Annotated in this window: 72 protein-coding genes, 1 tRNA gene and 4 rRNA genes (2 of these 77 running past the window's edge); 20 read left to right on the top strand and 57 right to left on the bottom strand. The window is 52.0% G+C overall.

Translation table 11 applies throughout. The features are described 5' to 3' along the window. The 10 genes from msrQ to ACMYSP_RS14915 form a co-directional block, all read left to right on the top strand. Positions 1–339: the 3' portion of a protein-methionine-sulfoxide reductase heme-binding subunit MsrQ gene (gene msrQ / locus ACMYSP_RS14960; RefSeq protein WP_434582850.1), read on the top strand. 261 nt of this gene lie to the left of the window's left edge; the window shows 339 of its 600 coding nt (coding positions 262–600); its start codon lies off the left edge, out of view; it ends in the stop codon at positions 337–339. 233 nt (positions 340–572) lie between these two features. Next, positions 573–1,025: a type II 3-dehydroquinate dehydratase gene (gene aroQ, locus ACMYSP_RS14955; RefSeq protein WP_123756262.1), complete on the top strand. Its 453-nt coding sequence runs from the start codon at positions 573–575 to the stop codon at positions 1,023–1,025. 22 nt (positions 1,026–1,047) lie between these two features. Further along, positions 1,048–1,515, top strand: coding sequence for an acetyl-CoA carboxylase biotin carboxyl carrier protein (gene accB / locus ACMYSP_RS14950; protein WP_434582848.1), 468 nt, complete (start codon positions 1,048–1,050; stop codon positions 1,513–1,515). Positions 1,516–1,525: 10 nt separating this feature from the next. Then, on the top strand, positions 1,526–2,875 hold the full coding sequence (gene accC, locus ACMYSP_RS14945; protein ID WP_123756260.1) for an acetyl-CoA carboxylase biotin carboxylase subunit: 1,350 nt from the start codon (positions 1,526–1,528) through the stop codon (positions 2,873–2,875). Between the two features lie 111 nt (positions 2,876–2,986). Continuing rightward, on the top strand, positions 2,987–3,229 hold the full coding sequence (locus tag ACMYSP_RS14940) for a DUF997 family protein (RefSeq protein WP_123756259.1): 243 nt from the start codon (positions 2,987–2,989) through the stop codon (positions 3,227–3,229). Then, complete coding sequence (gene panF, locus ACMYSP_RS14935) at positions 3,219–4,670, top strand: sodium/pantothenate symporter (RefSeq protein WP_123756258.1); 1,452 nt, start codon at positions 3,219–3,221, stop codon at positions 4,668–4,670. The genes ACMYSP_RS14940 and panF overlap by 11 nt, the downstream gene beginning before the upstream one ends. A gap of 11 nt (positions 4,671–4,681) precedes the next feature. Continuing rightward, on the top strand, positions 4,682–5,563 hold the full coding sequence (gene prmA / locus ACMYSP_RS14930; RefSeq protein ID WP_434582845.1) for a 50S ribosomal protein L11 methyltransferase: 882 nt from the start codon (positions 4,682–4,684) through the stop codon (positions 5,561–5,563). A 358-nt stretch (positions 5,564–5,921) separates the two neighbouring features. Beyond that, complete coding sequence (dusB, locus tag ACMYSP_RS14925) at positions 5,922–6,887, top strand: tRNA dihydrouridine synthase DusB (RefSeq protein WP_434582843.1); 966 nt, start codon at positions 5,922–5,924, stop codon at positions 6,885–6,887. A gap of 23 nt (positions 6,888–6,910) precedes the next feature. Then, positions 6,911–7,207 (top strand): DNA-binding transcriptional regulator Fis, encoded by a 297-nt coding sequence (gene fis, locus ACMYSP_RS14920; protein WP_000462905.1) that lies wholly within the window; start codon positions 6,911–6,913, stop codon positions 7,205–7,207. Positions 7,208–7,726: 519 nt separating this feature from the next. Beyond that, complete coding sequence (locus ACMYSP_RS14915) at positions 7,727–7,948, top strand: hypothetical protein (protein WP_434582818.1); 222 nt, start codon at positions 7,727–7,729, stop codon at positions 7,946–7,948. Positions 7,949–8,205: 257 nt separating this feature from the next. On the opposite strand, the gene rrf (ACMYSP_RS14910) is transcribed toward ACMYSP_RS14915, so the two are convergent. The 5 genes from rrf (ACMYSP_RS14910) to ACMYSP_RS14890 form a co-directional block, all read right to left on the bottom strand. Next, positions 8,206–8,321: ribosomal RNA gene (gene rrf, locus ACMYSP_RS14910) — 5S ribosomal RNA — on the bottom strand. 37 nt (positions 8,322–8,358) lie between these two features. Beyond that, positions 8,359–8,434: transfer RNA gene (locus ACMYSP_RS14905), tRNA-Thr, on the bottom strand. A 14-nt stretch (positions 8,435–8,448) separates the two neighbouring features. Then, positions 8,449–8,564, bottom strand: a 5S ribosomal RNA gene (gene rrf / locus ACMYSP_RS14900). A 94-nt stretch (positions 8,565–8,658) separates the two neighbouring features. Continuing rightward, positions 8,659–11,563: ribosomal RNA gene (locus ACMYSP_RS14895) — 23S ribosomal RNA — on the bottom strand. A gap of 232 nt (positions 11,564–11,795) precedes the next feature. Then, positions 11,796–13,337 (bottom strand): 16S ribosomal RNA (locus ACMYSP_RS14890). The 16S, 23S and 5S rRNA genes sit together here with 1 tRNA gene alongside, the layout of an rRNA operon. A 467-nt stretch (positions 13,338–13,804) precedes the next feature. Here ACMYSP_RS14890 and ACMYSP_RS14885 point away from each other — a divergent pair. Next, positions 13,805–14,359 carry a gamma carbonic anhydrase family protein gene (locus ACMYSP_RS14885; protein WP_434582817.1) on the top strand — a complete coding sequence of 185 codons (555 nt, stop codon included), beginning with the start codon at positions 13,805–13,807 and terminating at the stop codon, positions 14,357–14,359. Here ACMYSP_RS14885 and ACMYSP_RS14880 read toward each other — a convergent pair. From ACMYSP_RS14880 to dprA, 6 genes are read right to left on the bottom strand one after another with little or no spacing between them, the layout of a single operon-like run. Next, complete coding sequence (locus ACMYSP_RS14880) at positions 14,335–14,592, bottom strand: DUF1488 domain-containing protein (RefSeq protein ID WP_434582816.1); 258 nt, start codon at positions 14,590–14,592, stop codon at positions 14,335–14,337. The genes ACMYSP_RS14885 and ACMYSP_RS14880 overlap by 25 nt on opposite strands. After that, positions 14,589–15,407 (bottom strand): shikimate dehydrogenase, encoded by an 819-nt coding sequence (gene aroE / locus ACMYSP_RS14875; protein ID WP_434582815.1) that lies wholly within the window; start codon positions 15,405–15,407, stop codon positions 14,589–14,591. The genes ACMYSP_RS14880 and aroE overlap by 4 nt, the downstream gene beginning before the upstream one ends. Positions 15,408–15,410: 3 nt before the next feature. Further along, complete coding sequence (gene tsaC / locus ACMYSP_RS14870) at positions 15,411–15,983, bottom strand: L-threonylcarbamoyladenylate synthase type 1 TsaC (protein WP_434582814.1); 573 nt, start codon at positions 15,981–15,983, stop codon at positions 15,411–15,413. Positions 15,984–15,987: 4 nt separating this feature from the next. Continuing rightward, positions 15,988–16,530, bottom strand: a complete 543-nt coding sequence (locus tag ACMYSP_RS14865) for a topoisomerase DNA-binding C4 zinc finger domain-containing protein (protein ID WP_434582813.1) — start codon at positions 16,528–16,530, stop codon at positions 15,988–15,990. A 26-nt stretch (positions 16,531–16,556) separates the two neighbouring features. Then, positions 16,557–17,030 carry a DUF494 family protein Smg gene (gene smg, locus ACMYSP_RS14860; RefSeq protein ID WP_123753621.1) on the bottom strand — a complete coding sequence of 158 codons (474 nt, stop codon included), beginning with the start codon at positions 17,028–17,030 and terminating at the stop codon, positions 16,557–16,559. After that, entirely contained in the window at positions 17,002–18,126 is a 1,125-nt protein-coding gene (gene dprA / locus ACMYSP_RS14855; RefSeq protein WP_434582812.1) for a DNA-protecting protein DprA, read from the bottom strand. Before dprA ends, smg begins: the two co-directional genes overlap by 29 nt. 128 nt (positions 18,127–18,254) lie before the next feature. Here dprA and def point away from each other — a divergent pair, with 128 nt between their 5' ends. The 5 genes from def to mscL all read left to right on the top strand — a co-directional run bounded on the left by def (position 18,255) and on the right by mscL (position 23,020). Beyond that, positions 18,255–18,764, top strand: a complete 510-nt coding sequence (gene def, locus ACMYSP_RS14850) for a peptide deformylase (RefSeq protein WP_434582811.1) — start codon at positions 18,255–18,257, stop codon at positions 18,762–18,764. Positions 18,765–18,778: 14 nt separating this feature from the next. Continuing rightward, positions 18,779–19,726, top strand: a complete 948-nt coding sequence (gene fmt, locus ACMYSP_RS14845; RefSeq protein WP_434582810.1) for a methionyl-tRNA formyltransferase — start codon at positions 18,779–18,781, stop codon at positions 19,724–19,726. Between the two features lie 51 nt (positions 19,727–19,777). Further along, positions 19,778–21,073: a 16S rRNA (cytosine(967)-C(5))-methyltransferase RsmB gene (gene rsmB / locus ACMYSP_RS14840; protein ID WP_434582808.1), complete on the top strand. Its 1,296-nt coding sequence runs from the start codon at positions 19,778–19,780 to the stop codon at positions 21,071–21,073. Between the two features lie 13 nt (positions 21,074–21,086). Continuing rightward, positions 21,087–22,463: a Trk system potassium transporter TrkA gene (trkA, locus tag ACMYSP_RS14835; RefSeq protein ID WP_434582807.1), complete on the top strand. Its 1,377-nt coding sequence runs from the start codon at positions 21,087–21,089 to the stop codon at positions 22,461–22,463. Between the two features lie 143 nt (positions 22,464–22,606). Then, the gene (gene mscL / locus ACMYSP_RS14830) at positions 22,607–23,020 is read left to right on the top strand and encodes a large-conductance mechanosensitive channel protein MscL (RefSeq protein WP_123753627.1); all 414 of its coding nucleotides are present in this window, start codon (positions 22,607–22,609) and stop codon (positions 23,018–23,020) included. Here the strand turns inward: mscL and ACMYSP_RS14825 are convergent, their stop codons facing one another. From ACMYSP_RS14825 to rpsJ, 31 genes are all read right to left on the bottom strand, one after another. Further along, positions 23,021–23,236 carry an alternative ribosome-rescue factor A gene (locus tag ACMYSP_RS14825; protein ID WP_434582806.1) on the bottom strand — a complete coding sequence of 72 codons (216 nt, stop codon included), beginning with the start codon at positions 23,234–23,236 and terminating at the stop codon, positions 23,021–23,023. A gap of 57 nt (positions 23,237–23,293) precedes the next feature. Continuing rightward, positions 23,294–23,716 (bottom strand): Zn(2+)-responsive transcriptional regulator, encoded by a 423-nt coding sequence (gene zntR / locus ACMYSP_RS14820; RefSeq protein WP_174510507.1) that lies wholly within the window; start codon positions 23,714–23,716, stop codon positions 23,294–23,296. 2 nt (positions 23,717–23,718) lie between these two features. Then, positions 23,719–24,087 (bottom strand): DUF1992 domain-containing protein, encoded by a 369-nt coding sequence (locus ACMYSP_RS14815; RefSeq protein WP_434587106.1) that lies wholly within the window; start codon positions 24,085–24,087, stop codon positions 23,719–23,721. A 107-nt stretch (positions 24,088–24,194) separates the two neighbouring features. Continuing rightward, positions 24,195–24,581 (bottom strand): 50S ribosomal protein L17, encoded by a 387-nt coding sequence (rplQ, locus tag ACMYSP_RS14810; RefSeq protein WP_004868344.1) that lies wholly within the window; start codon positions 24,579–24,581, stop codon positions 24,195–24,197. 40 nt (positions 24,582–24,621) lie between these two features. Next, positions 24,622–25,611, bottom strand: coding sequence for a DNA-directed RNA polymerase subunit alpha (locus ACMYSP_RS14805; RefSeq protein WP_002919219.1), 990 nt, complete (start codon positions 25,609–25,611; stop codon positions 24,622–24,624). Positions 25,612–25,636: 25 nt separating this feature from the next. Continuing rightward, positions 25,637–26,257, bottom strand: coding sequence for a 30S ribosomal protein S4 (rpsD, locus tag ACMYSP_RS14800; protein ID WP_004868345.1), 621 nt, complete (start codon positions 26,255–26,257; stop codon positions 25,637–25,639). A 33-nt stretch (positions 26,258–26,290) separates the two neighbouring features. After that, positions 26,291–26,680 (bottom strand): 30S ribosomal protein S11, encoded by a 390-nt coding sequence (gene rpsK, locus ACMYSP_RS14795; RefSeq protein ID WP_004138423.1) that lies wholly within the window; start codon positions 26,678–26,680, stop codon positions 26,291–26,293. Positions 26,681–26,696: 16 nt separating this feature from the next. Then, a complete protein-coding gene (gene rpsM, locus ACMYSP_RS14790) occupies positions 26,697–27,053 on the bottom strand; it encodes a 30S ribosomal protein S13 (protein WP_123753631.1) in 357 nt (118 codons plus the stop codon). Positions 27,054–27,199: 146 nt separating this feature from the next. After that, positions 27,200–27,316 (bottom strand): 50S ribosomal protein L36, encoded by a 117-nt coding sequence (gene rpmJ / locus ACMYSP_RS14785; protein WP_000868187.1) that lies wholly within the window; start codon positions 27,314–27,316, stop codon positions 27,200–27,202. A 31-nt stretch (positions 27,317–27,347) separates the two neighbouring features. Then, complete coding sequence (secY, locus tag ACMYSP_RS14780) at positions 27,348–28,679, bottom strand: preprotein translocase subunit SecY (RefSeq protein WP_041142963.1); 1,332 nt, start codon at positions 28,677–28,679, stop codon at positions 27,348–27,350. Between the two features lie 7 nt (positions 28,680–28,686). Beyond that, positions 28,687–29,121, bottom strand: coding sequence for a 50S ribosomal protein L15 (rplO, locus tag ACMYSP_RS14775; RefSeq protein WP_123753632.1), 435 nt, complete (start codon positions 29,119–29,121; stop codon positions 28,687–28,689). Between the two features lie 3 nt (positions 29,122–29,124). Then, on the bottom strand, positions 29,125–29,304 hold the full coding sequence (gene rpmD, locus ACMYSP_RS14770; RefSeq protein ID WP_001140434.1) for a 50S ribosomal protein L30: 180 nt from the start codon (positions 29,302–29,304) through the stop codon (positions 29,125–29,127). A gap of 3 nt (positions 29,305–29,307) precedes the next feature. Next, positions 29,308–29,811, bottom strand: a complete 504-nt coding sequence (rpsE, locus tag ACMYSP_RS14765) for a 30S ribosomal protein S5 (protein WP_004106339.1) — start codon at positions 29,809–29,811, stop codon at positions 29,308–29,310. A gap of 14 nt (positions 29,812–29,825) precedes the next feature. Next, complete coding sequence (gene rplR, locus ACMYSP_RS14760; RefSeq protein WP_000358960.1) at positions 29,826–30,179, bottom strand: 50S ribosomal protein L18; 354 nt, start codon at positions 30,177–30,179, stop codon at positions 29,826–29,828. 9 nt (positions 30,180–30,188) lie between these two features. Continuing rightward, a complete protein-coding gene (rplF, locus tag ACMYSP_RS14755; RefSeq protein ID WP_041142965.1) occupies positions 30,189–30,722 on the bottom strand; it encodes a 50S ribosomal protein L6 in 534 nt (177 codons plus the stop codon). Between the two features lie 12 nt (positions 30,723–30,734). After that, on the bottom strand, positions 30,735–31,127 hold the full coding sequence (gene rpsH, locus ACMYSP_RS14750) for a 30S ribosomal protein S8 (protein WP_004106343.1): 393 nt from the start codon (positions 31,125–31,127) through the stop codon (positions 30,735–30,737). A 33-nt stretch (positions 31,128–31,160) separates the two neighbouring features. Next, on the bottom strand, positions 31,161–31,466 hold the full coding sequence (gene rpsN, locus ACMYSP_RS14745; RefSeq protein WP_002919667.1) for a 30S ribosomal protein S14: 306 nt from the start codon (positions 31,464–31,466) through the stop codon (positions 31,161–31,163). A gap of 14 nt (positions 31,467–31,480) precedes the next feature. Continuing rightward, complete coding sequence (gene rplE / locus ACMYSP_RS14740) at positions 31,481–32,020, bottom strand: 50S ribosomal protein L5 (protein ID WP_041142966.1); 540 nt, start codon at positions 32,018–32,020, stop codon at positions 31,481–31,483. 14 nt (positions 32,021–32,034) lie between these two features. Next, positions 32,035–32,349 carry a 50S ribosomal protein L24 gene (gene rplX, locus ACMYSP_RS14735; RefSeq protein WP_041142967.1) on the bottom strand — a complete coding sequence of 105 codons (315 nt, stop codon included), beginning with the start codon at positions 32,347–32,349 and terminating at the stop codon, positions 32,035–32,037. Between the two features lie 10 nt (positions 32,350–32,359). Next, positions 32,360–32,731: a 50S ribosomal protein L14 gene (gene rplN, locus ACMYSP_RS14730; RefSeq protein ID WP_004160583.1), complete on the bottom strand. Its 372-nt coding sequence runs from the start codon at positions 32,729–32,731 to the stop codon at positions 32,360–32,362. Between the two features lie 160 nt (positions 32,732–32,891). Further along, the gene (rpsQ, locus tag ACMYSP_RS14725; RefSeq protein WP_004868357.1) at positions 32,892–33,146 is read right to left on the bottom strand and encodes a 30S ribosomal protein S17; all 255 of its coding nucleotides are present in this window, start codon (positions 33,144–33,146) and stop codon (positions 32,892–32,894) included. Continuing rightward, complete coding sequence (gene rpmC, locus ACMYSP_RS14720; RefSeq protein ID WP_123753634.1) at positions 33,146–33,337, bottom strand: 50S ribosomal protein L29; 192 nt, start codon at positions 33,335–33,337, stop codon at positions 33,146–33,148. The genes rpsQ and rpmC overlap by 1 nt, the downstream gene beginning before the upstream one ends. Continuing rightward, on the bottom strand, positions 33,337–33,747 hold the full coding sequence (rplP, locus tag ACMYSP_RS14715; RefSeq protein ID WP_002919759.1) for a 50S ribosomal protein L16: 411 nt from the start codon (positions 33,745–33,747) through the stop codon (positions 33,337–33,339). The genes rpmC and rplP overlap by 1 nt, the downstream gene beginning before the upstream one ends. Positions 33,748–33,759: 12 nt before the next feature. Continuing rightward, positions 33,760–34,458 (bottom strand): 30S ribosomal protein S3, encoded by a 699-nt coding sequence (gene rpsC, locus ACMYSP_RS14710; protein ID WP_123753635.1) that lies wholly within the window; start codon positions 34,456–34,458, stop codon positions 33,760–33,762. A gap of 17 nt (positions 34,459–34,475) precedes the next feature. Then, positions 34,476–34,808, bottom strand: coding sequence for a 50S ribosomal protein L22 (rplV, locus tag ACMYSP_RS14705; protein ID WP_002919773.1), 333 nt, complete (start codon positions 34,806–34,808; stop codon positions 34,476–34,478). A gap of 14 nt (positions 34,809–34,822) precedes the next feature. After that, positions 34,823–35,101 (bottom strand): 30S ribosomal protein S19, encoded by a 279-nt coding sequence (rpsS, locus tag ACMYSP_RS14700; protein WP_001138115.1) that lies wholly within the window; start codon positions 35,099–35,101, stop codon positions 34,823–34,825. A 16-nt stretch (positions 35,102–35,117) separates the two neighbouring features. After that, a complete protein-coding gene (gene rplB, locus ACMYSP_RS14695) occupies positions 35,118–35,939 on the bottom strand; it encodes a 50S ribosomal protein L2 (protein ID WP_002919786.1) in 822 nt (273 codons plus the stop codon). Between the two features lie 17 nt (positions 35,940–35,956). Then, a complete protein-coding gene (rplW, locus tag ACMYSP_RS14690; protein ID WP_004868363.1) occupies positions 35,957–36,259 on the bottom strand; it encodes a 50S ribosomal protein L23 in 303 nt (100 codons plus the stop codon). Then, positions 36,256–36,861 carry a 50S ribosomal protein L4 gene (gene rplD, locus ACMYSP_RS14685; RefSeq protein ID WP_000424395.1) on the bottom strand — a complete coding sequence of 202 codons (606 nt, stop codon included), beginning with the start codon at positions 36,859–36,861 and terminating at the stop codon, positions 36,256–36,258. Before rplD ends, rplW begins: the two co-directional genes overlap by 4 nt. A gap of 10 nt (positions 36,862–36,871) precedes the next feature. Next, entirely contained in the window at positions 36,872–37,501 is a 630-nt protein-coding gene (gene rplC, locus ACMYSP_RS14680; protein WP_004868374.1) for a 50S ribosomal protein L3, read from the bottom strand. Positions 37,502–37,533: 32 nt separating this feature from the next. Further along, entirely contained in the window at positions 37,534–37,845 is a 312-nt protein-coding gene (rpsJ, locus tag ACMYSP_RS14675; RefSeq protein WP_001181005.1) for a 30S ribosomal protein S10, read from the bottom strand. A 380-nt stretch (positions 37,846–38,225) separates the two neighbouring features. Between rpsJ and ACMYSP_RS14670 the strand changes: the two genes are divergently transcribed. Further along, on the top strand, positions 38,226–38,669 hold the full coding sequence (locus ACMYSP_RS14670; RefSeq protein ID WP_434582760.1) for a prepilin peptidase: 444 nt from the start codon (positions 38,226–38,228) through the stop codon (positions 38,667–38,669). A gap of 7 nt (positions 38,670–38,676) precedes the next feature. Here ACMYSP_RS14670 and bfr read toward each other — a convergent pair whose 3' ends face one another. The 11 genes from bfr to fkpA form a co-directional block, all read right to left on the bottom strand. Beyond that, a complete protein-coding gene (bfr, locus tag ACMYSP_RS14665) occupies positions 38,677–39,153 on the bottom strand; it encodes a bacterioferritin (protein WP_434582759.1) in 477 nt (158 codons plus the stop codon). 73 nt (positions 39,154–39,226) lie between these two features. After that, positions 39,227–39,421 carry a bacterioferritin-associated ferredoxin gene (gene bfd, locus ACMYSP_RS14660; RefSeq protein ID WP_004106366.1) on the bottom strand — a complete coding sequence of 65 codons (195 nt, stop codon included), beginning with the start codon at positions 39,419–39,421 and terminating at the stop codon, positions 39,227–39,229. 180 nt (positions 39,422–39,601) lie between these two features. Next, entirely contained in the window at positions 39,602–40,786 is a 1,185-nt protein-coding gene (tuf, locus tag ACMYSP_RS14655) for an elongation factor Tu (protein ID WP_187042350.1), read from the bottom strand. 70 nt (positions 40,787–40,856) lie between these two features. Further along, a complete protein-coding gene (gene fusA, locus ACMYSP_RS14650) occupies positions 40,857–42,971 on the bottom strand; it encodes an elongation factor G (RefSeq protein ID WP_434582758.1) in 2,115 nt (704 codons plus the stop codon). A 96-nt stretch (positions 42,972–43,067) separates the two neighbouring features. Beyond that, positions 43,068–43,538, bottom strand: a complete 471-nt coding sequence (rpsG, locus tag ACMYSP_RS14645; protein WP_004106370.1) for a 30S ribosomal protein S7 — start codon at positions 43,536–43,538, stop codon at positions 43,068–43,070. A 95-nt stretch (positions 43,539–43,633) separates the two neighbouring features. Next, positions 43,634–44,008, bottom strand: coding sequence for a 30S ribosomal protein S12 (rpsL, locus tag ACMYSP_RS14640; RefSeq protein ID WP_002920115.1), 375 nt, complete (start codon positions 44,006–44,008; stop codon positions 43,634–43,636). Between the two features lie 124 nt (positions 44,009–44,132). After that, a complete protein-coding gene (tusB, locus tag ACMYSP_RS14635) occupies positions 44,133–44,420 on the bottom strand; it encodes a sulfurtransferase complex subunit TusB (RefSeq protein WP_434582756.1) in 288 nt (95 codons plus the stop codon). A 7-nt stretch (positions 44,421–44,427) separates the two neighbouring features. Beyond that, positions 44,428–44,787 carry a sulfurtransferase complex subunit TusC gene (gene tusC, locus ACMYSP_RS14630; RefSeq protein WP_434582755.1) on the bottom strand — a complete coding sequence of 120 codons (360 nt, stop codon included), beginning with the start codon at positions 44,785–44,787 and terminating at the stop codon, positions 44,428–44,430. Beyond that, positions 44,787–45,173 carry a sulfurtransferase complex subunit TusD gene (gene tusD, locus ACMYSP_RS14625; RefSeq protein ID WP_123757368.1) on the bottom strand — a complete coding sequence of 129 codons (387 nt, stop codon included), beginning with the start codon at positions 45,171–45,173 and terminating at the stop codon, positions 44,787–44,789. The genes tusC and tusD overlap by 1 nt, the downstream gene beginning before the upstream one ends. Next, positions 45,173–45,895 (bottom strand): helix-turn-helix transcriptional regulator, encoded by a 723-nt coding sequence (locus ACMYSP_RS14620; protein ID WP_004868391.1) that lies wholly within the window; start codon positions 45,893–45,895, stop codon positions 45,173–45,175. The genes tusD and ACMYSP_RS14620 overlap by 1 nt, the downstream gene beginning before the upstream one ends. Positions 45,896–46,252: 357 nt before the next feature. Then, positions 46,253–47,083: an FKBP-type peptidyl-prolyl cis-trans isomerase gene (gene fkpA / locus ACMYSP_RS14615; protein ID WP_434582754.1), complete on the bottom strand. Its 831-nt coding sequence runs from the start codon at positions 47,081–47,083 to the stop codon at positions 46,253–46,255. Positions 47,084–47,305: 222 nt separating this feature from the next. On the opposite strand from fkpA, the gene ACMYSP_RS14610 reads away from it, so the two are divergent. Further along, on the top strand, positions 47,306–47,524 hold the full coding sequence (locus ACMYSP_RS14610; protein ID WP_434582753.1) for a protein SlyX: 219 nt from the start codon (positions 47,306–47,308) through the stop codon (positions 47,522–47,524). A 167-nt stretch (positions 47,525–47,691) separates the two neighbouring features. Here ACMYSP_RS14610 and slyD read toward each other — a convergent pair whose 3' ends face one another. From slyD to kefG, 4 genes are all read right to left on the bottom strand, one after another. Next, the gene (slyD, locus tag ACMYSP_RS14605) at positions 47,692–48,276 is read right to left on the bottom strand and encodes a peptidylprolyl isomerase (RefSeq protein ID WP_123757365.1); all 585 of its coding nucleotides are present in this window, start codon (positions 48,274–48,276) and stop codon (positions 47,692–47,694) included. A 94-nt stretch (positions 48,277–48,370) separates the two neighbouring features. Then, positions 48,371–48,571 (bottom strand): YheV family putative zinc ribbon protein, encoded by a 201-nt coding sequence (locus ACMYSP_RS14600; protein WP_123757364.1) that lies wholly within the window; start codon positions 48,569–48,571, stop codon positions 48,371–48,373. Positions 48,572–48,585: 14 nt separating this feature from the next. Then, positions 48,586–50,391 (bottom strand): glutathione-regulated potassium-efflux system protein KefB, encoded by a 1,806-nt coding sequence (gene kefB / locus ACMYSP_RS14595; RefSeq protein ID WP_434582752.1) that lies wholly within the window; start codon positions 50,389–50,391, stop codon positions 48,586–48,588. Continuing rightward, the gene (gene kefG / locus ACMYSP_RS14590; protein ID WP_434582751.1) at positions 50,378–50,941 is read right to left on the bottom strand and encodes a glutathione-regulated potassium-efflux system ancillary protein KefG; all 564 of its coding nucleotides are present in this window, start codon (positions 50,939–50,941) and stop codon (positions 50,378–50,380) included. Before kefG ends, kefB begins: the two co-directional genes overlap by 14 nt. Positions 50,942–51,114: 173 nt before the next feature. Here kefG and ACMYSP_RS14585 point away from each other — a divergent pair, with 173 nt between their 5' ends. Beyond that, a complete protein-coding gene (locus ACMYSP_RS14585; protein ID WP_434582750.1) occupies positions 51,115–53,019 on the top strand; it encodes an ABC transporter ATP-binding protein in 1,905 nt (634 codons plus the stop codon). A gap of 111 nt (positions 53,020–53,130) precedes the next feature. Further along, positions 53,131–53,220, top strand: the beginning of a protein-coding gene (locus tag ACMYSP_RS14580; RefSeq protein ID WP_174510143.1) for a nuclear transport factor 2 family protein. The gene runs 363 nt beyond the window's last position; the window shows 90 of its 453 coding nt (coding positions 1–90); it begins with the start codon at positions 53,131–53,133; its stop codon lies beyond the right edge, outside the window.

The raw sequence follows: 53,220 nt of genomic DNA, 5'->3' as shown, positions 1-53,220 counted from the left end.
GCGACGCTGCATCTCACCAGCTACACATTGCTGGAGTTAGGGATCAACAACCTGGCGCTGCTGGGTTCAGAGGTGGTCAGCAGGCCGTATCTCACATTAGGCTTTATCAGTTGGTTGATTTTGCTGGCTCTGGCCGCGACCTCTACTCAAGCACTACAGCGAAAATTAGGCCGTCGCTGGCAAACATTGCACAACTTCGTCTATCTGGTGGCGATCCTCGCGCCGGTTCATTACTTGTGGTCGGTGAAGATTTTATCCCCACAACCGGTGATTTATGCGGTACTCGCCGCACTGCTTTTAGCATGGCGTTACAAGAAGTTCCGTCAGTGGTGGCGTTAATCACCGGATATGTGCAGTTTCCCGCAGATCTTTTATCAACCGCGACCCTTTTAACAATAGCGGTTGATAATCTTCCCTGATAAGACCAGTATTTAGCTGCCAAATGCTACGAAATCGTTATAATGTGCGACTTTGGTTTTCCTGACGGGGTTTTCGGACTCTGAAAAGGTGACAAGCGCGCTTCGAAGGTATATTTTGTTTTTTACCCGAGAATGGCAGGAGATAGCCGCACAATGGCTGACAAGTTTCGCATTTTGCTTTTAAACGGACCGAACCTTAACATGCTTGGAACACGCGAGCCTGAGAAGTACGGAACCCTTAAGCTTTCTGAGATTGTTAACCAATTGCAGTCAGAAGCCTCGGCTCTGAATGTCACGCTGGATCACCTGCAGTCCAATGCGGAGTTCGCGCTCATCGACCGAATTCATCAGGCTAAAGACACTGTGGACTATATCCTGATTAATCCGGCCGCGTTTACGCACACCAGCGTGGCTATCCGCGATGCGTTACTTGCGGTGAGTATCCCGTTTATCGAGATCCACCTGAGCAACGTACATGCACGCGAACCGTTCCGTCACCACTCCTATCTGTCGGATATCGCCTCGGGCGTTATCTGCGGACTTGGTGCGGACGGCTATTCATACGCTTTACAGACGGCGGTAAAACGCCTGTCACAATCACACTAAACAAAGAGTACGGAACCCACTCATGGATATTCGTAAGATTAAAAAGCTGATCGAGCTGGTTGAAGAATCAGGCATCTCCGAACTGGAAATTTCTGAAGGCGAAGAGTCTGTACGCATCAGCCGTGCCGCACCAAATGCGGGCTACCCGGTCATGCAGCAGGCCTATGCCGCACCAATGATGCAAGCTCAGGCTCCGGTTGCAGCAGCACCAGCAGCTGCCGCTCAGGCTGAAGCGCCGGCGAAAGCAGAAATCAGCGGTCACATCGTACGTTCCCCAATGGTCGGTACTTTCTACCGTACCCCGAGCCCGGACGCTAAAGCGTTTGTGGAAATCGGTCAGAAAGTTAACGTCGGCGACACCCTGTGCATCGTAGAAGCAATGAAAATGATGAACCAGATCGAAGCCGATAAAGCTGGCGTGGTGAAAGCCATTCTGATCGAAAGTGGCCAACCGGTAGAATTTGACGAGCCGCTGGTAGTCATCGAGTAACGAGGCGAACATGCTGGATAAAATTGTTATCGCCAACCGTGGCGAGATTGCACTGCGTATCCTGCGTGCCTGTAAAGAACTGGGCATCAAGACCGTTGCTGTGCACTCCACTGCGGATCGCGATCTAAAACACGTATTGTTAGCGGATGAGACGGTCTGTATCGGCCCGGCTCCGTCCGTAAAAAGCTATCTGAATATCCCGGCGATCATCAGCGCAGCTGAAATCACCGGTGCGGTGGCTATCCACCCGGGATACGGCTTCCTCTCGGAGAACGCGAACTTCGCCGAGCAGGTAGAACGTTCTGGCTTTATCTTTATCGGCCCGAAAGCCGACACTATTCGCCTGATGGGTGACAAAGTGTCAGCCATCACCGCGATGAAGAAAGCGGGCGTTCCTACCGTTCCAGGTTCTGACGGCCCTCTGGGCGAAGATATGGATGCTAACCGTGCCCATGCGAAACGCATCGGCTACCCGGTTATCATCAAAGCCTCCGGCGGCGGCGGCGGTCGCGGTATGCGCGTTGTGCGCAGCGATGCCGAACTGGCGCAATCCATCTCCATGACCAAAGCTGAAGCGAAAGCCGCGTTCAACAATGACATGGTCTACATGGAAAAGTACCTGGAAAATCCGCGTCACATCGAGATCCAGGTACTTGCTGACGGCCAGGGCAATGCTATCTATCTGGCAGAGCGCGACTGTTCTATGCAGCGTCGTCACCAGAAAGTGGTCGAAGAAGCGCCAGCACCGGGTATTACTCCGGAACTGCGCCGTTACATCGGCGAGCGCTGCTCCAAAGCCTGTGTCGATATCGGCTATCGTGGCGCCGGGACTTTCGAGTTCCTGTTCGAAAACGGCGAGTTCTACTTCATTGAGATGAACACCCGTATTCAGGTTGAACACCCGGTCACTGAAATGATCACCGGCGTTGACCTGATCAAAGAACAGCTGCGTATTGCTGCGGGTCAACCGCTGTCCATCAAGCAAGAAGAAGTTCATGTTCGTGGCCATGCGGTTGAATGCCGTATCAACGCCGAAGACCCGAACACCTTCCTGCCGAGCCCGGGTAAAATTACCCGCTTCCACGCGCCTGGCGGTTTTGGTGTGCGCTGGGAGTCTCATATCTACGCAGGCTATACCGTGCCTCCGTACTATGACTCAATGATTGGCAAGCTGATTTGCTACGGTGAAAACCGTGATGTTGCCATCTCACGCATGAAAAATGCGCTGCAGGAACTGATCATCGATGGTATCAAAACCAACGTCGACCTGCAGATTCGCATCATGAATGACGAGAATTTCCAGCACGGTGGAACCAACATCCACTATCTGGAGAAAAAACTCGGTCTGCAGGAAAAATAATCCTGCCCATGCAGCAAAAGGCCGGTTAATCCGGCCTTTTTTCTTTTTCTCTCCCCTCGTCTTTACCATGCGGTACAATCCCCGCTTTCTTCATCCTCCCGGGACTTAAAAATGGACAAACGGTTTGTTCAGGCCCACAAAGAAGCGCGCTGGGCGCTGTGGCTGACCCTTCTCTATCTTGCCGCCTGGCTGCTTGCGGCTTACCTACCGGGTAATGGCATTGGTATCACCGGTCTGCCGCACTGGTTCGAAATGGCCTGCCTGCTGGTGCCCCTGCTGTTTACGCTGCTGTGCTGGGCCATGGTGAAGTTTATCTACTGCGATATTCCTCTGGAGGATGACGATGCAGCCTGAAGTGATCCTGCCGCTGGTTGCCTACCTGGTGGTGGTGTTTGGCCTGTCGATTTATGCGATGCGCAAACGCACGACCGGCACCTTCCTCAACGAATATTTCCTCGGTAGCCGTTCAATGGGCGGCTTCGTGCTGGCCATGACCCTGACCGCCACCTATATCAGCGCCAGTTCATTCATTGGTGGCCCGGGTGCGGCCTATAAATACGGGCTTGGCTGGGTCCTGCTGGCGATGATCCAGCTGCCTGCCGTGTGGTTGTCTCTGGGCGTGCTGGGAAAAAAATTCGCGATCCTTGCCCGTCGTTATAACGCGGTAACCCTCAACGATATGCTGTTCGCTCGCTACCAAAGCCGTCTGCTGGTGTGGCTGGCGAGCCTCAGCCTGCTGGTCGCGTTTATCGGTGCAATGACGGTGCAGTTTATCGGCGGCGCGCGATTACTGGAAACCGCTGCCGGCATCCCGTACGAAACCGGTTTGCTGATTTTCGGTATCAGCATCGCGCTCTACACCGCTTTCGGCGGCTTTCGCGCCAGCGTGCTGAATGATGCAATGCAGGGGCTGGTGATGCTGGTTGGCACCATCGTGCTGCTGGTCGGGATCGTTCATGCCGCGGGGGGGCTGAGCCAGGCGGTGCAGACCCTGGAACACATCGATCCGAAGCTGGTTGCTCCTCAGGGAGCAGACGATATTCTGTCACCGACCTTTATGACCTCTTTCTGGGTGCTGGTCTGTTTTGGGGTTATCGGGCTGCCGCATACGGCGGTGCGCTGTATCTCCTATAAAGACAGCAAAGCGGTGCACCGCGGGATTATTCTCGGCACCATCGTGGTGGCGATCCTGATGTTTGGTATGCATCTCGCCGGCGCCCTGGGACGTGCGGTGATCCCGGATCTGACGATTCCGGATCTGGTGATCCCGACGCTGATGGTGAAAGTACTGCCGCCGTTTGCCGCCGGGATCTTCCTTGCTGCACCGATGGCGGCGATCATGTCGACGATCAACGCGCAGTTATTACAGAGTTCCGCTACGATCATTAAGGATTTGTACCTGAACCTGCACCCGGAACAGCTGCATAACGAGAAACGCCTGAAGCGGATGTCAGCACTGATTACGCTGATTCTCGGCGCGCTGCTGCTGCTGGCAGCCTGGCGACCACCTGAGATGATCATCTGGCTGAACCTGTTAGCCTTTGGTGGCCTGGAAGCGGTGTTCTTATGGCCGCTGGTGCTGGGACTGTACTGGGAGCGTGCGAATGCGGCCGGTGCGCTCAGCGCCATGCTGGTCGGCGGCATACTGTATGCCGTCCTCGCCACGTTCAAGATTCAGTACCTGGGCTTTCATCCGATCGTGCCCTCGCTGCTGCTAAGTTTGCTGGCTTTTGTGGTGGGAAACCGTTTTGGTCAACCCGTACCACCGGCCCCTATTATGACTACTGACAAATAAAGAGTTTTGCTATGCCATGGATCCAACTGAAACTGAACACCACCGGCGCACACGCTGAAGAGCTGAGTGACGCGCTGATGGAGGCTGGTGCGGTCTCCATCACCTTCCAGGATACCCACGATACACCGGTATTCGAACCGCTGCCGGGCGAAACCCGCCTGTGGGGAGATACTGACGTTATCGGTCTGTTTGATGCCGAAAGCGATATGCATGAGGTCGTGGCTATCCTTGAGAACCATCCGCTGCTGGGGGCCGGTTTTGCGCATAAAATCGAACAGCTGGAAGATAAAGACTGGGAACGCGAATGGATGGATAACTTCCACCCGATGCGTTTCGGCGAGCGCCTGTGGATTTGCCCGAGCTGGCGTGACGTGCCGGATGAAAACGCGGTCAACGTGATGCTCGACCCGGGGCTTGCATTTGGTACCGGCACGCACCCGACCACCTCGCTGTGTCTGCAGTGGCTGGACAGCCTGGATCTGGCGGGCAAAACGATCATCGATTTCGGCTGTGGTTCGGGCATCCTGGCCATTGCCGCGCTGAAGCTCGGCGCAGCCAAAGCAATCGGCATTGATATCGACCCCCAGGCGATTCAGGCCAGCCGTGATAACGCCGAGCGCAATGGCGTCTCTGACCGTCTGGAACTCTATTTACCGCAGGACCAGCCAGACGCGCTCAGCGCCGATGTCGTGGTCGCCAACATTCTGGCAGGCCCATTACGTGAACTAGCCCCGTTAATCAGCGTGCTGCCCGTTTCAGGCGGTCTGCTGGGCCTTTCTGGTATTCTCGCCAGCCAGGCGGAAAGCGTCTGCGAGGCGTACATCGATCGCTTTGCTCTCGACCCGGTGGTGGAGAAAGAAGAGTGGTGTCGCATTACCGGCCAGCGCAAATAACTCTGCAGTGCGGCCTACGGGCCGCCCTTTGTTTCCAGTAACCGCTGAATGACGTCAAGAAATGAGAGCCAGATCGCATTACGAAGCGCTTTTTTGGCTACAAAAACAGCGTTTTATGCCGTCAATGGTCACCTTTTTCTAAGAAAAATCGAGAAGTTTTGCGATTTTATAAATGGGCACAAATTATCCGCTTTTGATTAAGATAATGATTAATATGATAATTTACTCACCTCTTTTATGCCGATACTGGATTCATTGATCTGTGACAGAGGATTGCTCAAAGTTTGGCCTTTCATCTCGTGCAAAAAATGCGTAATATACGCCGCCTTGCAGTCACAGTATGGTCATTTCTTAATTCATGCGCATCGGACACTATCAGCTCAGAAATCGCCTGATCGCAGCGCCTATGGCTGGCATCACTGACAGACCATTCAGGACGTTGTGTTATGAGATGGGAGCCGGTTTAACCGTTTCCGAGATGATGTCCTCTAACCCTCAGGTTTGGGAGAGCGACAAGTCCCGTTTACGGATGGTGCACGTTGATGAGCCCGGTATTCGTACCGTGCAAATCGCCGGTAGCGTACCGGAAGAGATGGCCGCAGCCGCCCGTATTAACGTGGAAAGCGGTGCCCAGATTATTGATATTAATATGGGGTGCCCGGCGAAAAAGGTGAATCGTAAGCTCGCAGGTTCAGCCCTCTTGCAGTATCCCGATCAGGTGAAGTTAATCCTGACGGCGGTCGTCAAGGCAGTGGACGTTCCTGTGACACTCAAGATTCGCACCGGTTGGGAGCCGGAACACCGTAACTGTGTAGAGATTGCCCAACTGGCCGAAGACTGCGGCATTCAGGCTCTGACCATTCATGGACGCACTCGCGCCTGTTTGTTCAATGGCGAAGCTGAATACGACAGCATTCGGGCAGTTAAGCAGAAAGTTTCCATTCCGATTATCGCGAATGGTGACATTACTGACCCGCTTAAAGCCAGAGCTGTGCTCGACTATACGGGAGCTGATGCTCTGATGATAGGACGCGCAGCTCAGGGAAGACCCTGGATCTTTCGGGAAATCCAGCATTATCTGGACACTGGAGAGCTGCTTGCGCCACTGCCACTGGCAGAGGTTAAGCGCTTACTTTGCGCACATGTTCGGGAATTGCATGACTTTTACGGTCAGGCAAAAGGGTACCGAATTGCGCGTAAACACGTATCCTGGTATCTCCAGGAGCACGCTCCAAATGACCAGTTTCGGCGCACATTCAACGCCATAGAGGATGCCAGCGAACAGCTGGAGGCGTTGGAGGCATACTTCGAAAATCTTGCGTAATGAAATAAAGAGCTGACAGAACTATGTTCGAACAACGCGTAAATTCTGACGTACTGACCGTTTCTACCGTTAACTCTCAGGATCAGGTAACTCAAAAACCCCTGCGTGACTCGGTTAAACAGGCACTGAAGAACTATTTTGCTCAACTGAATGGTCAGGATGTGAATGACCTGTATGAGCTAGTACTGGCTGAAGTTGAACAGCCCCTGTTGGACATGGTGATGCAATACACCCGTGGTAACCAGACCCGTGCGGCCCTGATGATGGGTATCAACCGCGGTACTCTGCGTAAAAAACTGAAAAAATACGGCATGAACTGATACTAATCAGTTAATTGCTTGTGATAAAAGGCGCTCTTCGGCATGGGGAAGCGCCTTTTTATTTTCTGGCTCCTCTCTCCCCTAAACATCCTTCTGCTGCAATACCATGTGCGACATGAAAGCGAATAAAACGCACATCACGCGATCGCTGGAAAAATATTAGCCTGCCCCAAAGAAGGTGGCCGGGAAGTCAATGTCGTGGATTCTGGGCGCTCTCATCGGCATGTGATACCTCAGCGCTGTTTAGCGGCTGATACCCGTCCTACTCAAGACCAGAGAGCTGAAGTATTAGTTTCAGACCTTTCACCGTACCTGGCTTACGAAGCCGTCAAAAATAGATCTCTTTGTTTCACTCTGCATATTTTCCTCATAATCCCACAGCCTTCTCCATGATATTTACGCTGGTCATAAATTGAGATTATTTCGCCTGCCGGGCCCTGATATTGCTGATGGTAAAATAACGCATTCCGTCATGTATCTGAATCGATACCACCAGGCGGTTTATTCAGAGGTCCTGTCATGAAAAAATTAATTATAGTGTCACTGCTGGCGACGTTACTCGCAGGCTGTGCTCACGATTCCCCCTGCGTGCCGGTCTATGATTCTGAGGGCAGACTGGTCCATACCAACACCTGTATGAAAGGGACCACCCAGGATAACTGGGAAACGGCAGGCGCTATCGCAGGCGGTGCTGCAGCCGTTGCTGGTTTAACCCTTGGCATTGTGGCGTTAACTCGTTAAGTTTGAGTACAGCGGCATACCGCCAGAATAAACAGCACATAAAACAAAGGGCCCCGTCGCAAGACGGAGCCCTTTTGTATTATGTGATGTCTGGTCATGATACTGCGGGCTTTGCTGCCCGTTCCTTCTTCGGGCCGCTGCTGCGCATCGTGCGCATTCGTTCCCGACGAACCTGAGCAACCGAAGAGTGCTTTACCGACAAACAACAGATAAACAAAAGGCCCAGTCTTTCGACTGGGCCTTTTGTTTTATTTGATGCCTGGCAATTCCCTACTCTCACATGGGGAGACCCCACACTACCATCGGCGCTACGGCGTTTCACTTCTGAGTTCGGCATGGGGTCAGGTGGGACCACCGCGCTCTCGTCGCCAGGCAAATTCTTTCTAAGTGCCGAACTTAAACCTAAAAACTGGTGCTGATACCCAGAGTCGAACTGGGGACCTCACCCTTACCAAGGGTGCGCTCTACCAACTGAGCCATATCAGCACACTAAATTTGATGCCTGGCAGTTCCCTACTCTCACATGGGGAGACCCCACACTACCATCGGCGCTACGGCGTTTCACTTCTGAGTTCGGCATGGGGTCAGGTGGGACCACCGCGCTATCGCCGCCAGGCAAATTCTGTTATCAGGATGCTAAAAGCACCCCAACTAATCTGTATCAGGCTGAAAATCTTCTCTCTTGTCCACCAAAACAGCTTTGGCGTTGTAAGGTTAAGCCTCACGGTTCATTAGTATCGGTTAGCTCAACGTATCGCTACGCTTACACACCCGACCTATCAACGTCGTCGTCTTCAACGTTCCTTCAGGACTCTCAAGGAGTCAGGGAGAACTCATCTCGGGGCAAGTTTCGTGCTTAGATGCTTTCAGCACTTATCTTTTCCGCATTTAGCTACCGGGCAATGCCATTGGCATGACAACCCGAACACCAGTGATGCGTCCACTCCGGTCCTCTCGTACTAGGAGCAGCCCCCCTCAATTCTCCAGCGCCCACGGCAGATAGGGACCGAACTGTCTCACGACGTTCTAAACCCAGCTCGCGTACCACTTTAAACGGCGAACAGCCGTACCCTTGGGACCTACTTCAGCCCCAGGATGTGATGAGCCGACATCGAGGTGCCAAACACCGCCGTCGATATGAACTCTTGGGCGGTATCAGCCTGTTATCCCCGGAGTACCTTTTATCCGTTGAGCGATGGCCCTTCCATTCAGAACCACCGGATCACTATGACCTGCTTTCGCACCTGCTCGCGCCGTCACGCTCGCAGTCAAGCTAGCTTATGCCATTGCACTAACCTCCTGATGTCCGACCAGGATTAGCTAACCTTCGTGCTCCTCCGTTACTCTTTGGGAGGAGACCGCCCCAGTCAAACTACCCACCAGACACTGTCCGCAACCCGGATTACGGGTCTACGTTAGAACATCAAACATTAAAGGGTGGTATTTCAAGGTTGGCTCCACGCAGACTGGCGTCCACGCTTCAAAGCCTCCCACCTATCCTACACATCAAGGCTCAATGTTCAGTGTCAAGCTATAGTAAAGGTTCACGGGGTCTTTCCGTCTTGCCGCGGGTACACTGCATCTTCACAGCGAGTTCAATTTCACTGAGTCTCGGGTGGAGACAGCCTGGCCATCATTACGCCATTCGTGCAGGTCGGAACTTACCCGACAAGGAATTTCGCTACCTTAGGACCGTTATAGTTACGGCCGCCGTTTACCGGGGCTTCGATCAAGAGCTTCTCCTTACGGATAACCCCATCAATTAACCTTCCGGCACCGGGCAGGCGTCACACCGTATACGTCCACTTTCGTGTTTGCACAGTGCTGTGTTTTTAATAAACAGTTGCAGCCAGCTGGTATCTTCGACTGATTTCAGCTCCACGAGCAAGTCGCTTCACTTACCATCAGCGTGCCTTCTCCCGAAGTTACGGCACCATTTTGCCTAGTTCCTTCACCCGAGTTCTCTCAAGCGCCTTGGTATTCTCTACCTGACCACCTGTGTCGGTTTGGGGTACGATTTGATGTTACCTGATGCTTAGAGGCTTTCCTGGAAGCAGGGCATTTGTTACTTCACCACCGTAGTGCCTCGTCATCACACCTCAGCGTTAACAGAAGTCCGGATTTACCTAAACTTCCCGCCTACATGCTTAAACCGGGACAACCGTCGCCCGGCTAACATAGCCTTCTCCGTCCCCCCTTCGCAGTAACACCGAGTACAGGAATATTAACCTGTTTCCCATCGACTACGCCTTTCGGCCTCGCCTTAGGGGTCGACTCACCCTGCCCCGATTAACGTTGGACAGGAACCCTTGGTCTTCCGGCGAGCGGGCTTTTCACCCGCTTTATCGTTACTTATGTCAGCATTCGCACTTCTGATACCTCCAGCAACCCTCACAGGCCACCTTCAACGGCTTACAGAACGCTCCCCTACCCAACAACGCCTAAGCGTCGCTGCCGCAGCTTCGGTGCATGGTTTAGCCCCGTTACATCTTCCGCGCAGGCCGACTCGACCAGTGAGCTATTACGCTTTCTTTAAATGATGGCTGCTTCTAAGCCAACATCCTGGCTGTCTGTGCCTTCCCACATCGTTTCCCACTTAACCATGACTTTGGGACCTTAGCTGGCGGTCTGGGTTGTTTCCCTCTTCACGACGGACGTTAGCACCCGCCGTGTGTCTCCCGTGATAACATTCTTCGGTATTCGTAGTTTGCATCGGGTTGGTAAGTCGGGATGACCCCCTAGCCGAAACAGTGCTCTACCCCCGAAGATGAGTTCACGAGGCGCTACCTAAATAGCTTTCGGGGAGAACCAGCTATCTCCCGGTTTGATTGGCCTTTCACCCCCAGCCACAAGTCATCCGCTAATTTTTCAACATTAGTCGGTTCGGTCCTCCAGTTAGTGTTACCCAACCTTCAACCTGCCCATGGCTAGATCACCGGGTTTCGGGTCTATACCCTGCAACTTAACGCCCAGTTAAGACTCGGTTTCCCTGCGGCTCCCCTATACGGTTAACCTTGCTACAGAATATAAGTCGCTGACCCATTATACAAAAGGTACGCAGTCACCTAACAAGTAGGCTCCCACTGCTTGTACGTACACGGTTTCAGGTTCTTTTTCACTCCCCTCGCCGGGGTTCTTTTCGCCTTTCCCTCACGGTACTGGTTCACTATCGGTCAGTCAGGAGTATTTAGCCTTGGAGGATGGTCCCCCATATTCAGACAGGATACCACGTGTCCCGCCCTACTCTTCGAGTTCACAACGTGTGCATTTTAGTGTACGGGGCTATCACCCTGTACCGCCGGACTTTCCAGACCGTTCCACTAACACACGCGCTGATTCAGACTCTGGGCTCCTCCCCGTTCGCTCGCCGCTACTGGGGGAATCTCGGTTGATTTCTTTTCCTCGGGGTACTTAGATGTTTCAGTTCCCCCGGTTCGCTTCGTTAAGCTATGTATTCACTTAACGATAGTGTGTCGAAACACACTGGGTTTCCCCATTCGGAAATCGCCGGTTATAACGGTTCATATCACCTTACCGACGCTTATCGCAGATTAGCACGTCCTTCATCGCCTCTGACTGCCAGGGCATCCACCGTGTACGCTTAGTCGCTTAACCTCACAACCCGAAGCTGTTTCGTAAAACAGTTCGCATTGCGAAAATTTGAGAGACTCGAACACACCGTTTTTCCTTTCTTATTACGGAGAAAGGAAACAGTGTGTCGTTTCAATTTTCAGCTTGATCCAGATTTTTAAAGAGCAAAATTTCACAATGCACTTCATAGTACATTTTGAAATTTATCATTCATCAGACAATCTGTGTGGACACTACAAAGGCAGGTTCTTTCAGGTAAGGAGGTGATCCAACCGCAGGTTCCCCTACGGTTACCTTGTTACGACTTCACCCCAGTCATGAATCACAAAGTGGTAAGCGCCCTCCCGAAGGTTAAGCTACCTACTTCTTTTGCAACCCACTCCCATGGTGTGACGGGCGGTGTGTACAAGGCCCGGGAACGTATTCACCGTAGCATTCTGATCTACGATTACTAGCGATTCCGACTTCATGGAGTCGAGTTGCAGACTCCAATCCGGACTACGACATACTTTATGAGGTCCGCTTGCTCTCGCGAGGTCGCTTCTCTTTGTATATGCCATTGTAGCACGTGTGTAGCCCTACTCGTAAGGGCCATGATGACTTGACGTCATCCCCACCTTCCTCCAGTTTATCACTGGCAGTCTCCTTTGAGTTCCCGGCCGGACCGCTGGCAACAAAGGATAAGGGTTGCGCTCGTTGCGGGACTTAACCCAACATTTCACAACACGAGCTGACGACAGCCATGCAGCACCTGTCTCAGAGTTCCCGAAGGCACCAAAGCATCTCTGCTAAGTTCTCTGGATGTCAAGAGTAGGTAAGGTTCTTCGCGTTGCATCGAATTAAACCACATGCTCCACCGCTTGTGCGGGCCCCCGTCAATTCATTTGAGTTTTAACCTTGCGGCCGTACTCCCCAGGCGGTCGACTTAACGCGTTAGCTCCGGAAGCCACTCCTCAAGGGAACAACCTCCAAGTCGACATCGTTTACAGCGTGGACTACCAGGGTATCTAATCCTGTTTGCTCCCCACGCTTTCGCACCTGAGCGTCAGTCTTTGTCCAGGGGGCCGCCTTCGCCACCGGTATTCCTCCAGATCTCTACGCATTTCACCGCTACACCTGGAATTCTACCCCCCTCTACAAGACTCAAGCTTGCCAGTTTCAAATGCAGTTCCCAGGTTGAGCCCGGGGATTTCACATCTGACTTAACAAACCGCCTGCGTGCGCTTTACGCCCAGTAATTCCGATTAACGCTTGCACCCTCCGTATTACCGCGGCTGCTGGCACGGAGTTAGCCGGTGCTTCTTCTGCGAGTAACGTCAATCACCAAGGTTATTAACCTTAATGCCTTCCTCCTCGCTGAAAGTACTTTACAACCCGAAGGCCTTCTTCATACACGCGGCATGGCTGCATCAGGCTTGCGCCCATTGTGCAATATTCCCCACTGCTGCCTCCCGTAGGAGTCTGGACCGTGTCTCAGTTCCAGTGTGGCTGGTCATCCTCTCAGACCAGCTAGGGATCGTCGCCTAGGTGAGCCATTACCCCACCTACTAGCTAATCCCATCTGGGCACATCTGATGGCATGAGGCCCGAAGGTCCCCCACTTTGGTCTTGCGACGTTATGCGGTATTAGCTACCGTTTCCAGTAGTTATCCCCCTCCATCAGGCAGTTTCCCAGACATTACTCACCCGTCCGCCGCTCGTCACCCAGAGAGCAAGCTCTCCTGTGCTACCGCTCGACTTGCATGTGTTAGGCCTGCCGCCAGCGTTCAATCTGAGCCATGATCAAACTCTTCAATTTAAGTTTGATGCTCGTGAATTAAACTTCGTAATGAATTACGTGTTCACTCAGAGACTTGGTATTCATTTTTCGTCCGAGGACGTTAAGAATCCATGTCACTTTGAGTGCCCACACAGATTGTCTGATAAATTGTTAAAGAGCAGTGCGACGGCGCTTAGCGCTCTGTCGCGAGGTGGCGTATATTACGCTTTCCTCTTTCAGAGTCAACCTCATTTTTCAGAAGTTTTCTCTTTCTGACCCGGCTTACTCTGTGAAGTTGTTCACATTTGCCGTGACAGTGGGAGCGCATTATAGGGATCCGATTTTTTTGCACAAGCCTTTTATCGATCTTTTTTTCCAAGTGATGGTTTTTCACCCTTTTCGCGGTGTTATTACCCAATTCGCTCAGTTTTTACCACAATAAAGGGTTGCAGATGGCCTTAAAAGCCACCAAAGTCTTTATACAACCCTAGTTTATTGAGGTAATCATGTCCGCCAATTTACGTCCGTATAAAGATTTGTTCCCGCAAACCGGCCTACGCGTCATGATCGATGCGACCAGTGTGGCGATCGGCGATGTCCGCCTGGCTGACGATGTAAGCATCTGGCCACTGGTCGCTATTCGCGGGGATGTTAACTATGTAGAAATCGGCGCCCGCACGAACATTCAGGACGGGAGCGTTCTGCACGTCACCCACAAATCATCATACAACCCGCAGGGAAATCCACTGCTGATCGGCGAAGACGTCACCGTTGGTCACAAGGTGATGCTGCATGGTTGCACTATTGGCAATCGAGTCCTGGTCGGGATGGGTTCAATTTTACTGGATGGCGTAGTGATAGAAGATGATGTGATGGTTGGTGCTGGTAGTCTGGTACCACAAAATAAACGTCTGGAAAGTGGCTATCTCTATTTCGGTAATCCGGTAAAACAAATTCGCCCCCTGACGGAGGCGGAACGGGCAGGCCTTCTGTATTCAGCCAACAACTATGTGAAGTGGAAAAACGATTATCTGGATCAGGAAAACCAGATCCAGCCTTGATCGTCTTCTTGCTGGTCGCGGATCAATTCATCAGCTTCTTCTTCCAGATCCCAGCGATGCTCGCGGAACGCGTCCAGCCACTGCCCCGGCTCATCACCACCAAAGCGCTGCTTTAATATCGCGCCGCGGATTGCACATGTGAGCTGAAACCCATGTACCAGTGCCGGGAAGGTGACACATTGCCGGCCACTATCCCACTCTTCCCGATCGGGAAACTGGATAGCCTGATTCACGCGTTCAGTTCCTGATCCAGTGCCTGGATAACCGGTGCAATTTCCGGCAGGACGCCATGCCAGAGCAGTACCGCGTGAGCAGCCTGTGCCACCAGCATCCCTAAACCATCGGCATACATTTTAGCGCCATGCTGCTGACACCAGCACAGAAACGGCGTGCTGCCTTTCTGGTAAAACATGTCATAGCAATGGACCTGGGCATTTATTAATGAAGCAGGGATGGCTGGCACTTCGCCGCTGATTCCGCTGGAGGTCGCATTGATAATGAGGTCAAACTCATGTCCAGCCAGCGACTCCATCTCCAGAGCACAAATACTGCCGGTGTGTGCAAACAGTGTTGCCAGCTCCTGAGCACGAGAGAAAGTACGGTTAACAATCGTCACCGCACAATCCAGTGACAGAAGCGGCAGTAGAACACCACGCGATGCACCACCCGCACCGATGAGCAGTACCCGATAACCTGGCTTAATAAATCCTAGCCTCTCCAGATCGCTCAACAGCCCAATCCCGTCAGTGTTATCCCCTAACAAACGCCCGTCCTCCAGTCGCTTCAGGGTATTCACCGCACCGGCTAACGCCGCGCGTTCAGTGAGCTCATCCGCACGGGCAAACGCTTCTTCCTTGAACGGGACGGTAATATTCGCCCCTTTCCCGCCTTCAGCAAAGAAAGCATTCAGAGTGTTAATAAAACCGTCGGTCGGCGCCAGTATGCGGCCATACGGGTGAGCAATCTGCAGTTGCTGTGCAAAACGCTGGTGAATAGAGGGGGACTTGCTGTGAGCTATCGGATTTCCGAAGACTGCATAGGTTTCCATTATTTACCCCTGGCGAAAGCGTTCACCCGTCAGGGCATCGCGAATTTCAGACGGGTTTTGACGGCCGCCTGTCGGACCATCAACTACCGGGAAATCAGCGCCAAACTGCGCCAGAACCTCTGCCGTAGTGCGGCAAGGAGGCTGACCGGATAAATTGGCACTGGTTGAGACCAGCGGCTTACCATAAGCCTCGCAGAGCGCGATCACCAGCGGATGATCGCTAACACGCACGGCCAGAGAATCAAAGCGGCCGGTTAACCAGCGAGGGGTTGAAGCATTAGCAGGGAAAACAAAGGTTACGGGACCAGGCCAGCAGGCGTAAATCGTCGCACGCTGTTCGTCATTGAGCTGCGAATCATCAATATAAGGTTTCAGTTGCTCAAAGTTCGCGGCGATCAAAATGAGACCTTTATCGACGGGACGCTGTTTGAGCTCCAGCAGACGCATAACAGCCTTTTCGCTATCAGGATCGCAACCAACACCAAAAACGGCTTCTGTCGGATAGGCGATGACATGTTCATTATGTAGAACCGCCACGGCATGGGCGACGGTTTCTGAGTGCAGGTTATTATTCACTGATTTATTCCGCCGGGATCGGCTTTCCACATTGCTTACTGGCACAAAAGCATTTTACGCCCTGTGCCGTTTTCTTTTCGATTAATAGCGGATAGTGGCATTCAGGGCATTCACCCGCTACCGGTTTGAAGTTGATAACGAACTGGCAATCGGGGTAACGATCGCAAGAATGGAACGTTTTGCCGAAACGAGAGCGACGCTGAACCAACTGCCCCTGTCCACACTGCGGGCAGGCAATCGCGGTTTCATCAGGTTTATCGATAGTTTCGGTATGTTCGCATTCCGGGTAGCGGCTACAGCCAATAAACATACCGAAGCGCCCCTGGCGCAACACCATAACAGCGCTGCAAGACGGACACACCTGCCCCTCCAGCACTTTTACGATATGCCCGTCCGCCTGGTTTTTCAGGGGACGGACATAATCACAGTCCGGATAGTGTGAGCAGCCGAGAAACGGCCCGTGTTTCCCGGAGCGAATTACCAGTTCAGCCCCACACTGTGGGCAGGGCTCATTTTTACGCACCGAAAACAGTGCTGATTTGGTCATAACAACTCGATGTTGCTGCAAAAAGATTAATGCAGCATACCTTCATTTACTTCGAAGAGTAATTCTTCCATTTGTTGATAGGCATTTTCACAGCCTGGAATGTTAAACAGCACCATCAGAATCACCCATTTCAGGTCTTCCAGATCGAACTCTGCCGTATCCAGCGCTAACACACGCTCTATCACCATTTCTCGCGTTTCGAGGTTCAACACCTGAATCTGCTCGAGGAATAATAAAAATCCTCGGCAACTGGCATCCAGACGCAAGCACTCTTCTTCGGTGTAAATCCGCAAAGAGAGCGGGTCTGACGCAAGCTGCATGGGTTCAACGAGACCTTCCTGATAATCAGCCAGTTTCTCGAGCCACATCAGCGCGTTATAGATATCTTCCCGATCAAAACCTGCATCAGTCAGATCACGGGTCAGTTTGTCCTGGTCCACGCGCATTTCTGCTTCGTTTTGAATGTAAGTCTCAAACAAATACATGAGTACGTCGAACATGGCTTGCCCTCCTTAATCGGACATAGCCGCCGGGTACAGCTGCGATCCAGCCTGCTAACTCCAGTTCAAGTAGCTGAGCTACGGTCACTGGCACAGATTGGCCGGCACGTTCAGCGACAACGTCAACAGGTGTTACCTCATCTCCTACGTTAGCCAGGAGCTCTGGAAATGGCAATGCCATGGGAGGCCGATCCACGCAATTATTTATATTGTCAGGTGTATCAGGGAACCATTGTAGCTCCTGCCGGCAGTATTCAATGATATCTTCCGCCGACGTCACGAGGACGGCCCCTTGCTTAATTAACCAATGCGGCCCTTCTGAGCCAGGATTACCCACCGGCCCGGGTAGCGCAAAAACCTCTCTCCCTTGCGCTAATGCACAGCGAACGGTTACCAGGGAGCCACTTTTTAAAGCGGCCTCAATCACCACGACGCCAACACTGAGCCCGCTGATGATCCGGTTACGACGAGGAAAATTCCCCGGTAGCGGAGCCGCAGCAAGAGGGAATTCGGACAACAATGCGCCACCGCTATCCACGATTTGTGTTGCCAGTGCACGATGACGGCGTGGATAAATCGCCTCTAATCCATTGCCGAGTACGCCAATGGTTTTCCCGTGGGCTTCCAGCGCACCGCGATGAGCGACGCCATCAATGCCGAGCGCCAGACCACTGGTAATCGTAATGCCACGAGACGCCAGCAATTCACTGAACTGTCGCCCCCAACGCGCGCCGTACCAGGAATGTGCGCGACTACCAACAATCGCCAGTTGAACGCTGCTGAGAAGGGGTAAATCTCCGCAGACGAAAAGTGCGCCAGGATAATCAACGATCGCACGTAGTTGCGACGGATAGTATGGATCGTCGGCCAGCAGCAGATGGTGCCCGGGTTGCTCTAGCCACAATAGTGCAGAATCAAGCTGTTGCTGGCTAAAAGACATAAATTGCCCAACCTGCGCGCTACTCAATCCACAGGCACCGAGTGCTTCACTATCAAGCACAGAGGCCGAGCACAGTTTACGGGCCGCCCTCATCATGCTGTCACCATAAAGGTTGCTCACCTTCATCAGGCGCAACCAAATCTCTGTAGGCGCCATCCTTATCCCCTGCCATAAGTGGCTTTGACAATCCTTGTGATTGGAGAGCGAGACTGTCAATTACAGGGGGTTTTGTCTAGAATAGAGCTAATAATCTTATCCACTCCTGAATACGACTCTGGATCTTTATGACTGTTTTGCAAGTGTTACATATCCCGGACGAGCGCCTTCGCAAAGTCGCTGAACCGGTAAAAGAAGTGAATGCAGAAATTCAGCGTATCGTCGATGATATGTTCGAGACGATGTACGCGGAAGACGGTATTGGCCTGGCCGCCACTCAAGTGGACATCCATCAGCGGATCATCGTCATTGATGTTTCTGAGAACCGCGAACAGCATCTGGTGTTAATCAACCCTGAGCTGCTGGAAAAGAACGGTGAAGCGGGTATCGAAGAGGGTTGCCTGTCGATCCCGGAACAACGCGCGCTGGTTCCACGTGCCGAAACCGTGAAAATTCGCGCATTAGATCGCGAAGGCAAGTCGTTCGAACTGGAGGCTGACGGTCTGCTGGCTATCTGCATCCAACATGAAATGGATCACCTGGTAGGCAAGCTGTTTATCGATTATCTGTCACCGCTTAAGCAACAGCGTATCCGTCAGAAAGTTGAAAAACTGGATCGTTTGCGTACGCGTGCCTGAGGACAAGGACTAACGTGTCACAATCACTACGTATCATTTTTGCGGGAACCCCTGATTTTGCAGCGCGTCATCTTGATGCGCTGTTGTCGTCTGAGCACCAGGTTGTTGGCGTATTTACCCAGCCGGACCGCCCTGCTGGCCGCGGCAAAAAGCTGATGCCGGGGCCGGTAAAAGCCCTCGCTGAGAGCCACAATCTGCCGGTATTCCAGCCTGTTTCCTTGCGCCCGCAGGAAAATCAGCAGTTGGTTGCGTCGCTGAACGCCGATGTCATGGTTGTCGTGGCCTACGGATTGCTTCTTCCTAAAGCGGTGTTGGATATGCCGCGCCTGGGCTGCATCAACGTACATGGCTCATTGTTACCACGCTGGCGTGGGGCAGCACCGATCCAACGCTCGCTCTGGGCGGGTGACGCGGAAACCGGCGTGACCATCATGCAGATGGATGTTGGTCTGGATACCGGCGACATGCTGTACAAGCTCTCCTGCCCGATCACGGCACAGGATACCAGCGCAAGCCTGTATGGCAAGCTCGCGGATCTCGGCCCGCAGGGATTACTGGAAACATTAACCCAGTTGGCGAATGGCACCACTCAGCCGGAAGTGCAGGACGAGGCTGTTGTAACCTACGCAGAGAAGCTCAGTAAAGAAGAAGCCCGTATTGACTGGTCACTTTCCGCCGTCCAACTCGAACGTTGTATTCGTGCCTTCAACCCGTGGCCGATGAGCTGGCTTGAAATTGACGAACAACCGGTGAAAGTCTGGCAGGCATCTGTGATTGCTGAAACCAGTAACGCTGAACCAGGCACCATCGTAGCCGCCGGCAAGCAAGGCATTCAGGTCGCAACAGGTAACGGTATCCTGAATCTGGAATCGCTGCAGCCTGCGGGTAAAAAAGCAATGAGCGCCCAGGATCTGCTAAATTCTCGCCGGGATTGGTTTACGCCCGGCAACCGTCTCTCCTGACGGTAATCACTTCTAAAGCCCGGGTTTACCGGGCATTTTTATTTTGCGGTTATGAAAAAAAATCTTAATTTACGCAGTCTGGCGGCCCAGGCCGTTGAGCAAGTTGTCGAACAAGGCCAGTCCTTGAGCAACGTTCTGCCACCGTTACAGCAGAAGGTCGGGGAAAAGGACAAAGCACTGCTGCAAGAGTTGTGCTTTGGCGTGCTGCGCACGCTGAGTCAGCTGGAGTGGCTGGTTAACAAGCTGATGGCGCGCCCGATGACCGGCAAACAGCGCACTATTCACTACTTAATTATGGTCGGGTTTTATCAGCTGCTCTATACCCGCATTCCTGCTCATGCTGCGCTAGCAGAGACCGTTGAAGGCGCCGTAGCAATCAAACGTCCGCAGCTGAAAGGGCTCATCAACGGCGTATTACGCCAGTTTCAGCGTCAACAGGAAACCCTGCTGGCCGAATTATCCCAGGGCGAGAGCCGCTTTCTCCATCCCGCCTGGTTGCTTAACCGCCTGAAAAAATCCTGGCCGCAGCAATGGCAGGCCATCGCCGAAGCGAATAACCAGCGCCCACCTATGTGGCTGCGTGTTAACCGCAATCATCACTCGCGCGATGAGTGGCTGAAATTGCTTGAAGCCGCCGGATTACAGGGGTTCACTCATCCTGATTACCCTGATGCGGTTCGCCTGGCAACGCCGGCCCCCGTCCACGCATTACCGGGATTCGATCAGGGCTGGGTCACCGTTCAGGATGCTTCAGCCCAGGGCTGCATGCGCTATTTGACCCCAGAAAACGGCGAGCGGATCCTGGATCTGTGTGCCGCTCCCGGGGGAAAAACGACGCATATTCTCGAAGTTGCGCCGCAGGCTAATGTGCTGGCCGTTGATATTGACGAACAACGCCTGTCCCGCGTCTACGACAACCTGAAACGACTCGGCATGAAAGCCCAGGTTAAACAGGGCGATGGCCGCTATCCAGCCCAGTGGTGCGAGGATGAAAAATTCGACCGTATTCTGCTTGATGCCCCCTGCTCAGCAACGGGCGTCATTCGTCGCCATCCAGATATTAAATGGTTACGCCGCGACCGCGATATTGCCGAACTGGCCCAACTGCAGTCAGAAATTCTGGATGCTATCTGGTCACATCTGAAACCTGGCGGCACACTGGTCTATGCAACCTGTTCAATCCTTCCGGAAGAGAATAGCCAGCAGATTGCGGCGTTCCTGAAGCGTACCGCAGATGCCGAACTCAGCAGCACCGGTACCCCCGAGCAGCCTGGCGTGCAAAATTTGCCTGGTTCTGAAGACGGTGATGGGTTCTTTTACGCTAAGCTGATCAAACATCGGAAATAATGGATCACTGCTGATGAAGATTATTATTCTGGGCGCCGGTCAGGTAGGTGGAACTCTCGCGGAAAACCTCGTCGGAGAGAACAACGACATCACCTTAGTCGATACCAATGGGGATCGCCTGCGCAGTCTGCAGGATAAATTCGACCTTCGCGTTGTTCAGGGACACGGTTCCCACCCCCGGGTATTACGTGAAGCCGGCGCTGATGATGCCGACATGCTGGTTGCGGTAACGAGCTCAGATGAGACCAATATGGTGGCCTGCCAGGTCGCCTACTCGCTCTTTAATACCCCCAATCGTATTGCCCGCATCCGCTCGCCGGATTACGTCCGGGATGCCGAAAAACTGTTCCACTCAGAAGCGGTCCCCATTGACCATCTAATCGCACCTGAACAGTTAGTTATCGACAATATCTATCGCCTTATTGAGTATCCGGGTGCGCTGCAGGTCGTCAACTTTGCAGAAGGGAAAGTCAGTCTCGCGGTGGTGAAAGCCTACTATGGCGGTCCGCTGGTCGGTAATGCACTATCAACCATGCGCGAACATATGCCACATATCGACACACGCGTCGCGGCCATTTTCCGCCATGACAGGCCTATTCGCCCTCAGGGCTCAACGATTGTTGAAGCCGGCGATGAGGTGTTCTTTATTGCCGCATCCCAACATATCCGCGCGGTAATGAGTGAGCTGCAGCGTCTGGAAAAACCTTATAAACGAATCATGCTGGTTGGTGGTGGCAACATCGGGGCGGGTCTGGCTCATCGTCTTGAGAAAGATTACAGCGTAAAACTCATCGAACGCGATCAGCAACGCGCCGCTGAACTTGCCGAGAAATTGCAAAATACGATCGTGTTTTATGGCGATGCCTCCGATCAGGAGCTGCTGGCCGAAGAGCACATTGATCAGGTGGATCTTTTCATTGCCGTTACCAACGATGACGAAGCGAACATCATGTCCGCCATGCTGGCCAAACGAATGGGCGCCAAAAAAGTGATGGTGCTGATCCAACGGAAAGCGTACGTCGATCTGGTACAAGGTAGCGTGATCGACATTGCGATATCTCCGCAGCAGGCCACCATTTCTGCCCTCCTCAGTCATGTGCGTAAAGCGGATATTGTTGGCGTATCATCACTACGCCGCGGTGTGGCTGAGGCCATTGAAGCTGTCGCCCATGGCGATGAAAGTACCTCCCGGGTTGTTGGTCGTTCGATCGATGAGATCAAACTGCCACCAGGCACGATCATTGGCGCCGTAGTCCGTGGTAACGATGTTATGATTGCCAATAATAACCTGCGCATTGAACAGGGTGACCATGTCATTATGTTCCTGACCGACAAAAAATTTATCTCCGATGTCGAACGCCTGTTCCAGCCAAGTCCTTTCTTCCTTTAATAACTGCGGGCGGCAATACAGCGCCCGCTTTAATTACCCTGCACTTATTAATGGATAATATTTTTTAGCAATTATTCAACAGTAATGGCAAACAGGAATACATTTGATAAACTTATTAAGTTGGCTGGTTCAAGGAGAATAAAATGAGCATTTTAAAAGAGTTTCGCGACTTCGCGATGCGCGGGAATGTTGTTGATTTAGCAGTGGGTGTCATCATTGGTGCAGCATTTGGTAAAATTGTATCGTCACTGGTTGCCGATATTATTATGCCACCGCTTGGACTACTGATTGGCGGTATTGATTTTAAATCCTTTGCCGTTACATTGCGCGATGCACAGGGTGATATCCCTGCTGTCGTGATGCATTACGGGGTGTTTATCCAGAATGTCTTCGATTTTGTGATCGTGGCTTTTGCCATTTTTATGGCAATCAAATTGATGAATAACCTGAATCGCAAAAAGGAAGAAGCACCAGCAGCACCGCCGGCTCCGTCGAAAGAAGAAGTATTGTTAAGTGAAATTCGCGATCTGTTGAAAGAGCAAAATAACCGTTCTTAATCAAGCGGCAGAAAGCAGAAGGCCAGTGGTAAAAAAGTGGATCACTCTTTTGCCACTGGCCTCCCGGTCATTCCGCCCTGCATGTTTGTCCTTACGTTGATAACTACCTTTCCCTTTCTTACTTTTTTCAATCCGTTGCCTGAATAATGGGTCGTGCAGTAACGCCTCAATGGCATTGTCTTTAATCTGCCCTTTAGTATGTTGATAGCGGCTCATGATGACTCCTGATAGTAGATAAGATCGTCGCGAGTGTAGATCTGCGCGATGAGAAAATCAACGTCCTGTCGTGCTACTTGCCCCCTGCTCAAGCGCCTCAAGAATCGAGCAATACACACTGCTGTGCGCACTCCCGCAACAGGCGTCATTGAGTCGTTGCAAAGACCGGCGCATCGATTGTAGTTCTTTAATACGTGCTTCCACTTCACCCAAACGGGCCTGTACGATGCCTTTAGATTCCTGACAAGTGTGATGCTCCGGATCGACACGGATCGACAATAATTCGCGGATCGCTTCCAGCGTAAAGCCTAGCTGGCGGGCATAGCGAATAAACCGCAAACGCTGAAGATCTTTCTCGGTGTACAGCCGAAAACCACCTTCGGTACGGACATCGTGAGCCATCATCTGCTGCTTTTCATAGTAGCGGATGGTGTCGGGCGTCACATCAGCCAGTTTCGCGAGTTCACCAATACGATACATGCCTACTCCTTATTCATTTTGTTATACAGCCTGTCCGCATATTCACCCCGTAAAAAATCAGTACTCAATCCAGCCTGGCGAAGCTTCAGTTCAAGCAACGCAAGCTGACGGCTCAATTCAGCGTGTTGTGGGTCATCAGGGCGGACAACTTTGAGTAAATCAATCAGCGCGACGGCTTCCCGGCGCTGCTCAAGTTCTGGTGGAAGACAACCGGCGTTTTTGAGTAGCCGATAGCCGGCACGCAGTTCAGGTGGGACATGTAGATCGTCGTCTAGCGTCAGCGGCTCTCCACGGCCGGGCAGGTCGTCGAACTCGCCTTTGCGCTGGGCGTCAAGGATATGGCGTTCTGCCCACTGATCCAGTAACCACATCATACGGCTCCGGGGATGAACAAAAAGAATACAGCTATTGTAGTGAAGCCAACATAACGAGGATATAAAAAAACCCGCCGGGGCGGGTTTTTTTACGTTACTACAGATTACTCTGCAGCAGCTTCTGCTTTCAGCTCAGCACGATCAACCAGCTCGATGTATGCCATCGGCGCGTTGTCGCCTGCACGGAAGCCACACTTCAGAATGCGAGTGTAACCACCGGCGCGGCTCGCGAAACGCGGGCCCAGCTCGTTAAACAGTTTTGCCACGATCTCGTTATCACGAGTGCGGGCGAATGCCAGACGACGATTAGCAACGCTATCAGTCTTGGCAAGAGTAATCAGCGGCTCAACTACGCGACGCAGTTCTTTCGCTTTCGGCAGGGTCGTCTTGATGATTTCATGACGAACCAGCGAACCAGCCATGTTACGGAACATAGCCTGGCGATGGCTGCTGTTGCGGTTCAGTTGACGACCACTCTTACGATGGCGCATGACCTTATCCTTCTCAGTAAAACCTTAACCTGTGATCCGGTTACTCGTCAGCAATGCTTGCCGGTGGCCAGTTTTCCAGGCGCATGCCCAGAGACAGACCACGTGAAGCCAGCACGTCTTTAATCTCGGTAAGAGATTTTTTACCCAGGTTCGGCGTTTTCAGCAACTCAACCTCGGTACGCTGTACCAGATCACCGATATAGTGGATAGCTTCTGCCTTGAGGCAGTTAGCAGAGCGGACAGTCAATTCGAGATCGTCAACAGGGCGCAGCAGGATCGGATCGAATTCTGGTTTCTCTTCTTTAACTTCCGGCTGACGTACATCACGTAAGTCAACGAAAGCTTCAAGTTGTTCTGCCAGGATGGTTGCCGCACGACGAATCGCCTCTTCAGGATCGATTGTGCCGTTGGTTTCCATTTCGATGACCAGCTTGTCCAGGTCGGTACGCTGTTCTACACGCGCTGCTTCAACATTGTAGGCAATACGCTCTACTGGGCTGTAGCATGCGTCGACCAGCAGACGGCCGATTGGGCGCTCATCTTCTTCCGAATGAATTCGGGCAGAAGCCGGCACATAACCACGACCGCGCTGAACTTTGATACGCATGCTAATCGCAGCGTTCTCATCGGTCAGGTGGCAGATCACATGTTGCGGCTTGACGATTTCGACATCACCGTCATGGGTAATGTCGGCTGCGGTCACAGGGCCAATGCCAGATTTATTCAAAGTAAGGATGACTTCATCTTTACCCTGAACTCTCACCGCAAGCCCTTTCAGGTTGAGCAGGATTTCAAGGATATCTTCCTGAACGCCTTCTTTGGTGCTGTACTCGTGCAGTACACCATCAATCTCAACCTCGGTCACCGCGCAACCCGGCATCGATGAGAGCAGAATACGGCGCAGTGCGTTACCCAGAGTATGGCCAAAGCCACGCTCTAAAGGCTCAAGGGTCACCTTGGCGTGCGTCGAACTCACTTGCTCGATATCGACCAGGCGCGGTTTTAGAAACTCTGTCACAGAACCCTGCATTGTGTCCTCTCTTTGGTACTAAGCTTTACTTGGAGTAAAGCTCGACGATCAGGTGTTCGTTAATGTCCGCAGACAGATCAGAACGTTCCGGCTGACGCTTGAACGTACCTTCCATCTTGCCAGCATCAACTTCCAGCCAGGTTGGCTTTTCACGCTGCTCAGCCAGCTCCAGAGCGGCTTTCACGCGAGATTGCTTTTTCGCTTTCTCACGAATGCTAACAACGTCGTTCGCTTTAACCTGATAAGAAGCAATGTTAACAACACGACCGTTTACCATGATAGCTTTGTGGCTAACCAGCTGACGTGATTCAGCACGAGTCGCGCCGAAGCCCATACGGTATACAACGTTGTCCAGACGACCTTCCAGCAGAGCCAACAGGTTTTCACCGGTGTTGCCTTTCAGACGTGCTGCTTCTTTATAGTAGTTACGGAACTGACGCTCCAGCACACCGTACATACGGCGAACTTTTTGCTTTTCACGCAACTGCACACCATAGTCAGACAGACGCGGTTTACGCGCACCGTGCTGGCCAGGAGCTTGTTCAATTTTACACTTGGTATCGATCGCGCGAACGCCAGACTTAAGGAACAGGTCTGTGCCCTCACGACGGCTCAGCTTGAGCTTAGGACCCAAATATCTTGCCATTTTCTTTCTCCAACAATCCTAGAAACGAGCGCGTTATACGCGACGTTTTTTCGGCGGACGACAACCGTTATGAGGGATCGGAGTCACATCAGTAATATTAGTGATGCGGAAACCAGCGGCGTTCAGTGCACGAATAGTAGATTCGCGACCCGGACCCGGACCTTTGACCATAACTTCCAGATTCTTGATGCCGTATTCTTTTACGGCTTCAGCGCAACGCTCTGCTGCAACCTGAGCTGCAAACGGAGTGGATTTGCGAGAACCACGGAAACCGGAACCACCGGCTGTTGCCCAACCCAGTGCGTTACCCTGACGATCAGTGATGGTAACGATGGTGTTGTTAAAAGAAGCATGGACATGAGCCACGCCATCAGAGACTTGTTTTCTTACACGCTTACGTGCACGAACTGGTGCCTTTGCCATTATTCAATCACCCCGATTATTTCTTGATCGGTTTACGCGGACCCTTACGGGTACGTGCGTTGGTCTTAGTACGCTGACCGCGAACCGGAAGACCACGACGATGGCGTAAACCACGATAGCAACCAAGGTCCATCAGACGCTTGATGCTCAGGGTGATTTCACGGCGCAGATCACCTTCAACGACAAATTTGCCTACTGCTTCACGCAGGGCTTCAATTTGTTCTTCAGACAGCTCACTGATCTTAACATTTTCAGCGATACCCGTGTCAGCACAGATGGCTTTAGAGCGGGTCTTGCCGATACCGAAAATTGCAGTTAATGCGATTACGGTATGTTTTTGATCAGGAATGTTAATGCCTGCTATACGGGCCACTATGCACTCCTACTATTTAATATGTACGCACCATGCTGAAAAGCCCGTTTTCAGGATACTCAAATGGAAACGTACAGACATACAAAAGATTGGCTGGCTAATCTAGCCAGCTCAATCCAACTTTGCAAGAAAAATATGCGAAAAAATCAGCCTTGGCGCTGTTTATGCTTTGGCTCGGCACTGCAAATCACACGGATGACACCATCACGCTTAACGATTTTGCAGTTACGGCATAATTTCTTGACGGAAGCACGAACTTTCATTTTTACTCTCCGTAACTTCTCGGGCGACCCGTTAGCGGCCGTAGCCTTTCAGGTTCGCCTTCTTCAATGCAGACTCGTACTGACTTGACATCATCAGAGTTTGCACTTGAGCCATAAAGTCCATTATCACAACGACAACAATAAGCAGCGAGGTTCCACCGAAGTAGAACGGCACTTTCATTGCATCACGCATGAACTCCGGGATCAGGCAGATAAAGGTAATATACAGCGCACCAACCAAAGTCAGACGAGTCATTACTTTATCGATATACTTCGCCGTTTGCTCTCCCGGACGAATTCCTGGTACAAATGCACCGGACTTCTTCAGGTTATCTGCTGTTTCACGCGGGTTGAAAACCAACGCCGTGTAGAAGAAACAGAAGAAGATGATCGCAGACGCATAGAGTAACACATAAAGCGGTTGCCCAGGCTGCAAATACAGCGAAATTGTTGTCAGCCAGTTCCAACCGGTTCCGCCCCCGAACCATGACGCGATGGTTGCAGGGAACAGAATAATGCTGGAAGCGAAGATTGCCGGGATTACCCCCGCCATATTCACTTTCAACGGTAAATGTGTGCTCTGTGCAGCATAGACACGACGACCTTGTTGACGCTTCGCGTAGTTCACCACAATGCGGCGTTGACCACGTTCTACGAACACAACAAAGAAGGTCACGGCAAATACTAATACTGCAACCAATAGCAACAGGAGGAAGTGCAGGTCGCCTTGACGCGCTTGCTCGATAGTATGGGCGATGGCTGGCGGGAGACCCGCAACGATACCAGCGAAGATAATGATCGAGATACCGTTACCGATACCACGTTCAGTAATCTGTTCGCCGAGCCACATCAGGAACATGGTTCCTGTGACCAGACTTACAACAGCGGTGAAGTAGAATGCAAAGCCTGGATTCATTACCAGGCCCTGCATACCAGGCATATTCGGTAGACCGGTAGCAATACCGATCGACTGGAATATAGCCAACACCAGAGTACCGTAGCGGGTGTACTGGCTGATCTTACGACGACCAGACTCCCCTTCTTTCTTCATCTCTGCTAACGGTTGATAAACAACTGTAAGCAGTTGGACAATGATCGATGCCGAGATGTACGGCATGATACCCAAAGCAAAGATAGAAGCACGGCTGAGAGCACCACCAGAGAACATGTTGAACATTTCAATGATGGTGCCTCGCTGTTGCTCAAGCAGTTTGGCAAGTACAGCGGCATCAATACCAGGGATCGGAATAAAAGAACCAATACGGAATACAATCAGCGCACCGATAACAAACAAAAGTCTGCGTTTCAGCTCGCCAAGTCCACCTTTGGCACTTTGAAAATCTAATCCCGGTTGCTTAGCCATCTGCTACTTATTCCTCAATTTTACCGCCAGCAGCTTCGATAGCAGCACGAGCACCTTTAGTCACACGCAGGCCACGAATAGTTACCGGACGAGCTACCTCGCCAGACAGGATCACTTTCGCGAACTCGATCTGGATACCGATAATATTAGCCGCTTTCAGCGTGTTCAGGTCGACTACATCGCCTTCTACGTGAGCCAGATCAGACAGACGAACTTCTGCAGTGATCATCGCTTTACGAGAAGTGAAGCCGAATTTCGGCAGACGACGGTACAGAGGCATCTGACCACCCTCGAAACCGCGACGTACGCCACCGCCAGAACGAGAGTTCTGACCTTTGTGACCACGACCACCGGTTTTACCGAGGCCAGAACCGATACCACGACCAAGGCGTTTACCCGCCTTTTTGGAGCCTTCGGCCGGAGACAGAGTATTTAAACGCATCTCTTACTCCTCAACTTTAACCATGAAGGAAACCGCGTTGACCATACCACGAACAGCGGGAGTATCCTCGCGCTCTACGGTGTGACCAATACGACGCAGACCCAGGCCAAGCAGCGTTGCCTTGTGTTTCGGCAGACGACCGATTGCACTGCGGGTTTGAGTAATTTTAATAGTCTTTGCCATGGTTTATTTCCCCAGAATTTCTTCAACGGATTTACCACGCTTGGCAGCGACCATTTCTGGAGAATTCATATTTTCCAGGCCATCAATAGTTGCACGAACCACGTTGATCGGGTTGGTGGAACCATATGCTTTGGCCAGAACGTTATGAACTCCAGCAACTTCCAGAACGGCGCGCATTGCACCACCGGCGATGATACCGGTACCTTCGGAAGCTGGCTGCATGAATACACGAGAACCCGTGTGAACACCTTTAACCGGGTGCTGCAGGGTGCCGTGGTTCAGCGCGACGTTAATCATATTGCGACGGGCTTTTTCCATCGCTTTCTGGATCGCTGCTGGAACTTCACGCGCTTTACCGTAACCAAAACCTACGCGGCCATTACCATCACCAACAACAGTCAGAGCTGTGAAGGAGAAAATACGACCACCTTTAACGGTTTTAGATACGCGGTTAACCGCGATCAGCTTTTCCTGCAGTTCGCCAGCTTGTTTTTCGATGTGAGCCATCTTACACCTCTACCTTAGAACTGAAGGCCAGCTTCACGGGCAGCATCTGCCAGTGCCTGGACACGACCATGATATTGGAACCCGGAACGGTCAAAGGAAACATCTTTGATGCCTTTTTCCAGAGCGCGTTCAGCAACAGCTTTACCCACAGCTGCAGCCGCGTCTTTGTTACCGGTGTACTTCAATTGTTCAGCGATAGCTTTTTCTACAGTAGAAGCAGCTACCAGAACTTCAGAACCGTTCGGTGCAATTACCTGTGCGTAAATATGACGCGGGGTACGATGTACCACCAGGCGAGTTGCACCCAGCTCCTGGAGCTTGCGGCGTGCGCGGGTCGCACGACGGATACGAGCAGATTTCTTATCCATAGTGTTACCTTACTTCTTCTTAGCCTCTTTGGTACGCACGACTTCGTCGGCGTAACGAACACCCTTGCCTTTATAAGGCTCAGGACGACGGTAGGCGCGCAGATCTGCTGCAACCTGGCCGATCACCTGCTTATCAGCGCCTTTCAGCACGATTTCAGTTTGAGTCGGACATTCTGCAGTGATACCGGCCGGCAGTTTATGTTCAACTGGGTGTGAGAAACCTAAAGCCAGGTTTACTACATCCCCTTTGACCGCTGCACGATAACCTACACCAACAAGCTGAAGCTTTTTAGTGAAGCCTTCGGTAACACCGATAACTACTGAGTTAAGCAGGGCACGCGCGGTACCAGCCTGAGCCCAACCGTCTGCGAAACCATCACGCGGACCGAAAGTCAGTGCATTATCTGCATGTTTAACTTCAACAGCATCGTTGAGAGTACGAGTCAGCTCGCCATTCTTACCTTTGATCGTAATAACCTGACCGTTGATTTTTACATCAACGCCGGCAGGAACAACGACCGGTGCTTTAGCAACACGAGACATTTTTTCCTCCGATTAGGCTACGTAGCAGATAATTTCGCCACCAAGACCAGCTTGGCGCGCTGCACGATCAGTCATAACACCTTTAGAGGTAGAAATAACTGCGATACCCAGACCCGCCATAACTTTCGGCAGCTCATCTTTACGTTTGTAGATGCGCAGACCTGGGCGGCTGACACGCTGAATGCTTTCTACAACAGCTTTACCCTGGAAATACTTAAGAGTCAGTTCCAGTTCCGGCTTGATGTCGCCTTCAACTTTAAAATCTTCAATAAAGCCTTCTTCCTTCAGCACGTTGGCAATTGCCACTTTCAGCTTGGAGGAAGGCATGGTGACCGCAGCTTTATTCGCGGCCTGACCGTTACGGATACGGGTCAGCATATCCGCGATCGGATCTTGCATGCTCATCTGTCTTTACTCCCGTGATTCAATTGGTGACAATTACCAGCTAGCCTTTTTCAGACCCGGGATTTCACCGCGCATAGCGGCTTCACGGACCTTGATACGGCTCAACCCGAACTTCCGCAGGAAACCATGCGGACGACCTGTTTGACGGCAGCGGTTACGCTGACGAGACGGGCTGGAATCACGCGGCAGAGTCTGCAGCTTGAGAACAGCATTCCAACGATCTTCGTCGGTTGCGTTCACATCAGAGATGATAGCTTTCAGTTCAGCGCGTTTAGCGAAGAATTTATCAGCTAAAGCCACGCGCTTTACTTCGCGTGCTTTCATTGATTGCTTAGCCATTAAGTAACCCTACCTTACTTGCGGAACGGGAAGTCAAAGGCAGCCAGCAGAGCGCGGCCTTCTTCATCAGATTTCGCAGTAGTGGTAATGGTAATATCCAAACCACGAACGCGGTCGACTTTATCGTAGTCGATTTCTGGGAAGATGATCTGCTCACGGACACCCATGCTGTAGTTACCACGACCATCGAATGACTTAGCGGACAGGCCACGGAAGTCACGGATACGCGGTACAGCAATAGTGATCAGGCGCTCAAAGAACTCCCACATGCGTTCGCCACGCAGGGTTACTTTACAGCCGATCGGATAGCCCTGACGGATTTTGAAGCCTGCAACTGATTTGCGTGCTTTGGTGATCAACGGCTTTTGACCGGAGATTGCTGTCAGATCTGCTGCTGCATTATCCAGCAGTTTCTTGTCAGCGATCGCTTCACCAACACCCATGTTCAGGGTGATCTTCTCGACCCGAGGGACTTGCATGACAGAATTGTAGTTAAACTCAGTCATGAGTTTACCAACTACTTCGTCTTTGTAGTAATCATGCAGTTTCGCCATCGTACTACTCCAAATTACTTGATAGTTTCGCTGTTAGATTTGAAGAAACGGACTTTTTTGCCGTCTTCGAATCTAAAGCCTACACGGTCAGCCTTGCCGGTTGCCGCATTGAAGAGTGCAACGTTAGAAACCTGAATTGCAGCTTCTTTTTCAACGATGCCACCTGGTTGGTTCAGGGCCGGAACCGGCTTCTGATGTTTCTTAACCAGGTTGATACCTTCAACAATGAGCTTGCCGGAAGACAAGACATTCTTAACTTTACCGCGTTTACCTTTATCTTTACCGGTTAACACGATAACTTCGTCATCACGACGGATTTTCGCTGCCATGATTCGCTCCTTAGAGTACTTCTGGTGCCAGAGAGATAATTTTCATGAACTTCTCGGTACGAAGCTCACGAGTTACCGGCCCAAAAATACGCGTACCGATGGGCTGCTCGCTGTTATTGTTCAGAATAACGCATGCATTACCATCAAAGCGAATGACAGAACCGTCCGGGCGACGAACACCCTTCCTGGTGCGCACCACTACCGCCTTCAGCACATCACCCTTTTTGACCTTACCACGCGGAATTGCTTCCTTGATGGTGATCTTGATGATGTCGCCTACGCCTGCGTAGCGACGGTGCGAGCCACCCAGAACCTTGATACACATTACGCGACGTGCACCGGAGTTGTCGGCGACGTTCAGCATAGTCTGTTCTTGGATCATTTTAGTGCTCCGCTAATGTCAACTACTACTGAGACCCAAAATCGGGCCAATAAATATCCCCATATCGAGGGCGCGGCATTATAACACCGGAAATCGGATATGGGTAGAAAAAATAAACGGCTCATCGCTGAGCCGTTTATCCGTTGAGAACACAGCTCTATTACAGAACTGCTTTCTCTACAACGCGAACCAGCGTCCAGGACTTAGTCTTGGACAGCGGACGGCATTCGTGGATTTCGACCACGTCACCGATACCGCATTCGTTGTTCTCGTCATGTACGTGCAGTTTGGTCGTACGCTTGATGAATTTACCGTAGATCGGGTGTTTCACAAAACGTTCGATAGCAACAACGATGGATTTCTCCATTTTATTGCTAACAACACGACCTTGCAGAGTACGGATTTTATCGGTCATTACGCATCCGCCTTCTCAGTCAGTAAAGTCTTAACGCGCGCAACATCACGACGCACTTGCTTCAGCAGGTGAGTCTGTTGCAGCTGGCCACTTGCAGCCTGCATACGCAGGTTGAACTGCTCACGCAGCAGGTTCAGCAGCTCAGCGTTCAGCTCTTCAACGCTTTTTTCACGCAGCTCTTTTGCTTTCATTACATCACCGTCTTAGTTACAAAGGTGGTTTTGATAGGCAGTTTCGCTGCTGCCAGGCCGAAGGCTTCACGGGCCAGCTCTTCCGGAACACCGTCCATTTCATACAGGACTTTACCCGGCTGAATCAAGGCAACCCAATACTCCACGTTACCTTTACCTTTACCCATACGAACTTCCAGCGGCTTCTCGGTGATCGGTTTGTCCGGGAATACACGGATCCAGATCTTACCTTGACGCTTAACTGCACGGGTCATAGCACGACGTGCTGCTTCGATCTGACGTGCAGTCAGACGACCACGGCCAACAGCTTTCAGACCGAAAGTGCCGAAGCTAACATCCGTACCCTGCGCCAGACCACGGTTGCGGCCTTTGTGCACTTTACGGAATTTTGTACGCTTTGGTTGTAACATCAGCGACGCTCCTTATTTACGGCCTTTACGCTGCTGCTTTTTAGGTTGAGCAGCCGGTTCCGGTTGTTCAACAGCAGCCATACCACCCAGGATCTCGCCTTTGAAGATCCATACCTTAACGCCGATAATACCGTAAGTGGTACGCGCTTCAGAGGTGTTGTAGTCGATGTCAGCACGCAGAGTGTGCAGCGGTACGCGACCTTCACGGTACCATTCGGTACGTGCGATTTCCGCGCCGCCCAGACGGCCGCTAACTTCAACTTTGATACCTTTAGCGCCCAGACGCATTGCGTTCTGTACAGCACGCTTCATAGCACGACGGAACATAACACGACGTTCCAGCTGAGAAGTGATGCTGTCAGCAACCAATTTAGCGTCCAGTTCTGGCTTACGAACTTCGGCGATATTGATCTGTGCAGGAACGCCAGCGATATCCGCTACGACCTTGCGCAGTTTTTCTACGTCTTCGCCTTTCTTACCGATAACGATGCCCGGGCGAGCAGTGTGAATGGTCACACGGATGCTCTTAGCCGGACGCTCGATAACGATACGAGATACGGACGCTTTAGCCAGTTCTTTAGTCAGGAACTGACGTACTTTAAAATCGCTGTCCAGGTTGTCAGCGAATTCTTTGGTGTTCGCGAACCAGGTAGAGTTCCATGGTTTGACAATACCCAGGCGAATACCATTAGGATGTACTTTCTGACCCATTGCTAGTCTCCAGAGTCTCAGCGATCGGACACAACCACAGTGATGTGGCTGGTGCGCTTCAGGATGCGATCTGCACGACCTTTCGCACGCGGCATAATGCGCTTCATGCTCGGGCCTTCATCTACGAAAATTTTCGCAACTTTCAGATCGTCAATGTCAGCGCCATCGTTGTGTTCAGCGTTAGCAATGGCAGATTCCAGTACCTTCTTGACCAATACAGCAGCTTTCTTGTTGGTGTAGGTCAGAATATCCAGGGCCTGCGACACTTTCTTACCGCGAATCAGGTCAGCTACAAGGCGAACCTTCTGAGCAGAAGAACGAGCATGGCGATGTTGAGCTAAAGTTTCCATCTCTTCCTCCTACCTTATTTCTTCTTCGCTTTTTTATCAGCAGCATGGCCGCGATAAGTACGAGTCGGTGCGAATTCACCCAGTTTGTGACCAACCATTTCGTCGGAAACAAAAACTGGAACGTGCTGACGACCATTATGGACAGCGATGGTCAAACCGATCATGTTAGGAAAGATCGTTGAACGACGGGACCAAGTGCGCAGGGGCTTCTTGTCTCCGCTTTCCACCGCTTTCTCTACCTTCTTCAGCAAGTGCAGGTCAATAAAAGGACCTTTCTTGAGAGAACGTGGCATGGCTTATCCTCTAATATTATTTGCTACGGCGACGTACGATGAATTTATCAGTACGCTTGTTGCTGCGGGTCTTCTTACCTTTGGTCTGCAGGCCCCACGGGGATACCGGGTGCTTACCAAAGTTACGACCTTCACCACCACCATGTGGGTGGTCGACTGGGTTCATCGCAGTACCGCGAACGGTAGGACGAACACCACGCCAGCGTGCAGCACCTGCTTTACCCAGAACGCGCAGCATATGCTCAGCATTGCCAACTTCGCCCAGAGTAGCGCGGCAGTCTGCTTCGACTTTACGCATTTCACCAGAACGCAGACGCAGGGTGACATAAGCACCATCACGAGCAACGATCTGAACGTAAGTACCAGCGGAACGTGCCAGCTGACCGCCTTTACCAGGTTTCATTTCTACGTTATGAACGGTAGAACCAACCGGGATATTGCGCATCGGCAGGGTGTTACCTGCTTTGATTGCAGCATCAACGCCAGACTGAATCTGGTCGCCAGCTTTCAGGCCTTTAGGGGCCAGGATGTAACGGCGTTCGCCATCTTTGTACAGAACCAGCGCGATGTTCGCGGAACGGTTCGGATCGTACTCAAGACGCTCAACAACTGCCGGGATACCATCTTTGTTGCGTTTGAAGTCAACAATACGGTAAGCCTGCTTGTGGCCACCACCGATATGACGGGTGGTGATACGGCCATTGTTGTTACGACCACCGGATTTGCTGTTTTTTTCCAGCAACGGAGCAAAAGGTTTGCCCTTGTGCAGCTCAGGGTTAACCACTTTAACAACGTGGCGACGACCCGGAGATGTCGGTTTACATTTAACAACTGCCATTGTATTACTCCTCCGACTTACTCAGCGCCGCCAACGAAGTCCAGATTCTGGCCTTCTTTCAGGGTGACGTAAGCTTTTTTCCAGTCGCTACGACGACCGATACGCTGTCCGTGACGTTTAACTTTCCCTTTAACTACCAGGGTGTTAACGACTTCGACTTCGACTTCAAACAGTTTCTGCACAGCAGCTTTGATTTCTGCTTTAGTCGCGTCTTTAGCAACTTTGAGAACGATGGTGTTTGTTTTTTCCATCGCAGCAGACGCTTTTTCAGAAACGTGCGGTGCACGCAGCACCTTCAGCAGACGTTCTTCACGAATCATGCCAGCATCTCCTCAACTTGCTTAACAGCATCAGCAGTCATTACGACTTTGTCGAAGGCGATCAGGCTAACCGGGTCGATACCAGTTGCATCGCGTACGTCAACCTTGTGCAGGTTGCGCGCAGCCAGGAACAGGTTCTCGTCCAGCTCACCGGTGATGATCAGCACATCTTCCAGAGCCATGTCTTTCAGTTTCTGTGCCAGCAGCTTAGTTTTAGGCGCTTCAACAGAGAACTTCTCGACAACGATCAGACGATCCTGACGTACCAGTTCGGACAGAATGCTTTTCAGCGCGCCGCGGTACATCTTTTTGTTAACTTTTTGACTGTGGTCCTGCGGGCGAGCAGCGAAGGTCACGCCACCGGAACGCCAGATCGGGCTCTTGATAGAACCTGAACGCGCACGGCCGGTACCTTTCTGGCGCCACGGCTTTTTGCCTGAACCAGTTACTTCAGCACGAGTCTTCTGAGCACGAGTACCCTGACGAGCACCAGCTGCATAAGCAACAACAACCTGGTGTACCAGCGCTTCGTTGAAATCACGACCGAAGGTAGTTTCGGAAACAGTCAGCGCGCTCTGCGCGTCTTTCAATACTAATTCCATTGCTATCTCCTCACGCCTTCACAGCTGGTTTAACGATCAGGTCGCTACCGGTTGCACCCGGGACAGCACCTTTAACCAGCAGCAGGTTGCGCTCAGCGTCAACACGTACTACGTCCAGGCTCTGAACGGTGACACGCTCATTACCCAGCTGACCTGCCATTTTCTTGCCTTTGAACACTTTGCCCGGAGTCTGGTTCTGACCGATAGAACCCGGAACGCGGTGAGACAAGGAGTTACCGTGAGTAGCGTCCTGGGTACGGAAGTTCCAGCGCTTAACGGTACCGGCGAAACCTTTACCTTTAGAGGTACCGGTTACGTCAACTTTTTTAACGTCAGCAAACAGTTCTACGCTAATGCTCTGACCTACGGTGAATTCTTCGCCGTCAGCAAGACGGAATTCCCACAGACCACGGCCAGCTTCTACGCCAGCTTTAGCGAAGTGACCAGCTTCCGGCTTGGTTACACGGTTAGCTTTTTTAGCACCGGTGGTAACCTGAATTGCGCGGTAACCATCGTTAGCCAGGTCTTTGACCTGTGCAACACGGTTTGCTTCAACTTCGATTACGGTTACTGGGATAGATACGCCATCTTCAGTGAAGATGCGGGTCATGCCCACTTTTTTACCGACTAAACCAATCATTGTTTCAACCTCTCAATCGCTCGATGACCTGATTAACCCAGGCTGATCTGCACGTCTACACCGGCAGCCAGATCCAGACGCATCAGAGCATCAACGGTTTTCTCAGTTGGCTCAACGATGTCAACCAGACGCTTGTGAGTGCGAATTTCGTACTGATCACGCGCATCTTTGTTGACGTGCGGAGAGATCAGAACGGTAAAGCGCTCTTTGCGGGTCGGCAGCGGGATCGGACCACGAACCTGCGCACCAGTGCGCTTGGCAGTCTCGACGATTTCCGCGGTTGATTGATCGATCAGACGATGATCAAACGCTTTAAGACGGATACGGATTCTTTGGTTCTGCATGAGACCAGAGCTCCAATTATTTATAGACGAAATGATTACTCCTCATACCCATTACGATTGATGGGAGAGTGTAACCGTTCTTACATAGTTCCCCGATTGGGAACATTGTTTGATAGCTAACTGCTCTATCAGGGTTCATATCGAACCAGCCTGCCAATTTTGACAGGCCCGCGCATTATACGCAAATTCCGGCCTTACGCAAGTACTGCATACAAAATCAGCAATCATTTTTGCGTACCTGCCTGGTCAGGCACTGCAACACCCTGAAATAAGGTCAAAACATCAGAATACCGCTCGAGAATATCAGCTCTGTCTTTTGCCACTGGCCACCCTTTCTCCCAGACTCTGGGTTACAACTCCGCAGCCAGGGCAATGAATCGATGACGCTCCCCTTCTTACTTGTCTATAGCAGTTTTACGCTCGCACTGTGCTGGTATGATTTACGGGATGGGTTACTTCCTGACCGTCTGACCTGTCCCCTGCTCTGGTGTGGTCTGCTCTATTATCTTTGCCATGCCCCAATGAAACTGGAACAAGCCGTTGCAGGTGCCATCGCGGGCTATCTCGCCTTCGCCTTGATCTACTGGCTTTATCGCGGGATTCGCGGTTATGAAGGATTAGGCTATGGGGACGTCAAATTTCTGGCAGCCCTTGGCGCATGGCATGGCTGGGAACTGTTGCCACAATTGATCTTTATGGCCTCACTTCTTGCCTGTGGCGGATGGTTGGTTTTGATGCTGTCGGGTAAAACGCTGGGGTCATTAAACAACCCGCTGCCATTTGGCCCTTTTTTGGCTGCAGCGGGTTTTTGGTGTGGATGGTAAACGCGAGTTAGTCAGCCACTTTGATCTGCGACTGGAGGTAGTTCGGCAGCCCGATTTTACCGATAAGATCTAGCTCGGTTTCCAGCCAGTCAATATGGCCTTCCTCATCGGTAAGAATTTCGATCAGCATGTCGCGACTAACATAGTCATGAACGCTATCAGCATAGGCGATCGCCTCACGCAGATCTTTTGCGCCTTCAAGCTCCAGCCTTAAATCAGATTGCAACATCTCCTCGACATCTTCACCGATGCCCAGTCTTCCGAGATCCTGCAGATTTGGAATGCCTTCAAGAAACAAAATCCGCTCGATGTATTTATCAGCGTGTTTCATTTCATCTATGGACTCATGATATTCAACATCATTGAGACGCATCAGGCCCCAGTTCTTGAACATTCTGGCATGAAGAAAGTACTGATTTATTGCGACAAGCTCATTACCCAATAATTTATTGAGATAACTTATGATTTTGACATCACCTTTCATTATATAGTCCCTCCGCTTCCACTTATTGAAGCGTAGTTCGGGCTATATAGATGTCAAAGAAAAGCCGGAGTGCTTAAGCGATCTCCTGGTATTCAGGCATGCGGGTTAATTCATCTTCCATAATCTCGCGGGCCGCGCGGACGCACTTACCGCATTGATTTCCCACAGGAATGAATTTACGCAGTTGCTGAAAAGACTGAGGATGAAATTGACGTACGGCCTGACGAATTTTTTTATCGTTTACACCATTACACAAACAAACGTACATACCGACTCCCGTTCAATTTATGATCAAAAGTGTAAATGAGAATAGTTATAATTACAATAGACTATTGTTGAAATACCGAGAGTGAAGCACGTTTTAATCAAGCAACATCTTTACTGTCACCGTAAATGACAGACAGCAAAAAGGGCGCCGAAGCGCCCTTTTTAATTCAGAACTAATAAATTAGCCCAGAACTTTAGCTACAACGCCCGCACCAACAGTACGGCCGCCTTCACGGATTGCGAAACGCAGACCATCGTCCATCGCGATCGGGTGAATCAGGGTAACAACCATTTTGATGTTGTCGCCCGGCATGACCATCTCTACGCCTTCCGGCAGTTCGATGGTACCAGTCACGTCAGTTGTACGGAAGTAGAACTGCGGACGGTAGCCTTTGAAGAACGGAGTATGACGGCCGCCTTCATCTTTGGACAGGATGTACACTTCAGATTCGAATTTGGTGTGCGGCTTGATAGAACCCGGCTTAGCCAGTACCTGACCACGTTCGATTTCTTCACGTTTGATACCACGCAGCAGAACACCAACGTTCTCACCAGCACGGCCTTCGTCCAGCAGTTTGCGGAACATTTCAACGCCAGTACAGGTAGACTTAGCAGTCTCTTTGATACCAACGATTTCAACTTCTTCGCCAACTTTAACGATACCGCGCTCTACACGACCGGTAACAACAGTACCACGGCCGGAGATGGAGAATACGTCTTCGATCGGCAGCAGGAACGGCTTATCAATCGCACGCTCTGGTTCCGGGATGTAAGAATCCAGGTAGCCAGCCAGCTCAACGATCTTAGCTTCCCACTCAGCTTCGCCTTCCAGCGCTTTCAGAGCAGAACCACGGATGATCGGAGTGTCGTCGCCCGGGAAGTCGTACTGAGACAGAAGTTCACGAACTTCCATTTCAACCAGTTCCAGCAGCTCTTCGTCATCAACCATGTCGCATTTGTTCAGGAACACGATGATGTAAGGAACGCCTACCTGACGACCCAGCAGGATGTGCTCACGAGTCTGCGGCATCGGGCCGTCAGTCGCAGCAACAACCAGGATCGCGCCATCCATCTGAGCAGCACCGGTGATCATGTTTTTAACATAGTCGGCGTGGCCCGGGCAGTCTACGTGTGCGTAGTGGCGAGTCGGGGTGTCATATTCAACGTGGGAAGTGTTGATGGTGATACCACGAGCTTTTTCTTCCGGTGCGTTATCGATCTGGTCGAATGCACGAGCAGAACCACCGTAGGTTTTAGCCAGAACGGTAGTGATTGCAGCGGTCAGAGTAGTTTTACCATGGTCAACGTGGCCGATAGTACCGACGTTGACGTGCGGTTTTGTACGTTCAAATTTTTCTTTAGACACGGCTATATTCCTTACTATAGTGCTCTCCCCATCAGGAGAGAGCACGGGATTTTGGTTTTAACCCTACGGCTTATTTACCACGGGCTTCAATTACGGCCTGAGCAACGTTGTTCGGTGCGTCATCATACTTCAGGAATTCCATGGAGTAAGATGCACGACCTTTGGTCAGGGAACGCAGCTGAGTTGCATATCCGAACATTTCAGACAGCGGAACTTCAGCATGAATCTGTACGCCAGTAGCGTTAGATTCCTGGCCTTTCAGCTGACCACGACGACGGCTAAGGTCACCGATGACATCACCAGTGTTCTCTTCCGGAGTCTCTACTTCAACCTTCATGATCGGCTCAAGCAGAACTGGTTTCGCTTTCTTAAAGCCATCTTTGAAGGCAATAGAAGCAGCCAGTTTAAACGCCAGCTCAGAGGAGTCAACGTCATGGTAAGAACCGAAGTGCAGACGCACACCGAGATCAACTACCGGGTAACCTGCCAGCGGACCAGCTTTCAGCTGTTCCTGGATGCCTTTATCAACGGCCGGGATGTATTCGCCAGGAATTACACCACCTTTGATGTCGTTGATGAACTCGTATCCTTTCGGATTTGAGCCCGGCTCCAGTGGGTACATGTCGATCACAACGTGACCATACTGACCGCGACCACCAGACTGCTTAGCATGTTTACCTTCGATATCGGTAACTTTAGAGCGAATCGCTTCGCGGTAAGCAACCTGAGGTTTACCGACGTTCGCTTCAACGTTGAATTCACGCTTCATACGGTCAACGATGATGTCGAGGTGCAGTTCACCCATACCGGCGATAATGGTCTGGTTAGATTCTTCGTCAGTCCATACGCGGAACGACGGGTCTTCTTTAGCCAGACGGCCCAGAGCCAGACCCATTTTTTCCTGGTCAGCTTTGGTTTTCGGTTCAACAGCGATGGAGATTACCGGCTCTGGGAATTCCATACGCTCCAGAATGATCGGCGCATCCGGGTTACACAGGGTGTCACCGGTAGTTACGTCTTTCAGACCGATAGCAGCAGCGATATCGCCCGCGCGAACTTCTTTGATTTCTTCACGTTTGTTAGCGTGCATCTGTACGATACGACCGAAACGCTCACGTGCAGATTTCACGGAGTTCAGGATGGTATCACCAGAGTTAACCACACCGGAGTAAACGCGGAAGAAGGTCAGGTTACCCACGAACGGGTCGGTAGCAATTTTAAATGCCAGAGCAGCAAACGGCTCTTCATCGCTAGCGTGACGCTCAGCCGGAGTATCTTTACCGTCGTCCAGAATACCGTTGATCGCAGGTACATCAACCGGGGATGGCAGGTAATCAATTACCGCATCCAGCATCGCCTGAACACCTTTGTTCTTGAACGCAGAACCACAGGTTACCAGGATGATTTCGTTGTTCAGAACACGCTGACGCAGAGCTTTTTTGATCTCTTCTTCAGTCAGTTCTTCACCACCCAGGTATTTCTCCATCAGCTCTTCTGAAGCTTCAGCAGCGGACTCGATCAGGTTCTGGTGCCATTCGTCAGCCAGTTCCTGCATGTCAGCCGGGATATCTTCATAAGTGAAGGTAACGCCTGCGTCTTCTTCGTTCCAGTTGATGGCTTTCATTTTCACCAGGTCAACAACACCGGTGAAACCTTCTTCAGCACCAATTGCCAGCTGCAGCGGGACCGGAGTCGCGCCCAGACGGGATTTGATCTGACCAACAACTTTCAGGAAGTTCGCACCCATGCGGTCCATTTTGTTAACGAACGCAATGCGCGGAACTTTATATTTGTTTGCCTGACGCCATACGGTTTCAGACTGCGGCTGAACACCACCAACTGCGCAGTAAACCATTACTGCACCATCAAGCACACGCATGGAACGTTCTACTTCGATAGTGAAGTCAACGTGCCCCGGGGTGTCGATGATGTTAACGCGATGCGGTTCATACTGCTTAGCCATACCAGACCAGAATGCAGTAGTCGCTGCGGAGGTGATGGTGATACCACGCTCCTGCTCCTGCTCCATCCAGTCCATGGTTGCTGCGCCGTCGTGAACTTCACCGATTTTGTGGTTTACACCGGTGTAGAACAGAATACGTTCGGTAGTAGTGGTTTTACCGGCGTCGATGTGCGCACTGATACCGATGTTACGGTAGCGTGCGATGGGTGTTGTACGAGCCATTTGATTCCTCGTTTGTTTCTTTAGGCGTTCAGTTAAGTTATCCAGTACGGGCGACTTACCTGAAGCGCCCGCCTGGTGACTATGACTCCGAAGGGATTACCAACGGTAGTGTGCGAACGCCTTGTTGGCTTCTGCCATACGGTGAACGTCTTCACGTTTCTTAACTGCAGTACCTTTGTTGTCTGCAGCATCAGAAAGTTCGTTCGCCAGACGCAGAGCCATGGATTTATCACCACGTTTACGAGCAGCTTCTACGATCCAACGCATTGCCAGGGCATTACGACGAACCGGACGGACTTCAACTGGAACCTGATAAGTAGAACCACCTACACGGCGGGACTTAACTTCGACGGTCGGACGGACGTTGTCCAGAGCGACTTCGAAAGCTTCCAGTTCATTTTTACCAGAACGCTGAGCCAGGGTCTCCAGCGCGCTGTATACGATTGCTTCTGCAGTAGATTTTTTACCATCTACCATCAGGATGTTGACAAATTTTGCCAGCAGTTCTGATCCGAACTTAGGATCTGGAAGGATTTTACGCTGACCAATGACGCGACGACGTGGCATGGAAATACTCCGTTGTTAATTCAGGATTGTCCAAAACTCAAAGAGTTTAGTTTGACATTAATATAAAACGTTTGGCCTTACTTAACGGAGAACCATTAAGCCTTAGGACGCTTCACGCCATACTTGGAGCGAGCTTGCTTACGGTCTTTAACGCCGGAGCAGTCAAGCGCACCACGAACGGTGTGGTAACGAACACCCGGAAGGTCTTTAACACGACCGCCACGGATCAGGATCACGGAGTGTTCCTGCAGGTTGTGACCTTCACCACCGATGTAGGAGGTGACTTCGAAACCGTTAGTCAGACGAACACGGCAAACTTTACGCAGTGCGGAGTTCGGTTTTTTAGGAGTGGTGGTATATACACGAGTACATACGCCACGTTTCTGCGGGCAGGCTTCCAGTGCAGGCACGTTGCTCTTTGCAACTTTGCGTGCGCGTGGTTTGCGTACCAGCTGGTTAATTGTTGCCATTAAATAGCTCCTGGTTTTAGCTTTTGCTTCGTAAACACGTAATAAATCGCCTCATATAATATGAGGACGCAGAATTTTAGGGCGGTGCCGAAAAGGTGTCAAGAAATATACAACAATCCCGTCATTACCAGGCCAGTTGCCCAGGATGTTTGAGCGACATTCTGACGAAATCAGTATAGCCAACCCTGACGACACTGTCTGAAATTTGACCAGCCAGCCCGCGGGCATCGATGTCATCTTGCAGAGCATGAATGGTTATGGGGGCAGACTGCAGCATTTCAAGGAAGCGACCACCGGCGATGGCGGCAGTGACACCATCTGATAGCAGCAGCAGGTCATCCCCCGCGTTCATCAAACGGAGCATGGTAGTGATATCGGCATGCCAGGGAGAAACGCTTAAGGTGTGGAGCATCGGAACCTCAAAACCGCAGAATCACGTTGAAATCATCGAGCCGGGCGCGTAACGCTTCGGGTTCAAGCCATTCAGCATCGACAATCCACGGCGTGGTTGCATCAAGACCGCGTTCACGCGCGGAAGCCGCGCATAGCCAGCAGGCGTCAATGTCATACAATGACAGCAGCTTAAAAGTGGCGATATAGTCGCGGGCAAGCACCGCTGACGGCGTTTGACCCGGTAACAGCTGAAAGACGCCGTCGCCAACAAAGAAAACGCCCAGCTCATCGGTTAATGCAGAGGTCGCCAGCAGCGCATCCAGGCCTTCTCTGCCGGAAGCTGAGCCGTGAGGCGCGGAAGAAAAAACAAAGGCCACGCGTTTCATCAGAACTGCACCATCCGATCGCAGGTTAATGACGCTTCTGCCAGCGCCCCAAGGCCACTCAACGTAAACCCTGGCTGCAGATTATGGCCCGGTAAGCCCAGTTGCTGAGCTTCCCGTTCATCGGTTACACCACGACGCAGCGCTGCCGCGACGCAAATGTGTAAAGCAACCGCATGTTCATCATGCAGACGTTGCCATGCGCGCACCAGGTCAAACTCATCGCTAGCAGGCGCCGTCAGTTGGTTAGCGTTATAGACGCCTTCACGATAGAAAAAAATGCAGGCCAGTTCATGGCCCTCTTGCAGAACCGCCTGAGCAAACTGCCAGGCACTGCTGGCCTGTTGTGTACCGTAGGCTGGCCCTGTCACCGTAATGGCAAAACGCATTACTTATCCAGCCCCTGGAAATCGCCGCTCTTAAACTGGCGAATGTAGAGGTAGACCGTATGTTTGGAAATATTGAGCCGATCGGCGACCTGGTTAATGGCATCTTTGATATCAAAGATCCCTTTCTCATAGAGGTTCAGGACAATCTGGCGATTTTTGGCATTGTTGGACACATTGCGGTCCGCATTGACTTCTTCAATCGTGAATTCAAGCGTTTGTGCAACCAGGTCATCAACAGACGATGCAAAGTTCACCTGAGAGTTGACCTCCGGCGTTTCCGGCGGAATAAAGGTGCTCATGATCTGGGAGAACGGCACGTCCAGGTTCATGTTGATGCACAGCAGACCAATAACCCGATGCTCACGGTTGCGGATAGCAATCGTGACAGACTTCATCAGGACGCCACTTTTGGCCCGCGTAAAGTAACATTTGGAAACGCTGCTATCGGCACCCGTCATATCGTGCAGCATACGCAGCGCGAGGTCGGTAATAGGCGAGCCGATTTGGCGACCGGTATGTTCACCGTTGGCGATGCGGATAGCGGAGCATTTCAAATCCTGTAGGGAATGCAGCACGATCTCACAATGGGAACCAATGAGCATCGCTAACCCGTCCACCACCGCTTCATAGGATTTGAGGATATCGAAGTCGGTCTGGTCGAAAGGACGTTGATCCAGCAGGTCAAGCTCACTGGTTTCGTTGGTTAAAAGCGACCTGGACATGAAAAAAAGCACTCCTTTTCAGGAGCCTGTCATTTTTTACACCAAATCATTCAAGGTGCGTTGAGGCACAGGTCCAGGACAAACTCATCAGCAACGAATTTGACCAGCCAGAAGCTGGTTCAGTAAGAGACTTGATGCCTCTTATGATTCCCAGAGCAAACTCCGATGGTCACCGAAATTAGCGAGTGCGGCCAACGTAGATGCAGCTTGAAGGATGAAGTGTAGCTCGTCAGGGCAGGCTCATCATCATTATTAAGCTATCTAAAGTAATACAGCGCTTGAGGCACTTTCCAGTTTTAATTATATCCGCCCCAAATAAAAAAGCCGCCGCCTTTGAGGGCGGCGGCTTAAACCAGATTACTTCTTCGCGTCTGCAGCCGGTGCTGCTGCCGCTGCGTCAGCCGCTGCTTCAGGCTTAGCATCCGCTTTCGGTGCTGGCTTGATATCCAGCAGTTCTACGTCAAATACCAGAGTGGAGTTTGCCGGAATACCCGGTACGCCTGTTTTGCCGTAAGCCAGATCCGGTGGGATGACCAGCTGGATTTTGCCGCCTTTCTTGATATTTTTCAGGCCTTCAGTCCAGCCCGGGATCACGCCGTCCAGACGGAAGGACAGCGGCTCACCACGGGTATAAGAGTTATCGAACTCTTTACCGTCGATCAGCGTACCTTTGTAGTTCACGACAACGGTATCGCTGTCTTTCGGTGCGTCACCGGTACCTTCTTTCTCAACTTTATACAGCAGGCCAGATTTAGAAGTTTTCACGCCCTTCTCTTTCGCGAAGGTATCACGGTAGGCTTTGCCTTTCGCGTCGTTCTCAGTCGCGTCTTTTTCCATTTTCTGCTGAGCAGCAGTTTTTACGCGAGTTTCGAAAGTCTGCAGTGTCTGCTCGATCTCTTGATCGGACAGTTTACTCTTGTTGGCAAACGCGTCCTGAACACCGGCGATCAGCTGATCTTTATCCAGCTTGATGCCCAGTTTTTCTTGTTCTTTCAGGGAGTTTTCCATGTAACGTCCCAGTGATGCACCCAGCGCATAAGCAGATTTTTGATCGTCATTTTTAAATGCCGCTTTGCTATCCGTCGCAGGTGCCGCCTTCGCAGCAGTATCAGCCGCAAAGGTCAGCGGTGCATTCAGGGCGACAGCCATTGTGGTCGCCAGCAGCGTTACTTTAAACAGTGATTTCATCCATTTCTCCAGGGCCGGGGCATCTCACCCCAGGGTTATCGTAAAATGCAAAAGAGGTACTATAGAACGTTGCAGGATAAATCTACATACAGTCGTTCCTGAATATCACCCGTTTTCAGACTATTTTTGTATAAATTAGTTTCCTGCCTTACGCCAGGTTGCTGCACAACTGATGAAAATTCAGTAGAATCCGCCCGCGAAATCCGACAAAAGGGGTAACTCATGCACGATAGTACACTGGAGACTCGCCTGGCGGAGTTGGAAAGCCGGCTGGCATTTCAGGAAATCACCCTTGAAGACCTCAACAAGACCGTTACCGCCCATGAGATCGAGATGGCGAAAATGCGTGAGCATATGCGTCTGATGGTCGAAAAACTGAAAGCCACCCAGTCATCGCACATCGCGTCACAGGCCGAAGAAACGCCTCCTCCACATTATTGAGACGTAAAAAAAGCGGGTTTCCCCGCTTTCTATATCCGGTAGCATTGTTGCTACCGGATTGAATACCTGAAGAATTTCTAGTCACAGTATGGCGGTAACCTGAGTACACCCGACGTGCCGGGGTTAACAGCGAAACCAACGCACCTGCGCTTGAAAGACGTTTGGTATTAGTGGCAGCCGCAACCGCCGTTACCGCAACCACCTTTGCCATGTTCATGACCGTGGTCGTGATCGTGGCCGTGACCGCCGCAGCAACCATCATGATCGTGGTCATGATCGTGGCCGTGAGCACCGTGTACGTGACCGTGTTCCAGCTCTTCTGCCGTCGCTTCGCGAATCGCAACCACTTCAACGTTGAACTTCAGGTTCTGGCCTGCCAGCATGTGGTTACCATCAACCACAACGTGCTCGTCATCAACTTCGGTGATTTCAACCGGTACCGGACCCTGGTCGGTTTCAGCCAGGAAACGCATCCCGACCTGCAGTTCATCAACGCCCATGAAGACGTCTTTAGGAACACGCTGAACCAGGTTTTCGTCGTACTGGCCGTACGCGTCGTTCGCGCCGACTTCTACGTCAAATTTGTCGCCCACTTCATGACCATCCAGCGCATTTTCCAGGCCGGAGATCAGGGAACCGTGACCATGCAGGTAGTCCAGCGGTGCGCTCACCGGAGACTCATCAACCAACACACCGTCTTCTGTACGTACCTGATAGGCCAGGCTGACCACCAGGTCTTTTGCTACTTTCATGATTGCTCCTGAGCATGGGAAGAATAGTGGCGCAGATTGTAACGGAATTCTGCAGCCGTGTACCCTCTAGCTTAAAAAAAGGCGAGCGATAACGCTAGTCCGGATGAAAAATGCCAATCACCTGTTCATCTTTGCGGACATGCTCTTTTGCCTCTTTATCCGCCTCACGCATCTGGTGTCCACACTTAACACACTCAACAATATCGACATTATTTTCACGCCACATCGCCAGTGAATCCTGAGCCTGGCACGTTGGACATTTTGCGCCAGCAATAAAACGTTTACGTACAGCCATCTTTTATTGACCCTTTATTCAAACTCATCCCAGCCATCAAGCTGTCTGCTCTCTTTCTGCATCTCACGCTGGAAAATCTCCTCCAGCTCCCGGCGCGCTTCCCGCACGCGTGATATCTGCAGCGTATCAGTATTTACCGGCATTAACTCGCGCAGCATTCGCATATCCAGACGCCGAAAGTGCAGTTGCGCACGTTGTGCCTGGTGCGGATGCATGCCGACGCTAATCAGCGCTTTGCGCCCCAGCTCCAGGGCGCTAGAAAAGGTCTCACGTGAAAACTGCACTACCCCGGCCTGCAGCAGCTCATGCGCCTCAACGCGGCCCCGTGCTCGCGCCAGAATATTGAGATGCGGAAAGTGCTGTTGGCACATCTCAACCAGCTTCATGGTATCTTCCGGCTCATTGCAGGTGATCACGATCGATTGTGCCGCTTCAGCCCCTGCCGAGCGCAGTAATTCCAGCTGGGTTGCGTCGCCAAAATAGACCTTGTAACCATATTTCCGCATCAGGTTAACCGCGCTGATATCACGCTCCAGCACGGTAATACGCATTTTGTTGGCCATGAGTAAGCGGCCTATGACCTGCCCGAAACGGCCAAAGCCGACGATAATGACCTGCGGTTTATCATCTTCAACCCACGGTGCCTCATCTTCTTCTTCCGACTGATTAAAACGCCGGGAGAGCACGCTATCGACCAGGGTCATCAGGAGCGGCGTGGTCATCATCGACAATGTAACCGTCACCAACAGCAGCGCCATCTGATCGTTTTCAAACAGACGTAGCGAAGCCGGCAGCGAGAACAGTACAAAGGCAAACTCTCCCCCCTGGCTCAGCACACCGGCAAACTGCATCCGTTCCGAGCTGCGCAGGCCATACACTCTTGCCAGGATATACAACACCAGACTTTTTACCGCCACCAGCACGGCGACGCTTGCCACCACCCACAGCAAATGGGTGTACAGCACGCCAAGATTCAGCGCCATCCCCACGGAGATAAAAAACAAACCGAGCAAAAGTCCTTTAAACGGCTCGATAGCGATCTCCAGCTCATGGCGATATTCGCTCTCGGCCAGCAGCACGCCGGCAATAAAGGTGCCGAGCGCCATCGACAGGCCCAGGGCATCCATAAACAGGGCTGACCCCAGCACCAACAACAGCGTCGCGGCGGTGAACACTTCGCGCACGCCGGAGCCGGCAATAAAGCGGAAGACTGGCCTCAGCAAAAAGCGGCCGCCAATCAGCATGCCGCCGAAAGCCAGCACCTTCATCCCGATCGTAAACCAGTCAAAATGGTCATCGCCGGGCCCCGCCAGCAGCGGTACCAGGGCCAGCGCGGGGATCACCGCCAGATCCTGAAACAGCAATACCGAAAAACCCAGCTGCCCGGATTCGCTCCGGCTCATCCCCTTTTCGCGCATCAGCTGCAGCGCCATCGCCGTGGACGACATGGCCAGCCCAATACCCCCGACCACCGCCGCTTGCCAGGAGAACCCCGTCAGCACCAGCAGGCCGCCAAGAATACCCGCGCTGAGCAGCACCTGCGCCGCCCCCACGCCAAAGATCGAACTGCGTAAGCGCCAGAGTTTGGACGGATTCAGTTCCAACCCGATGATAAACATCAGGAACACCACGCCCAGTTCGGAGAAATGGAGGATCTCATCAACATCACTGATGAATCCCAGCCCCCACGGGCCGATCGCAATACCGGCCAGCAGATAGCCTAAGACCGCACCGATACCGAGCCTGGCGGCCAGCGGTACCGCAACCACGGCAGAAAACAGAAATAAGACGCCGGCTAACAGCAAATCAGCTCCCGCCATAAATTCCTCCTGCCGTAATGGGATTGGCCAGCCAGTCACGGTAGGCACGGGCATGACTTTTCAGATCGTCGGGTGACTGCCGGCGAGCCCAGTAGACAATAATCGGACTCATCCAGTGCATGCGACACATGCCGGCCGTTAGCTCAAACGGCCGCAGAATATCGTTCATCGGATAGCGGTTTGCATCACGTCGGTAGGCACTCTCTGGCTCACCGGTGGTGATCACGCTGCGCCAGTACTTTCCCGCGAGCTGGTTTCCTCCGGCACCGCTGGCAAAGCCGCGGCTCAGAACCCTGTCCAGCCACTCCTTCAGTAAGGCCGGGCAGCTCCAGGTGTATAGCGGATGCTGGAACACAATCACCTCATGTTGGCGCAGGAGATCCTGCTCATGGGCAATATCGATAAAAAAATCGGGGTAGTGCGCATAAAGATCGTGCACGGTGACATTAGGCAACTGTAAAGCCGGTTCAAGCAAAACCCGGTTGGCCACGGAATCCTGGGATTCTGGGTGGGCATACAGCAGCAAAACCTTCGCTGTCTGAGACATCATTCCCCTCCCGAATGTCTTTTGGCGGCCTCTAACATGGCTGCGTCCCGACGCAACCAGAATGACTTTGTCTATCGTCTTCGTTTTGGGCTACCATTGCGGCCCGGTGGAGCTATTTGCTACCACATTACATTATCATAATGACAAACTAACATAGTCAGAACATACGGCGCCTTATGATTGTTTTCTCCTCGTTACAAATTCGTCGCGGCGTACGAGTCCTGCTGGACAACGCCACCGCCACCATCAACCCTGGCCAGAAAGTCGGTCTGGTGGGCAAAAACGGCTGCGGGAAATCCACGCTGCTATCGCTTTTGAAAAACGAGATTAGCGCCGACGGCGGCAGTATGACCTTCCCGGGCAGCTGGCAGCTGGCGTGGGTTAATCAGGAAACGCCGGCACTTCCGCAGCCCGCCATTGATTATGTTATCGACGGCGATCGCGAATATCGACAGCTTGAAGCGGATTTACATCACGCCAACGAGAAGAACGACGGCCACGCCATTGCCACGGTGCACGGCAAGCTGGATGCCATCGATGCCTGGACCATTCGCTCCCGCGCCGCCAGCCTGCTGCACGGGCTGGGGTTCAGCAACGAACAACTCGAAAGCCCGGTCAGCGACTTTTCCGGCGGCTGGCGTATGCGCCTGAACCTGGCGCAGGCGCTGATTTGCCGCTCCGATTTACTGCTGCTCGATGAACCGACCAACCACCTTGACCTCGACGCGGTCATCTGGCTGGAAAAATGGCTCAAAGGCTATCCAGGCACGCTGATTCTGATCTCTCACGACCGCGACTTCCTCGATCCGATCGTCGATAAAATCATCCATATCGAACAACAAACCATGTTCGAGTACACCGGCAACTACAGCTCGTTTGAAATCCAGCGCGCGACCCGCCTGTCGCAGCAGCAGTCGATGTACGAAAGCCAGCAGCTGCGCGTCGCGCATCTGCAGAGCTATATCGACCGTTTTCGTGCCAAGGCCACTAAAGCCAAGCAGGCACAGAGCCGTATCAAGATGCTGGAGCGGATGGAGCTGATCGCCCCGGCCCACGTCGATAACCCGTTCCACTTCAGCTTCCGCGCCCCGGAAAGCCTGCCCAATCCCCTGTTGAAAATGGAGAAGGTCAGCGCCGGATACGGCGAGCGGATTATTCTGGACTCCATCAAACTCAACCTGGTGCCGGGTTCCCGTATCGGCCTGTTAGGCCGTAATGGCGCCGGTAAATCGACGCTGATTAAGCTGCTGGCCGGTGAGCTCCAGCCGCTGCACGGTGAGATTGGCCTCGCCAAAGGTATTAAGCTTGGCTACTTTGCCCAGCATCAGCTGGAGTTCCTGCGCGCTGATGAATCGCCATTGCAGCACCTGGCTCGTCTGGCGCCACAGGAGCTGGAGCAGAAGCTGCGCGACTACCTGGGCGGTTTTGGCTTCCAGAGCGATAAGGTCAACGAAGAGACCCAGCGTTTCTCCGGCGGTGAAAAAGCACGACTGGTACTGGCGCTGATCGTCTGGCAGCGCCCTAACCTGCTGCTGCTTGATGAACCAACCAACCACCTTGATCTCGATATGCGCCAGGCCTTAACCGAAGCGCTGATTGATTTCGAAGGCGCGCTGGTGGTGGTATCGCACGATCGCCATCTGATCCGCTCGACCACTGACGATCTCTATCTGGTGCACGACGGCAAAGTTGAGCCGTTTGATGGTGACCTGGAAGATTATCAGCAGTGGCTCAGCGACTCGCAAAAGCAGGAAAGCCAGAGCACTGAAGCGCCGAAAGAGGCCGGTAACAGCGCCCAGGCCCGCAAAGATCAAAAACGGCGGGAAGCCGAACTGCGTACGCTGACTCAACCACTGCGCAAAGAGATTACCCGCCTTGAAAAAGAGATGGATAAGCTCAACACGCAACTTGCCCAGGCGGAAGAGCTGCTGGGCGACAGCGAGCTGTATGACATCTCTCGCAAAGCGGAGTTAACCGCCTGCCTGCAGCAGCAGGCCAGTGCGAAGTCGGGTCTGGAAGAGTGTGAAATGGCCTGGCTGGAGGCGCAAGAGCAGCTGGAGCAAATGCTGCAGGAAGGCTAAAGCCGGGTATGCTAATAACAGAGGCGAAAATCCAGCGGTGTGGTTTTATGGGAACGCATCGTGCTTCGCCTCTGTTAAAAACCGCATAACTCACCTGCAAGAGGAACTGCCATGGTTAAAAAAACGCTCCTTTCCCTCTCACTGCTGTGCGCCCTGACCCATACAGCCTTTGCCGCCTACACCGAGAGCGAATTAAAAAAC

The sequence above is a fragment of the Klebsiella sp. R390 genome (genome assembly GCF_051131745.1).
Classification (GTDB): Bacteria; Pseudomonadota; Gammaproteobacteria; order Enterobacterales; family Enterobacteriaceae; genus Klebsiella.
This window is presented reverse-complemented; position numbering and strand designations above follow the sequence as displayed.

Excerpts from the sequence above, each read along its gene's own strand:
- aroQ (WP_123756262.1), top strand. The coding sequence starts at position 573 with ATGGCTGACAAGTTTCGCATTTTGCTTTTAAACGGACCGAACCTTAAC.
- accB (WP_434582848.1), top strand. The coding sequence starts at position 1,048 with ATGGATATTCGTAAGATTAAAAAGCTGATCGAGCTGGTTGAAGAATCA.
- accC (WP_123756260.1), top strand. The coding sequence starts at position 1,526 with ATGCTGGATAAAATTGTTATCGCCAACCGTGGCGAGATTGCACTGCGT.
- ACMYSP_RS14940 (WP_123756259.1), top strand. The coding sequence starts at position 2,987 with ATGGACAAACGGTTTGTTCAGGCCCACAAAGAAGCGCGCTGGGCGCTG.
- panF (WP_123756258.1), top strand. The coding sequence starts at position 3,219 with ATGCAGCCTGAAGTGATCCTGCCGCTGGTTGCCTACCTGGTGGTGGTG.
- prmA (WP_434582845.1), top strand. The coding sequence starts at position 4,682 with ATGCCATGGATCCAACTGAAACTGAACACCACCGGCGCACACGCTGAA.
- dusB (WP_434582843.1), top strand. The coding sequence starts at position 5,922 with ATGCGCATCGGACACTATCAGCTCAGAAATCGCCTGATCGCAGCGCCT.
- fis (WP_000462905.1), top strand. The coding sequence starts at position 6,911 with ATGTTCGAACAACGCGTAAATTCTGACGTACTGACCGTTTCTACCGTT.
- ACMYSP_RS14915 (WP_434582818.1), top strand. The coding sequence starts at position 7,727 with ATGAAAAAATTAATTATAGTGTCACTGCTGGCGACGTTACTCGCAGGC.
- ACMYSP_RS14885 (WP_434582817.1), top strand. The coding sequence starts at position 13,805 with ATGTCCGCCAATTTACGTCCGTATAAAGATTTGTTCCCGCAAACCGGC.
- aroE (WP_434582815.1), bottom strand. The coding sequence starts at position 15,407 with ATGGAAACCTATGCAGTCTTCGGAAATCCGATAGCTCACAGCAAGTCC.
- ACMYSP_RS14865 (WP_434582813.1), bottom strand. The coding sequence starts at position 16,530 with ATGACCAAATCAGCACTGTTTTCGGTGCGTAAAAATGAGCCCTGCCCA.
- smg (WP_123753621.1), bottom strand. The coding sequence starts at position 17,030 with ATGTTCGACGTACTCATGTATTTGTTTGAGACTTACATTCAAAACGAA.
- dprA (WP_434582812.1), bottom strand. The coding sequence starts at position 18,126 with ATGGCGCCTACAGAGATTTGGTTGCGCCTGATGAAGGTGAGCAACCTT.
- def (WP_434582811.1), top strand. The coding sequence starts at position 18,255 with ATGACTGTTTTGCAAGTGTTACATATCCCGGACGAGCGCCTTCGCAAA.
- rsmB (WP_434582808.1), top strand. The coding sequence starts at position 19,778 with ATGAAAAAAAATCTTAATTTACGCAGTCTGGCGGCCCAGGCCGTTGAG.
- trkA (WP_434582807.1), top strand. The coding sequence starts at position 21,087 with ATGAAGATTATTATTCTGGGCGCCGGTCAGGTAGGTGGAACTCTCGCG.
- mscL (WP_123753627.1), top strand. The coding sequence starts at position 22,607 with ATGAGCATTTTAAAAGAGTTTCGCGACTTCGCGATGCGCGGGAATGTT.
- ACMYSP_RS14825 (WP_434582806.1), bottom strand. The coding sequence starts at position 23,236 with ATGAGCCGCTATCAACATACTAAAGGGCAGATTAAAGACAATGCCATT.
- zntR (WP_174510507.1), bottom strand. The coding sequence starts at position 23,716 with ATGTATCGTATTGGTGAACTCGCGAAACTGGCTGATGTGACGCCCGAC.
- ACMYSP_RS14815 (WP_434587106.1), bottom strand. The coding sequence starts at position 24,087 with ATGTGGTTACTGGATCAGTGGGCAGAACGCCATATCCTTGACGCCCAG.
- rplQ (WP_004868344.1), bottom strand. The coding sequence starts at position 24,581 with ATGCGCCATCGTAAGAGTGGTCGTCAACTGAACCGCAACAGCAGCCAT.
- ACMYSP_RS14805 (WP_002919219.1), bottom strand. The coding sequence starts at position 25,611 with ATGCAGGGTTCTGTGACAGAGTTTCTAAAACCGCGCCTGGTCGATATC.
- rpsD (WP_004868345.1), bottom strand. The coding sequence starts at position 26,257 with ATGGCAAGATATTTGGGTCCTAAGCTCAAGCTGAGCCGTCGTGAGGGC.
- rpsK (WP_004138423.1), bottom strand. The coding sequence starts at position 26,680 with ATGGCAAAGGCACCAGTTCGTGCACGTAAGCGTGTAAGAAAACAAGTC.
- rpmJ (WP_000868187.1), bottom strand. The coding sequence starts at position 27,316 with ATGAAAGTTCGTGCTTCCGTCAAGAAATTATGCCGTAACTGCAAAATC.
- secY (WP_041142963.1), bottom strand. The coding sequence starts at position 28,679 with ATGGCTAAGCAACCGGGATTAGATTTTCAAAGTGCCAAAGGTGGACTT.
- rplO (WP_123753632.1), bottom strand. The coding sequence starts at position 29,121 with ATGCGTTTAAATACTCTGTCTCCGGCCGAAGGCTCCAAAAAGGCGGGT.
- rpmD (WP_001140434.1), bottom strand. The coding sequence starts at position 29,304 with ATGGCAAAGACTATTAAAATTACTCAAACCCGCAGTGCAATCGGTCGT.
- rpsE (WP_004106339.1), bottom strand. The coding sequence starts at position 29,811 with ATGGCTCACATCGAAAAACAAGCTGGCGAACTGCAGGAAAAGCTGATC.
- rplR (WP_000358960.1), bottom strand. The coding sequence starts at position 30,179 with ATGGATAAGAAATCTGCTCGTATCCGTCGTGCGACCCGCGCACGCCGC.
- rplF (WP_041142965.1), bottom strand. The coding sequence starts at position 30,722 with ATGTCTCGTGTTGCTAAAGCACCGGTCGTTGTTCCTGCCGGCGTTGAT.
- rpsH (WP_004106343.1), bottom strand. The coding sequence starts at position 31,127 with ATGAGCATGCAAGATCCGATCGCGGATATGCTGACCCGTATCCGTAAC.
- rpsN (WP_002919667.1), bottom strand. The coding sequence starts at position 31,466 with ATGGCTAAGCAATCAATGAAAGCACGCGAAGTAAAGCGCGTGGCTTTA.
- rplE (WP_041142966.1), bottom strand. The coding sequence starts at position 32,020 with ATGGCGAAACTGCATGATTACTACAAAGACGAAGTAGTTGGTAAACTC.
- rplX (WP_041142967.1), bottom strand. The coding sequence starts at position 32,349 with ATGGCAGCGAAAATCCGTCGTGATGACGAAGTTATCGTGTTAACCGGT.
- rplN (WP_004160583.1), bottom strand. The coding sequence starts at position 32,731 with ATGATCCAAGAACAGACTATGCTGAACGTCGCCGACAACTCCGGTGCA.
- rpsQ (WP_004868357.1), bottom strand. The coding sequence starts at position 33,146 with ATGACCGATAAAATCCGTACTCTGCAAGGTCGTGTTGTTAGCAATAAA.
- rpmC (WP_123753634.1), bottom strand. The coding sequence starts at position 33,337 with ATGAAAGCAAAAGAGCTGCGTGAAAAAAGCGTTGAAGAGCTGAACGCT.
- rplP (WP_002919759.1), bottom strand. The coding sequence starts at position 33,747 with ATGTTACAACCAAAGCGTACAAAATTCCGTAAAGTGCACAAAGGCCGC.
- rpsC (WP_123753635.1), bottom strand. The coding sequence starts at position 34,458 with ATGGGTCAGAAAGTACATCCTAATGGTATTCGCCTGGGTATTGTCAAA.
- rplV (WP_002919773.1), bottom strand. The coding sequence starts at position 34,808 with ATGGAAACTTTAGCTCAACATCGCCATGCTCGTTCTTCTGCTCAGAAG.
- rpsS (WP_001138115.1), bottom strand. The coding sequence starts at position 35,101 with ATGCCACGTTCTCTCAAGAAAGGTCCTTTTATTGACCTGCACTTGCTG.
- rplB (WP_002919786.1), bottom strand. The coding sequence starts at position 35,939 with ATGGCAGTTGTTAAATGTAAACCGACATCTCCGGGTCGTCGCCACGTT.
- rplW (WP_004868363.1), bottom strand. The coding sequence starts at position 36,259 with ATGATTCGTGAAGAACGTCTGCTGAAGGTGCTGCGTGCACCGCACGTT.
- rplD (WP_000424395.1), bottom strand. The coding sequence starts at position 36,861 with ATGGAATTAGTATTGAAAGACGCGCAGAGCGCGCTGACTGTTTCCGAA.
- rplC (WP_004868374.1), bottom strand. The coding sequence starts at position 37,501 with ATGATTGGTTTAGTCGGTAAAAAAGTGGGCATGACCCGCATCTTCACT.
- rpsJ (WP_001181005.1), bottom strand. The coding sequence starts at position 37,845 with ATGCAGAACCAAAGAATCCGTATCCGTCTTAAAGCGTTTGATCATCGT.
- ACMYSP_RS14670 (WP_434582760.1), top strand. The coding sequence starts at position 38,226 with ATGACGCTCCCCTTCTTACTTGTCTATAGCAGTTTTACGCTCGCACTG.
- bfr (WP_434582759.1), bottom strand. The coding sequence starts at position 39,153 with ATGAAAGGTGATGTCAAAATCATAAGTTATCTCAATAAATTATTGGGT.
- bfd (WP_004106366.1), bottom strand. The coding sequence starts at position 39,421 with ATGTACGTTTGTTTGTGTAATGGTGTAAACGATAAAAAAATTCGTCAG.
- fusA (WP_434582758.1), bottom strand. The coding sequence starts at position 42,971 with ATGGCTCGTACAACACCCATCGCACGCTACCGTAACATCGGTATCAGT.
- rpsG (WP_004106370.1), bottom strand. The coding sequence starts at position 43,538 with ATGCCACGTCGTCGCGTCATTGGTCAGCGTAAAATCCTTCCAGATCCT.
- rpsL (WP_002920115.1), bottom strand. The coding sequence starts at position 44,008 with ATGGCAACAATTAACCAGCTGGTACGCAAACCACGCGCACGCAAAGTT.
- tusB (WP_434582756.1), bottom strand. The coding sequence starts at position 44,420 with ATGCTCCACACCTTAAGCGTTTCTCCCTGGCATGCCGATATCACTACC.
- tusC (WP_434582755.1), bottom strand. The coding sequence starts at position 44,787 with ATGAAACGCGTGGCCTTTGTTTTTTCTTCCGCGCCTCACGGCTCAGCT.
- tusD (WP_123757368.1), bottom strand. The coding sequence starts at position 45,173 with ATGCGTTTTGCCATTACGGTGACAGGGCCAGCCTACGGTACACAACAG.
- ACMYSP_RS14620 (WP_004868391.1), bottom strand. The coding sequence starts at position 45,895 with ATGTCCAGGTCGCTTTTAACCAACGAAACCAGTGAGCTTGACCTGCTG.
- fkpA (WP_434582754.1), bottom strand. The coding sequence starts at position 47,083 with ATGAAATCACTGTTTAAAGTAACGCTGCTGGCGACCACAATGGCTGTC.
- ACMYSP_RS14610 (WP_434582753.1), top strand. The coding sequence starts at position 47,306 with ATGCACGATAGTACACTGGAGACTCGCCTGGCGGAGTTGGAAAGCCGG.
- slyD (WP_123757365.1), bottom strand. The coding sequence starts at position 48,276 with ATGAAAGTAGCAAAAGACCTGGTGGTCAGCCTGGCCTATCAGGTACGT.
- ACMYSP_RS14600 (WP_123757364.1), bottom strand. The coding sequence starts at position 48,571 with ATGGCTGTACGTAAACGTTTTATTGCTGGCGCAAAATGTCCAACGTGC.
- kefB (WP_434582752.1), bottom strand. The coding sequence starts at position 50,391 with ATGGCGGGAGCTGATTTGCTGTTAGCCGGCGTCTTATTTCTGTTTTCT.
- kefG (WP_434582751.1), bottom strand. The coding sequence starts at position 50,941 with ATGATGTCTCAGACAGCGAAGGTTTTGCTGCTGTATGCCCACCCAGAA.
- ACMYSP_RS14585 (WP_434582750.1), top strand. The coding sequence starts at position 51,115 with ATGATTGTTTTCTCCTCGTTACAAATTCGTCGCGGCGTACGAGTCCTG.